Genomic DNA, 57,671 nt, shown 5'->3' with positions numbered 1-57,671 from the left:
CGGTCGATCATGGCACGGTAGCCAGCCCGGAAATCCGGATAGCGGAACCGGAACCCGGTGCTCAGCAGTCTCTTGTTGCTGCAGCGTTTACTGCCGGCTCGTCCGCCTTTTCGGGCATCGGGCTGCGGCTTGGCACAGGGCGTTTCCTGCCGCACCCATTCCACCACCTCATCAAGCCTGACCGGCTCGCAATCGCTGGCAATGTAACAGGTTTCCAGTGTCGCTCCCGAAAGTGCCAGCTCCACCAGATGGGTCGCCGCGTCTGCTGCATCCTCCTCATGAATCCGGTTGCTGAACGGTGCTGGCTTCGTCGGATTCATGCGTCCCTCCTGGACCTCCTCAAGAAAACGCCGCCGTGAAGGCCCGTAAATGCCGCTGTATCGGATGATAGTCGCCGGGTGGCCACTTTCCAGTGCGGTCTGCTCGCCGGCCAGAACCTGTTCGCCGCTGAACCGGGCCGGCCTGGTGGGGCTGGACTCATCCACCCAGCTGTCGTCATCCTGTGAATAGACACTGCTGCTGCTCACAAAGAACAGGTGTTTCAGTGATTGATCACCGAGGGCGGCCAACAAATTGGCCAGGCCCGTCACGTAAGCATCCCGATAACCCTGCTGATCGTAGCTGGAGGGCGTGAGGCAGTAGATCATGATGTCGAGACCCTCTGGCAGTTTACCGGTAAGGGTTTCTGGCCGGGTCAGGTCTGCGCCGATGCCGTGAACGCCGCCGGGAACACGGTCCGGGTTCCGGCGCAGGCCGAACACGGTGGCTGAGGCTGTCAGCCGACTGGCAATAGCGCCACCGAGTTTGCCGCAACCGGCCACCAGAATTCGAGGCGCGATACTACGTTCAGTGATTGCCATAGACAATTTCAATCCTTATGCTTTACCTCATAAATTAGTGAAACTTCGACCCGCATCTTTCTGACCGGAGCTCACCATGACTCTCACCGAGTTACGATACGTCGTTACGCTGGCCCGCGAAAGGCATTTTGGCCGGGCTGCAGAGCGTTGCCATGTCAGCCAGCCAACGCTCAGTGTTGCGGTTAAAAAGCTGGAAGACGAGCTCGGTATACCGCTCTTTGAGCGAAGCAAAAGCAGCATCCGTGTCACCGAAACCGGGCTGCGCATTATTGAACAGGCTCAGCGCGTCCTTGACCAGGTCGGCCTGATCAAGGACATGGCCCAGGATGGCAAGAACCAGCTCAATTCACCCCTGAAGGTAGGTGCCATCTACACTATTGGCCCCTATCTGTTTCCGCATCTGTTGCCAGAACTCAGGCGTGCCGCCCCGGAGATGCCCCTATACATTGAAGAGAACTACACCGCGAACCTGAGGCAGAAACTCCGGCAGTCCGAGCTGGACGCCATTATCATTGCCCTGCCGTTTGAGGAGCCGGAGGTCGTCACCCTGCCGCTGTACGATGAACCGTTTGTTGTTCTGCTGCCGGCCGGGCATCCGTTGGCCAGTAAGGAGCAGTTGACCGCTGACGAACTGGCCAAGGAGCAATTACTGTTGCTGGGGCCGGGCCACTGTTTCAGGGACCAGGTTCTGGAGTCCTGTCCACCACTGGTGGAGGCGGTGACACACAGGTCGAATAACGGGTCTCCAGCCCTGGTAACCGAAGGCAGTTCCCTGGAAACCATTCGCCATATGGTGGCTTCCGGCCTGGGTATTACGGTGTTGCCGCTCTCGGCTGCCACTGCCATGCAGTATCATGAAGACATCCTGGCAGTGCGTCCGTTTGCGCCCCCGGTGCCGTTCCGAACGGTGGCTTTGGCCTGGCGGGTTACCTTCCCGCGGCCCAAGGCTATTGATGTGCTTTCTCTGGCTGCAAGTCAGTGCCGGGTCATTGAGAAGGCGAAAACGGATACGCCGGTTGTGGCCGAAAGCGCCTGAGTCTGCCTATGACGTCACTGGATGACATTCCGGTCACCCAGCTCAAGGGCGTAGGAAGCGCCCTGGCGGAAAAACTCGCCAAGCTGGGTATCATCTCCCTGCAGGACCTGCTGTTTCACCTGCCGCACCGATACGAAGACAGAACCCGGATAATCCCCATGGGAAGTCTTCGCATCGGTGATGTGGCAGTGGTGGAAGGGGAGGTTATGAAAGCGGACCTGATCATGGGTCGCAGACGCAGCTTGCAGGTGACCCTCCGGGATAGCAGCGGCTTTCTGGTGATGCGCTTTTTTCATTTCAATGCGGCCCAGAAAAACCAGTTGAGCGAGGGCGCCAAGGTTCGCTGCTTCGGCGAGGTGCGCCCCGGGCGCGCGGGTTACGAGTTCTACCACCCCGAGTACCAGGTCAATCCGCCGCCCATGCCGGCGGAGGGCGAGGCAACCCTGACGCCGGTTTACCCTCTGACCGAGGGGATTCAGCAGCCCCGTGTTCGCTCGCTGTGCCAGCAGGCCCTGGGCTATCTCCAGCGCTTTCCGATTCGTGACTGGTTGCCTGGGGATCTGTTGACCGAATACCAGCTGCCCGGAATCACCGAAGCTGTTCAACTGGTGCATTCTCCTCCTGCCAACGCGCCTGTAAACCTGCTGATGGAAGGGCGCCACCCGGCGCAACAGCGACTGGTGATGGAAGAGCTGCTGGCGCACCAGCTGAGTTTGCTGCAGGTGCGCCAGCAGATTCAGGCCCGTGAAGCGCTCCCGCTCCTTCCCACGGGGGATTTGCCCGAGCGTTTCCTGGATTCCCTGCCGTTTGCGCTCACCGGCGCCCAGCGTCATGTCCTGGCCGACATTCGTCAGGATCTGAGCCAGCCGCTGCCGATGCTCAGGCTTGTCCAGGGCGATGTCGGCTCAGGCAAAACGGTTGTGGCGGCGCTGGCGGCTTTGCAGGTCATTGGCGCCGGCGCTCAGGTAGCCCTGATGGCGCCCACTGAAATCCTCGCAGAACAGCATTTCCAGAATTTTCGGACCTGGCTGGAGCCCCTGGGTATTCGCCTCGCGTGGCTATCCGGAAAGGTAAAAGGCAAGGCCCGAGCTGAAGCGCTGGAAGCAGTCCATTCCGGTGATGCAGGAGTCGTTATTGGCACCCACGCTCTGTTTCAGGACGATGTCGAGTTTCACCGCCTTGCCCTGGTGATCGTGGATGAGCAGCACCGTTTTGGTGTTCACCAGCGGCTCGCCCTGCGGGAAAAGGGCGTGGGCGGCTCGCTGGCACCGCACCAGCTGATCATGACGGCAACGCCGATTCCCCGTACCCTGGCCATGAGTGCCTATGCAGACCTGGATACCTCGGTTATTGACGAACTTCCTCCGGGACGAAAGCCGATTGAAACCATTGTGATTCCCGACAGCCGCAGAGAAGATGTCATCGAACGGGTTCGCAGCGCTTGCCAGGAAGGTCGACAGGCCTATTGGGTCTGCACCCTGATTGAGGAATCCGAAGCCCTGCAGTGCCAGGCCGCAGAGGTCACTGCTCAGGAGCTGGCCGAGCGCTTGCCGGACCTGAAAGTGGGGCTGGTGCACGGGCGGCTAAGGGCTCAGGAAAAAGTGGCGGTGATGGAGCAGTTCAAAGTCGGCGAACTGGATCTGCTGGTGGCTACCACGGTCATTGAGGTCGGGGTTGACGTTCCGAACGCGTCTTTGATTATCATCGAGAATCCGGAACGCCTGGGGTTGGCCCAGTTGCATCAGCTTCGCGGTCGTGTTGGTCGCGGTGAACAGGCCAGCTTCTGCGTATTGATGTACCACCCGCCGCTGTCGTCCAATGGCAAGGCCCGGCTGCAGGCGCTCAGGGACAGCCAGGATGGCTTCGTTATCGCCGAGAAAGACCTGGAGATACGGGGGCCTGGCGAAGTATTGGGCACCCGACAAACCGGTATGATGCAGTTTCGGCTGGCGGACTTTGAACGCGACAAGGGCTGGATTGAGCCAGTTCGGGAAATGGCTCCCGGCCTGATGAATCATCCGGAAATTGTCCAGGCACTGGTTCGACGGTGGCTTGGTGAAAGAACGCGCTACGGCGATGTTTGACTACGTCCATTCTCTCGCCTAATGCGTATGAAAGCTGCCTGGAAATAGAGTTTGATCAACTGCAGGGGCGTTTCTTTGCCCTATACTGGAGTAACGGTCGTTTTCGAACTCGGATCAACCGACGGAAATTAGCAACATTCGGGAGAAATTTATGGAATTACCTGTCGCAGTTCAGCAGGCTCTGGGTGAGACCGCAGCCGGCGTATCCCTTAGGGATGCGGCCCAGGCGAGCCAGAAAGAACTGTTACGAATGGTTCTGCTCAGTGATGAGCAAGGCAACCTTCAGGTAATCTGCCGCCGCGACGATCTGATTGACCTGGAACAGCTGAACAAGCAGCTGGGTCGTGACCTGCGCCTGATGAAGCGCCGCGAACAGTTGCGCGTTCGGGAAAGGGCTGGCCTCAAGGCGCTCCCGGCCTTGCCATCACTGACAGGCTGGCCAACCGTGGTGGATGATCGCGTGGATGACCTGCCAGCGGTCGCCCTGGAGCTGGGCGAGCAGAATCTGGCGATGGTCATGCCCGCTGAGGATTTCCTGGCCCTCACGGCCAAGGCCGACAGGCGCTCTTTCGCCGTTGCGCCGGAATCCATCAACGTGAATCTTGATGATCACGGTAAGGACCGGGATCAGTTTCATTCCGCTATCAAGAAGTTTACCGGCCTGAGAATACAGCAACGCCTGGAAGATACCCTGGAGCTGCCGCCTTTGCCGGAAACCGCCCAGAGGATTATTCATCTTCGGGTCAACCCTAACGCTGTCATGGGCGATTTGGTGGATATTGTCGAGAGCGATCCGAGTCTGGCGGCGCAGGTTGTGAGCTGGGCGTCATCCTCGTTCTACGCTGCTGCCGGCCAGGTAAAGTCGGTGCACGACGCGGTGTCCCGGGTGCTCGGATTTGATCTGGTCATGAACCTGGCAATGGGGCTTTCCCTTGGGCGGGCACTCAAGCAGCCCCAGGATCATCCGGACGGCTACGTGGATTACTGGCAACAGGCAATCTGGCAGGCCCAGTCTGCCGGCATTCTGGCCAGCATGATGCCCCGGGGCGAGCGGCCGGTGTTCGGTCTTGCGTACCTTGGCGGCCTGCTCCACAACTTTGGTCATCTGGTTTTGGCACAGGTGTTTCCGCCCCATTTCAAGCTGGTTTGCCGTTCCCTGGAAGTAAATCCTGATATCGATTCCTCAGTCACCGAGCATTATTTTCTTGGCATCACCCGGGAACAGATTGCTGCCCAGTTGATGGAGAACTGGGGTATGCCCGACGAGGTCACCCTGGCGATCCGTTACCAAAAGAATCCGCACTATGACGGCCCCCACAGCGTCTATGCCCGGTTGTTATGGCTGGGCCGCCAGCTGTTAACCGCCCGGGGCGTAGCTCTGGGTGCGGGAGAGGACGTCAGTCAGGCATTTTACGACGAGCTGGGGCTCAATCGGGAGCAGGTTGAAGAGCAGTTTGATGAGCTGGTAAACAGCAAGGACAGCGTCATGGCTATGGCCGGTATGATGAGCCAGTAGCAGGCGAGGCGGCCTTTCTCGGAAATCTACGTCAAAAAAAGCCGGCCCCAAGGCCGGCAAGCTCACCCGCTTTATTGCAGAGTCGTCCAAACTTATCGGGAGAAAACAACGTCAGGTGGCACCTTCCGCAGATGATAGGTGCCTCCCTGTTTTTAATTTAGACTCTTCGGGAGAAAAGAAAAGTCAACAGTTGTAGATGGGAAGGAATGAGCGGTGTGTCAGATTTTCAAGTTGCCCGAACCATTTGATTTTATGAGTTAAAATGCTCTTCCTGTCGCTTTTCCTGTTACAAACGGTTACAAAAATAAGGTCTGACCAGCTGCACTTTGCACCGGATCGCCAGTGCTAACGGGGAAAAGAGTGGTGTCGGATAGCTGTTGCTGCGCGGCGAATCGCATCAGCGTGCTTCTGCTCAACCTCAAACCGTTCCTTGTCCATTTTATCCACGAACTTCGTTTCTGTTGCCTGCCGTGCCCGGTGCGTGGGCATGTGCTGCAGCTGATCATGCACCTCCTGGAAAACCCTGAAAGGCGATTGCTCCAGTAACTCTGGAGCAATGTGGTCCAGCAGGCCCTTGAGCCTCAGGCAGGCTTCCGAGTACTCGATCTGGTCTTCTTCGACGGCCATCGCAATGACATGAACACTGCGGATCATGTCTTTTCTGCGGTTTGTCTGGAACTCTTCGGCCTTGGCTTGCCGCTTGCGATTTTCCGAAAGCAATCCCATCTGACGCCGGATGAATACCACCAGCAGAACGATGGCGATCAGACCGGCAATAATCAGACTCCACTGCAGCCATTGGGGCATTTTCGGCTCCTTTTATGAATCAGGCCCGTTTGCGTTGGCGCTCCGGGCGCCAGACTTTGACAGCAACGTGCTGTCCATTCAATACGGAAGTGCCGGAGAGCGGATCAATTCGACCGTCGCTGAGCACGTCGTTGATGCTGGCACCGGCATGGCCAGCCGCCACCGACTGGCCAGTGCCGTCGCGGTCATGGCCCCAGCCATGGGGAATGGATACCACGCCGGGCATCACATCTTCGGTAATCTCCACCGGCAAGACAATTTGTCTGGATTCCGAAGATATTTCTGCCGAGTCTGAGCCCTGCAAACCGAGACGGCTGGCATCTTTGGGGTGAATCATCAGGGTGCACCGGTCCTTGCCTTTCACCAGCCGCTGGCTGTTGTGCATCCAGGAGTTATTGCTCCTGACATGGCGCCGGCCAATGAGTTGCAGGGAGTCGCCGACCGGCGCAGCCAGGGCCTCATGCAGCCTGCCAAGATCGTCCAGATAGCGCCTTGGCGCAAGGTTGATCTTGCCATCGAGAGTAAACAGGCGTTCAGGCAGGGACGGCTGGAGCGGGCCCAGATCGACGCCGTTCGGGTTGTCCTTCAGGGCACTCAGGGAGAGTCCTTTTGGTAGCTTATGCCAGTGGCGGTTCAGGGGGCTGAGCTTGGCCAGGCCACGCAGCGGGTGTCGCTTCGGCAGAATGTCCATGACCAGATCAACGGCAGGTTGTAGCAATCCGCGTGCGCGCCCGGCGTCGGCGCCATAGGGGCCGGAGCGCAACAGCAGATCGAGGATCGGGTCCGGACCAATCTGCTTGAAGGCACGCCAGCCTAACTCCAGGCGCAGTGGCAGCCGCCCGCCTTTTCGGATCTTTTCCAGCCGGTGGGCCAGCTCCAGTAGAATCTGCCAGTCGTGACGGGTCTCAGGGCCGGCATCGAACAGTGCTTCGCTGTACTTGGCGACATTGCGCACCGCAAACATGCTGAAAATCAGATCGTAGTGGCTCCGTTCCAGAGCCGCTGTAGGCGGCAGAATGATATCGGCATGACGGGTGGTCTCGTTCAGGTAGTAGTCCACCGAGACCATGAAATCGAGCCCGCCCAGAGCCTCCTCCAGACGCCGCCCGTTGGGGCTGGAGAGCACCGGGTTGCCGGCAACAGTGACAAAGGCCCGGATCTGCCCTTCGCCAGGTGTCAGCATCTCATCAGCCATGGTACTGGCCGGGTATTCTCCGCCGAATTCGGGTAATCCCTTCACACGGCTGTGGCGCTTGCCGAAGTGGCCTTTTTGCCCGGCCATGGCGCCAAGCTCCACCAGATCAATGGCCGGCTGCGAAAACAGCATGCCACCCGGCAGGTCCAGTTTTCCCGTCAGGATGTTGAGGCAATAGGCCAGCCAGGTTGCCACACCGCCAAAGGTCTGGGTGCTTGTTCCCATGCGCGTGTAAAGAGCCGCCTTTTGCGTGGTGGCGAGCTGTCGGGTGAGGGCACGAATGTCCTCTGCGGAAATGCCAGTGTGTGCGCTGACCACTTCCGGGGTGAAGCTGAGGGCGGCCAGACGCAGAAGGTCGACGTCTTTCACCAGCCGTTCGGCCGGGCCGGGATCTACCAAACCTTCTTCAAACAACGTATGCACCATGGCCATTAGCAGTAGGGCATCGCTCCCGGGCCGGATGAAGTGGAACTCGTCGGCCAGCTTTGCCGTCTCGGTGCGGCGCGGGTCCACCACAACCATTTTGCCACCGCGCTGTTTCAGGGCTTTGAGTCGCCCGCGGAAGTCAGGAACGGTCATCAGGCTGCCATTGGATGCCATGGGATTGGCACCAATACAGATAAACAGATCCGTGTGATCAATATCCGGAATCGGGAACAGAACCTGGTGCCCGAACATCTCAAGGCTGGCCAGCATATGCGGCAACTGATCGTTAGACGTTGCTGAGAACCGGTTCTGAGTCCCGATGGCCCGGAGCAGTGGCATGGTGGCAACCAGAGAACCATGGTTGTGGACGTTGGGATTGCCGAGGTATACGCCGACACTGTTGCGGCCGTGGTCCTGGCGGGTCTGGTGGAGCTTTTCGGCGACCAGGTCAAACGCCTCGGCCCACTCCATTTCCTGCCAGCCGGTCCCGGTTTTCCGTATGGGCTTTTTAAGGCGGTCCGGATCTTCGTGCAGATCCTGCAGCGCAACCGCTTTCGGACAGATATGCCCCCGGCTCAGCGGATCATTCTCATCGCCTTTGATGGAGGCGATCTGGCCGTCCTTCATTTCGATCGCGACACCGCACATGGCCTCGCAAAGGTGACAGGTACGATAGTGGGTGCCGTTTTCCATGAAGGGGCTCTCCTGAAGGATTGTTGTTTTGCTATAGCGGTTTCAATGTGCAACCAGATTAGCAGTAAATGACTTGGAGGGGGAAATAACCAGCCGTTGCCCACGTTGCAAAAAGGGCCAACCCGAAGGCTGGCCCTTTGCAGAGGTTTTAGAGCTTTTTACTGCTCGGCCGGGATCTCTTTGACCGGATTCGAGATGAAGTTGAGATAAACGCCCTGTTCGGGGATCTGCAGAGGTATCTGGATATCGCCCGAATCCGTGCCAGAGCCGCTCAGGCAATCGGATAGCGAGTTGCCTGCCCCAATACACTGGAAGAAATCAATGGCCCCTCCGAGGAGGGGGATCTCCACTTCCACGTTGACATCAATAGGCGGCACATTGGCGTTGCGCTGTTCTACCTGCATGCGCCCATCGTCGAAGAAGACGATGGGGCCGTCCAGTTCCAGTGTGAACGGCTTACTGTACAGGTCGTGCGAGAGCGCCTGGGCGAGAGGCAGAGACAGGTTTGGCGCATCCAGTGTCAGATCTGCTGTGGTCTGGAATTGCGGGCGCCCCTGCTCGTCCTCAATGATCAGCCCTTCAACAAGTCCCTGGGGGTTGCCTTCAGTGGGCGTGCCATAGGTCATCCGGAGGATCTGGGGGCCGGTGGCCTGTTCGCCGAAGCCATCCAGAAAGACACTGGCTGATGTGGTGGCAAGCATGGTCGGGTAGAGCAGAACTCGTACGCCTGTTTGTCCCGTTTCCTCGTTCACGATGACCGGACCCAGGATCTCAGTGTTGAGCCCATAGGTCTGATAGATGAACTTGTTCTCCGGGCATTCCTCACTCGCCGAGCATCCAACACTGGCACCGACAGGCACCCCGAGTGCGTTGGCCTGCTTGCCTTCAACTCTGAGACGCGCTGCATTGGCGGAGGGCAGGAAACCGCCGGCTCCGTCCGCTTCGTGGGCGAAGGGTTCCAGGCAATCGGTGGCCCCCGGACTTGTGCAGTCGATGACGTAGTTCGAGTTGGTATCGCGTATCGGCAGGTTGCGAAGAGGCGTAAAGACTGTGTTTACAGACTCGCTGCCACGGAAGTAGATGGCCATATCCGGACCGCCGATGTCTTCCGGGTCTACCAGCAGGTCTGTTTGCAGAGGGTATCCCTGCTCGGAGCAGATAGCTGCGGAACAATCATTGGCGGCCGAGGATGAGGTCATGGTGTAGCGATAGTGAGCTCCGACCTCCCAGGCTGTCTCCGGATAGAAACGCACCCGCTGGTTGTTCTTCTCAAGTCGCCCGGCGACCGGTTCTCCGGCACCGACCGGAGTGCTCGCGTCTGTTACCTTCTCTACGATAAAGGTATTCTCGTTAATCGTTTCCAAATCCATGGACTGGGAGAACACCACCACGATCGGACGATCTTCTGGCATGTTGGTGACGGGAAGTACCTGGCCGAGCGGTCCTCCTGCTGCGCCATCCAGACACTGGCCATGGCTGCTGCTGGAAAGATCCACGCCCGTGGTGGCGCAGGGGTAGCCAGGGTAGGTGGTCAGGGCAATAGGTGAGGCGGGATCTGCCTCGCTGCCATCAGATGTTTCAGGTAACGCGAAGGACAGGTTGCGGCTAGCAGCCGGATTGCCTGCCAGGTCAGTGAGTTCATTGGTAATGCTCAATGTGTAGTCAATGCCATGTTGCAGGCCCCCGACTGGGTTCATCACCACCGCCGTTCCGTCGACATAAGCTTCCAGTGTTCCGTCCGTCAGTGTCAGTGGATTGCCGTTTGCATCAAGAACAAGCCCGTCAGCCAGAGATTCGGAATCAATGGGTTCATCAAAGAACAGAATGACCGGGTCCCCGGGCCGCTGCATGGACTGGCGCGTATCCGGAATGGCGTTGTCCGGGCCGGGCATCCAGCTGACCAGGCTCGGTGAAGTGCTGTCCAGTTCACGGAGCATCTCGGCATCCAGCACCGAGTCGGCATCGGTGGCTGCCTGCAAGTGGAATGCAATGGTTGAGTCGGTGTACTCCTGCCCCAGAAGGTTCGGTTCCACCATCCCGATGGCGTCGATGGTCAGCACGCCATCCTGAACCAGGGCGATACCTCGCAGCTCCACCCCCATCAGATCCTGTGACAGAGCCGCGTTGGGCTGGGCATTTACGGTATTCATGGAAACATCCATAAACAGCGTGATGTGCCGTGGTGCGTTCAGGTCGTCGGTATAGGGGTTGGGGCTCAGATAGCCGGAGGCGTCTGACAACATGGTGACTTTGATGTCACCGGTGGTCTGGAGTTGGCCGGTGGCGGCATCCAGAACGGGAACTGTGCCGCCTACGAGAACATCCAGGCTGGTGCTGTTCAGCACGCTGCCCCGGGCGATGCGCAACGGCAGTGCTTCGTCCGCTTCGAAAGCAGGTGCAAAAGCCAACTCTGCAAACAAATCGCCGCTTTGCTGAGAGGGGCCCGCTTCACCCTGTAGCACCGAGTTGAGGGTGACGCCGTTTATGATCTGGCCATTCAAAACCGAACGGGTCGCGTCCTCTTCCGTGGATCCTGCCGCCAGCCCCGAATCAACGGCAGATTGCTGCAGTACTACGGTGGGTCCGGTTTCTCGCGGTGTGAACTCAATCTCTTCGCTGAACCTGCCTGCCTGCGGGGAGGTCAGGCTGGCCAGGTTTTCAAGTTTCAGGGTATAGGTCTGGTTGGTATCCAGAACGTCGTCCTTGCTCCCGCATTCCCTGGGATCCTCGACCATACAGGGATCGACGGTTATCCGGTTGCCTTTTACCAGAACCGTCGCGGGGACTGATTCGCCGTTGCCGTCCAGGAGCTGTATCGACCCACCGAGAGCCTCCCAATCGGGATGGACTGGATGGGTCATGGCCAGCCGGAAGGTGGAAAAGTTCATTGCCTCGAATGGACTGTTGTTTGCCGGTACCTGCCAGGCAATACCAAACTCCTCGGTTGAGTTCGTAGTGGCGGAGGGCCCTGAGTAATTCCCTCGGGTCTCAAACTGGATGCCAGCATCGCCTGCGGCATTGGGCGTGTCGATCTGCCTGCCGCCTTCGGCAGCCAGTGGTTCACTGAAGGTCACCGTGTAGGTCCCGAGTTTTGCAAGCTTCGAGGAGGGCGACAGTATCAGACTCCTGCCACCGTCAATCCGGGCTATTGAAAACGGCACGGACTGGCCCTGCGACTCCACCAGGATCTTGTTTTGCAGATCCGCATCCTCGTCGGTTACGGCATGGCTGAAGCGCAGAACGATGTCGGCCTTGGGGCTGACATCCGGCTGCCCGTCGGCGGGATAGGAATAAACCACCGACCCGGGAGAGACTTTCTCATTCATGGACTGTTCGCTGCCGCCACAGGCGGCCAGCAACAGGGCGGGAACCAATGCCAGTGTTTTGTTGTACTTCATGGCGTGCCCTCCTTAAAACTTCAGGGTGATGGAGCCGCTGACAACGTGAACGTCGCCGTCTGCAGTAACAGGCGTTTCGTTGCCGTCAAAATCCACCAGCGTGAAATCCCGCTCTTGCAGTTGCTGGTACTGGTATCCAATGTCCAGGCGGACGGGGTAGGCGAGCAGGCGCGTGCGGTCGTAGGTGGCACTCAGGCCGAGGCCGACCACAATCTTGTCGGTATCGAGATAATTGATCTCCGGATTGCGGGTGGACTTGAGCGGCGACTCCTCATAGGCAACGCCGCCCCGCACGGAAAAGTTCTTGTTGAGGGCGTACTCGGCGCCGATCCTTGGAATCAGCACGTCGTCGAACTGAATCCGGCTGCCCGCTGACACCGACTGCTGATCCTTGATGGTGTCAGAGGAGAACTCGTTCTCCAGCTCTGACCAGTTCTGCTGCTCCACGCTGCCACCAATCCGCCAGTTTTCGCCCTTGTATTGAGCGCCAAACCCGAAGGTTTCTGGCTGGAAGGAATCAATGGTAGAGACTGCCAAACTCAGGCCGGGATCCGGAATGGTCTGGGTGACAATGATGTTGGAGTCCACCGATGTGGAGGCTGCTGATTTCGTTCGATAGGTGAATGCGGTTTCCCAACCGTTCAGGAAGCAGTTGCTGTCCGGGCAGAACGTGCTGCCCAGATCAATACTGGTGCCCAGAATGGTTTTCAGGGAGGGTTCGGCATTGACTGCAAGACGTTCCCGGCTGGTCTCGCCACCCAGAGTAGAGACTGCATCAAGGTTTGCCTGGGCATCCAGGGTGACGCGCACCGATGCACCGGCGGAGATACCGCGCCAGATCGGAGTAGCGCCACCGATGTTCAGGAACAGGGGCTCCTTCCCGTACTGCAGGAACTGGCCGTTCTCCGTGGTCTGTGAATCAAACGCCAGCATTTCCTTACCGTATTTCTCGACGCCGGCAATGAAGCCCAGATAGATCGGATGCTTGAAGCGAGTCAGCGAACCCAGATTGGTTTTCATGCCAATCAGCACGTGCTGGCTCGGCGAGTTGGCCAGGATGTCGCCACTGGCATTCGGATTGGCAGAACGCAGTTCTTGTTCGGCGTGCAGAATGCCAGCCGTCAGCTCCCCGCGCTCATCTTTGGTGAGGTAAGCAGGGTTGTAATAGGTGGCTGACACCTGATCATTGAACATCGATAAGGATTGGGCTGTAGCGACATCCACCGGCATGACGCCATAGGTGGTGCCCAGGTTGCCCATGCTGGCGTTAACTGGAACAGAGAAACCGACAGAGGCGGCGGCGATCGCAAGAGACAGTGCCCTTGACCGAGAGCGGGAGGAAAAAGCCATTGATACACTCCATTACTTCGTTGTTTTTATACTCGAGCCGTGAATCAGGAAAGAGTACGGCGGGTATTGTTGCTCAGGAGGTAGTGTATTCGGCTTGTCTTTTCGGGACGTTGGCTTTTTTGACAAGAATGGGTGTCTCTAAGACCACAGAGCACAGAGTACTGGAGAGAGTGACTGATCTAATTGCGGTAAGAGCAAGCCAGAGGTCTTGGTTGAAATGGAGGTTGTTCATGGAAAAAAACTCCCCAATCGGGGAGTTTTTTGGTGTTAAGTAATTCGACGCTTGGATATCAGAGGACTTTTCGTCTGAGCCTCACTAAGCCAATAAGGCCTAGTCCTAAAAGGCCAAGAGTGCCAGGCTCTGGGACGGAGACAGCTTTGCCGAAGATCGCAACATGCGATATAGCCCCTTGATTTGGATAGAAGCCTTGTAAATCTAAGTTGTCCTGACCATTCCAGCTCCCTAAATCATATAGGTACTGTGGCTGGCTTCCGTCCTTAACCACAAGGTAACACTCAGGACAAATGATCCAATCAGGGCCATCCCATGTAATTAGCGCATTATTGGGATCACCAGTAAAGGCTGTTGAGTAGAAGGATTGGTATGAGCCATCTTCGCCGCCCTCAAAATTGGCTTTGTAGAGCAGAGAGAGAGCCGAAGTGCCGAAGAACGCTGCGACATCTTCTGCGTCAAGCGCGGGGTTTGGAGACCCTGGGTCATGTACTACATCGGCGTCACCAGGCCCGAGCAACAATGCGCTCGCTGAGAGCGACCAAAAGAGCGCGAGCACTCCGACAAACGATGTTAATGATTTGATAATGTTATTCATGGTATCAGCACCTACGAAGTTCCTTGGTTTTGGGCTTGGTAACTGCTCCTTGCCTAGTAAGCGTTAAGCAGATCCTGTGCCACCATCAATATTCGCAAGTAAAGCAATGAGCTAAGAAGATTTCTGGGCAATTGCTTGTTTTATGAATGTAAAAAATATCGACATCGTGGGTTGTTTTCAGCTGGGGAGGGTAATCACTGTTGGTGTATGGATTTGTTGATATAAGGGCTTCGAGAAAAGTTTCGGTCTCTCGCCGTGGTGGAGATCTGTAATAGATCTAGCGTGTTTCGAGTTCTTATATCAAAGAGTTGAAGAGGGCGCAGCAGACCTTCGACACCTCACAAGGATGGACGCGTTTAAGCGATCTATAACTGATTGATAATGGTGGGCCCAGCAGGACTCGAACCTGCGACCAAGGGATTATGAGTCCCCTGCTCTAACCAACTGAGCTATAGGCCCGTTCAGCGAACGCTGTTTTGAGAGGTGTTTCCTGGGGGGGAAACAAAGCGGGCGCCATTATACCGGTGAGGTGTGGCGCCCGCTACTGTTTGGGAAATTATCCCTGATTGCCCTGGTCGTCGATGAAGCCGCGCAGGTGATCGGACCGTGACGGGTGGCGAAGTTTGCGCAGAGCCTTGGCTTCGATTTGACGGATCCGCTCCCGAGTGACGTCGAACTGTTTGCCGACTTCTTCCAGGGTGTGGTCGGTGTTCATCTCGATACCAAACCGCATGCGCAGTACCTTGGACTCTCTTGCAGTGAGGCCAGCCAGTACCATCCGGGTGGACTCACGAAGGCCTTCGGCGGTGGCGGAATCCACCGGGGAGAGGGCTTGGATATCTTCGATGAAGTCGCCCAGGTGGCTGTCTTCGTCGTCGCCGATCGGCGTTTCCATGGAGATCGGCTCTTTCGCAATCTTCAGTACCTTGCGGATCTTGTCCTCAGGCATTTCCATGCGCTCGCCAAGCTCTTCCGGCGTCGGTTCGCGGCCCATCTCCTGCAGCATCTGGCGGGAGATCCGATTGAGCTTGTTGATGGTCTCGATCATGTGCACCGGAATACGGATGGTGCGGGCCTGGTCCGCGATGGAGCGGGTGATGGCCTGACGAATCCACCAGGTGGCGTAGGTTGAGAACTTGTAGCCGCGGCGGTACTCGAATTTGTCTACGGCCTTCATCAGGCCGATGTTGCCCTCCTGGATCAGGTCCAGGAACTGCAGGCCGCGGTTGGTGTACTTCTTGGCAATAGAAATCACCAGACGCAGGTTGGCCTCAACCATCTCTTTCTTGGCGCGGCGAGCCTTGGCTTCACCGATGGATACGCGACGGTTGATTTCCTTGATGTCAGCGACGTCCAGATCCACTTCGGTCTGCACGTTCTGGATGCGCTTCTGCAGCCGAACAATCTCGTCAATACGCTCGGCCATGGGCGCTGCGTAAGGCTTCTTGCTCTTGGTGATCTTCTCGGCCCAATCCAGGTTGGTCTCGTTGCCCGGGAACGACTTGATGAAGTCCTTGCGGGGCATTTTGCACTCACGAACACAGATCTGCATGATCGCGCGCTCGTTTTCACGAACCAGGTCGTTGGTGGAGCGAACCACGTTCACCAGCTCATCAAAGGCCTTGTTGGCAAGCTTGAACGGTGCGAACACTTGCCCCAGATCGTTCAGGGCTTCCTGGGTTTTCTTGTCGGAGCGGCCGTGCTTGGCCAGTGCCTTGTTGGCGGCATCCAGCTTTTCGTTGAGCAGTTCGAACCGGAGACGGGTCTCTTCCGGATCCGGGCCGTTATCGGTTTCTTCTTCCGAGGAATCGTCGTCATCGTCGGACGAGGAATCGGAGTCGTCGGAACTCTCGGTGGTGGTTTCCTCGCCCATGAACGGCTCGGCGTCGTCCGGATCGAGGAAGCCCGTTACGATGTCGCTGATGCGACCTTCGTTTTCGAGAATACGGTCGTAGGCCTGGATTACAGTGCCGGCGGTACCCGGGAAATGGGCAACGGCGGCCATCACATCGCGGATGCCTTCTTCGATGCGCTTGGCGATAACGATTTCGCCTTCGCGGGTCAGCAGCTCGACGGTACCCATTTCACGCATGTACATGCGCACAGGGTCCGTGGTGCGGCCAGCATCGGTTTCAACGGCCGCCAGAGCGGCAGCAGCTTCAGCAGCGGCAGCTTCGTCAGCGGTGGAGTCGCCCTCGGTCATCAGCAGGGTATCGGCGTCTGGTGTTTCTTCGCACACCTGAATACCCATGTCGTTGATCATGCGAATGATGTCTTCGACCTGATCCGGGTCGGCGATGTCTTCCGGGAGGTGGTCATTCACCTCGGCGTAAGTCAGGTAACCTTGTTCCTTGCCTCTTGCAATGAGGTCTTTCAAACGTGATTTTTGCGAATTGCCTGACATAGACACCCTGTGAACTCGCTTCTAGAAGGAAAAAGTTAAACAGCCATTATAGCTGTCGCTCGGTTGCTCTGCCACCAAGGAGCCTAGGCTCAAAGGTTAGATGGTGATCAGTGCATCAAGTTTCAAGTGCTGTTAGTCCCCAGTGCCACCACTCAGGGCTCTCAGCTCCTGTCGTTCCTCGCTTGTGAGGTTCGACAGGTTTCGTAATAGTGTGGCAAGTCGCTGCTGGCGGGATGCCTCTTCATTCGGGCTCAGCAACTCCCTGGCGGCGGCGAGTGTGCTTTCCCGCGCCGGAATATGCTCGATCCCGTCAAACAGGTTGTAAAACCGCCCTCGGGCGGCGGTATCCAGAGCCAGCGTGCGCACCAGTGTTTTCCGGTCCCGGATGTCGTTTGCCAGAATCCACTCGGCAAAATTCCGGGCCTGGTTAAACTGCCGGGAGCTTCGGGCCAACTCGGTCACCTCTGTGGCCAGGTCCGGTGCTTCCAGCAGGGCAAGGCACAGAATGCTGTCCTTGCTGAGCTTCACATCGATCCGATCTTCGGAAACCCGGTCCCGTCGCTCGCCGTTCCATCTTCCTTTCTGCCCCTGCTGGCGGTTCTGCCACTGGTTCCGGCCACCGCAAAGGCGGAGCATTTCGTGCCACATGGCATCCCGGAGGGTGCTTCTGGGCATCTTGTTGAGTAGAGGTTCAACCCTGGCTCGCAGTTCCCCCCGGTGCTCGGGCAGCTGCAGGTCCAATCCTTCGCTCTGCCGGTCAAACAGGTACCGAGACAGAGGTGTTGCCCCTTCAATGCGCTTCTGGAAGGCCTCTGGCCCTTCCTTGCGTACAAGGGTGTCCGGGTCCTCGCCCTGGGGCAGCATCAGAAACTGGAGGTGCAGGCCGTCGGCCATCAGTTCCAGTGCGTTCTCCATAGCCCGGTCAGCGGCCCGGAAGCCGGCCTGGTCGCCGTCAAAGCAGAACACGATGTGCCTCACTTGCTTCAACAGGGCTGTCAGGCTGTCCTGGTTCGTTGCCGTGCCCAGTGTCGCAACCGCATAGTGAATGCCGTGCTGGGCGAGGGCGATGACATCCATGTAGCCTTCAACCACCAGCAGCTTGTCGAGCTGGCGGATGGCCTGCTTGGCTTCGAAAAGCCCATAGATCTCGCGACTTTTGTGGAATACATCCGACTCCGGAGAGTTGATGTATTTCGCCTTGTCATCCCCAAGGGTGCGGCCACCGAAGGCAATGGTTCTGCCCCGGGTGTTCCGAATCGGGAACATCACCCGGTTGCGGAAAAGGTCTCTGGGCCTGCCGTACTTGTCAGACACCGTGCCGGTTTCGATCAGCGGGCCCTGCAGATCCTTGCTGGCGGCATCAAACAGGGCGGTACCTGTCGAAGGCGCGTAGCCCACCTGGTACTGCTCGATGATGGTGTTGTCCAGCCCCCGTTGCTGCAGGTAGTCACGGGCATAGGTGCCTTGCTGGCCCTTCAGCGACGACTGATAAAACCGGCCGGCAAAGTCCAGGGCATCGGTTAATGTTCGAGCCTGCTGAATTTCCTGCTTTGCGGCCCGGTCGTAGGGCACTTCGAGCCCCACCCGTTTGGCCAGTTCCTCGACCGCTTCGGTGAAACCCAGGCCTTCAAACTCCCTGACAAAGCTGATGGCATCTCCATGGGCGCCGCAACCGAAACAATGATAAAAGCCTTTGTCTGGCCGGACATTGAACGAGGGTGTTTTCTCGTCGTGAAACGGGCAGCAGGCCTTGTAGTTGGCCCCGGCTTTCTTGAGCGTAATGCGTGAACCGATCAGTTCCGCCAGGTCGATACGATCCAGCAGGTTTTCAACAAACTGTTGAGGGATCAGTCCGCTCATGGGGGCTCCACATCAGGCCGTCATCGGAGTTGGCCAATAGCCAAAAATGCCGCCGAAGCCAGGCCTCGGCGGCATTTTTGAGTCGCTCTGTGCAGCCTGCGGCTGTACAGGCAATCAGTGCTTTGCAGTCAAGCGGCGTCAGGTAAAACTTAGTACAGACGCTCGAACTTGCGCTGTTCCCGCTGAAGCTTCTTGAGATGACGCTTAACGGCAGCGGCTGCTTTGCGCTTACGAACAGCGGTCGGCTTCTCGTAGTGCTCACGACGACGTACTTCAGAAAGTACACCCGCTTTTTCGCAGGAACGCTTGAAGCGACGCAGTGCTACGTCAAACGGTTCATTCTCTTTCACTTTAACAGCTGGCATTCGAAAATCACCTACCTGATAGATTCGGTTTCAATTTTGTCCGTCTGGCGTGGCCAGACCGGTTCTCGATCCCTGGTCAGATTGGCTAAAACTCGACCAGTGCATATTTTAGGGCGGCAATGATAGCGCCTGCGTTATGGCGAGGTCAATGTTTGTTCGATGAATCTGCCAGAGGGTTTCGGGTTTCTGCTAAAATGCGCGTCGTTTTCATTTCTGCCAACCAATGTGGCCTGACATTATGCTGATTCTAGGTATTGAAACCTCCTGTGATGAGACCGGCGTAGCTCTTTATGACACTGAAACAGGGTTGCTGGGGCACGCACTGTTCAGTCAGATCGACATGCACGCGGATTACGGCGGTGTCGTGCCTGAGCTGGCGTCCCGGGATCACGTCCGGAAACTTCTGCCTTTATGCGATCAGGTGTTGGCCGATGCTGGAAGAACTCGGGCAGACATAGAAGGTATTGCCTATACCGCCGGCCCGGGATTGGTTGGCGCACTGATGGTCGGGGGCTCGGTTGCCCATGCGCTGGGTTTTGCCCTGGGTATTCCTGTGCTGGGCGTACACCATATGGAGGGGCACCTGTTGGCGCCCATGCTGGAGGATAATCCACCGGCTTTTCCGTTTGTCGCATTGCTTGTCTCGGGTGGCCACACTCAGTTGGTGCGGGTCGATGGTATTGGCGAGTACGAAATGCTCGGCGAATCGGTGGACGATGCCGCGGGAGAGGCCTTTGACAAGACCGCCAAGATGCTTGGTCTGGACTATCCGGGTGGCCCCCGGGTGGCGGCACTCGCGGAAAAAGGTACGGAAGGCCGTTACCGGTTCCCAAGACCAATGACTGATCGGCCGGGGCTGGATTTCAGTTTCAGCGGTCTGAAAACCTTCACTCTCAATACCGTCAATGCTGCTCGTGGCGAAGGCGGGCTGGATGACCAGACCCGGGCGGATATCGCTCTGGCGTTCGAAGCCGCTGTGGTGGATACGCTCACCATAAAGTGCCGTCGAGCCCTGGAGCAGACAGGCTGCAAACGCCTGGTCATTGCCGGGGGTGTCAGCGCCAATAAGCGGTTGCGAGCCGGCCTGGAGAAAATGACCGGCAAGCTCAAAGCCAGCGTGTTTTACGCCCGCCCTGAGTTCTGCACGGATAACGGCGCTATGATCGCCTACGCCGGCGCTCAGCGAATAAAGGCCGGTCAGCAGGACGGTGATCGGATTGTCGCGGTGCCCCGATGGCCAATGAACACGCTGCCACCCATCAATGAAGCCAGATCCACCGGCTTGGTGGACTGATAATCAAAGCCCTGCTTCGCGGCCCTGGGCGAGCCGGATCAGATTATTGCGGTGGCGAACGACAATCAGGATGGCAAGCAGGCCGAACAGTGGCAGGGTTTCCGGCTCGAGGAATGCACTGATCAGCGGGCCACTGATAATCGCCACCAGGGAGGCGAGGGCTGAAATGCGCCAGCGCCAAATAATCAGCATCCAGATAGCTGCCATCATCAGCGTTGTGACCGGAGCCAGGGCAAGGCCAGCCCCTAACGCCGTCGCGACGCCCTTGCCGCCTTTGAATCGGTAGAAGGCCGGGATCATATGGCCGGTTACCGCACACAGGGCAACCATGGCTTGCACCATTACCGAAAGGCCGGCGGCATGGGCCAGCCATACGGGTAACCACCCTTTGGCAGCATCCAGTGCAAGAGTCAGAAGGGCTGGCGGCCAGCCGCCGGTGCGGTAGACGTTAGTGGCGCCCGGATTGCCTGAACCCTGGGCTCGCGGGTCCGGTAGCTTCCAGAGCTGGCAAACCGGCAGAGCAAACAACACCGAGCCTGCCATGTAAGCGGCGGCGCAGAGCAAAACCGTTAACACCGGGTCACTGGGAAGCATGCTATGGGCTCGGAGACAAAGACGTATATGGCCAATATGTGCGAAAATGCCCGCCCTGAAAACGCGGGCCAGATTGCTCACAGTATCCCCTGGCTGTGCGTTATTCAATCACCAAAGAGTGGAAGAATCCGGGAGCACCCTTGGCAGACACCGTATTGATCGAAGGCCTGGTTGTGGAAACTGTGGTCGGAGTTTACGACTGGGAGCGGGAAGTCACCCAGAGCCTGGTGATTGATCTGGAAATGGCTTGGGATAATAGCGTGCCGGGCAAGACAGATAATGTGGCCGACGCCCTGGATTACGCTGCCGTCAGTACCCGGGTCGAGGCCTGCCTGCAGGCGCTCAGGCCGAAACTGCTTGAACACGGGGCGGAGGTCCTGGCGAAAACATTGCAGGATGAACTCGGCATAAAGTGGTTGCGACTGGCGATACGCAAGCCCGGCGCCGTACCGGCGGCGCAGGCAGTGGGCGTGCGGATCGAGAGGGGGATGCGGTAATGGCAGCGGCTGTCCGGGTTTACATCAGCATTGGCAGCAATGTGGACAGGGAGCGCTATGTCAAAGCCGCGCTTGATGCTCTGTCTGCGTGGTTTGGCGAGCTAACCATCTCCCCGGTCTACGACAGCGAGGCCGTCGGATTTGACGGGTCCCCCTTTCTGAACCTGGTGGTGGGCGTGGACACGTCCTTGCCGGTGGCCGAGCTGTCACAACGTTTCAAGCAGCTGGAGGCCGATAATGGCCGGCGCCGGGATGTTCCAAAATTCAGCGCGCGAACCCTGGATCTCGACATTCTCACTTATGGTGACGCGGTTGGCCGGATAGACGGTGTCGAGCTGCCCAGAGGGGAAATTCTGAAAAACGCCTTCGTGTTGCGGCCGCTGGCAGACATCGCTCCGGAGGCAGTGCATCCGGAGTGCGGCAAATCCTATGGCCAGTTGTGGCGGGAATACAGCACCGGACAGAAGCTCTGGCCGGTGAATTTCAGCTGGCAGGGGCGCCAGATATCAAGCGCCGCCGGTTGAGCGGAACAGGTCAATAAGGTGATCGGTCGAGCTGTCACTGGCCTCGTTGCCGTCTTCCCGGCCAAGCAGGCGCGGCAGAATGCCCTTGCCCAACTGTTTCCCGAGTTCCACGCCCCACTGATCAAACGAATCCACATCCCAGATCACCCCCTGCACGAAGGTGCGATGCTCGTAGAGAGCGATGAGTGCGCCAACGGTCTCCGGTGTCACCTTTTCCATGGTCAGCGTGTTGCTTGGCTTGTTGCCCGGGATGACCTTATGGGGCGCAAGCTGTTCAATCTCCGCTTCGGCCCGACCATCCGCGACCAGTTCTGCCCTGGCTTCTTCCAGTGATTTTCCGGCCATCATCGCCCGGGCCTGGCTCAGGCAGTTGGCGAACAGATCGGCGTGATGGGTCGCCACCGGATTGTGGGTTTTCAGGGGGATGATGAAATCCGCAGGAATCAGCCGCGTGCCCTGGTGGATCAGCTGGTGATAGGCGTGCTGGCCATTGGCGCCGACTCCGCCCCAGATGACCGGGCCGGATTGCCAGGCCAGGGCGTCGCCACCCTGGCTTACGCTTTTGCCGTTGCTCTCCATGTCCAGCTGTTGGAGGTGGTCCGGCAGACTGCGCAGGTAATGATCGTAAGGCAGGATCGCGTGGGTTTCGGCACCCCAGAAATTGTTGTACCAGATGCCCAGCATGGCCATAACCACGGGCAGATTCTCCGCCAGCGGCGCTTCCCGGAAGTGCTGGTCCATGGCATGGGCGCCGGCTAGCAGTGCCCGGAAATTGGCCATGCCAACGGTAAAGGCAATGGGAAGCCCGATGGCAGACCAGAGTGAGTAACGACCACCCACCCAATCCCACATTGGAAAGACATTGTCCGGATCAATGCCGAAGCCCTGCGCTGCCGGTACGTTGGCGGTTACCGCCATGAAATGCCGTGACACCGCCTGCTCATCACCGCAGCGATCCAGAAACCATTGCCGCGCCACCTTGCTGTTTTCCAGGGTTTCCTGGGTCCGGAACGACTTGGACTGAATCAGGAAGAGCGCGGTTTCCGGGTTTATCTGGCGCAGCGTCTCGCAGATTTCGGTGCCATCGATGTTGGCTACGTAATGGCATCGAATGCCAGCCTGGGCATAAGGTTGAAGGGCTTCGCCCACCAGCTTCGGGCCCAGGTAGGAGCCGCCGATACCGATGCTTACGACATCGGTGAAAGGCTTGCCGGTGTATCCGGTGCGGCGTTGGCCCAACACCTCATCCACCAGGGCTTCCATGCGTTGGAGAGTTCTCTGAACTTCGGCGACCACATCTTCGCCCCCGACAGTGACGGCTTCGGTCCCCGGGTTGCGCAATGCAGTGTGCAGGGCAGGGCGGTCTTCGGTAACGTTGACTCTCTCTCCGCTGAACAACGCCTCCCGCCTTGCTTCCAGGTTGCAGCTCCTGGCCAGCGCCAGCAATGCCTCGAGCACCTCATCGGTGATCCGGTTCTTGGAAAAATCCAGTGATAGCCCTGCACCTTCGATGAAGTAGCGCTTTGCCCGTCCGGGATCTTCATTGAATAGATCCTTCATGAGAACGCCGTCCAGGCGTTCCCGCTGCTCCATCAGTGTCTGCCATTCGGGTTTCGAGGTCAGTACTGCAGGATGTGCGGGCATCAGAGAGTCCTTTTCTGTTGGCTTATCGGGTCAGGGACAGGTTATCGATCAAGCGGGTGGTGCCCAGGAAAGCGGCGGCCAGCAGCGTAACGTCCCGGTCATCGGCTGTAGCCGGTTTGAGTGTTTGACTGTTGACGATGTTGAAGTAATCCGACCGTAGCCCGGCATCCCCGAGACGTTGTTCGGCTTCGTTTTCCAGTGTTTGGAAGTCTGTACGGCCATCGGTTATTTTTGCCGCTGTGGCCTGCAGGGTCTGATAGACCACTGGTGCAATTTGCCGTTCCTGGGGTGTCAGGTAACCATTGCGTGAGCTTTTCGCCAGGCCGTCGTCCTCTCTCACAGTGGGCGCTCCCACCACATCCACGGGGATCATCAGGTCACGAACCATTTTCCGGATCACGGCGAGTTGCTGGAAATCCTTCTCGCCGAATACGGCAAAATCAGGCTGAACCATGTTGAACAGCATCGTGACCACCGTGGCAACACCCTCGAAATGGCCTGGCCGGCTGGCGCCGCAGTGGCCATCGCTGACGTCCGGCACAACCACCTGGGTCTGCTTTGCCAGCCCTTCCGGGTAGATTTCTTCGGCGGTGGGCGCAAATACCAGGGTGTTTCCAGCCGAGGCAAGTTTGTCCTGGTCTTCAGCCAGGGTTCTCGGGTAGGTGTCGAGGTCTTCACCGGCCCCAAACTGCATCGGATTCACGAAGATGCTGGTCACCACAACATCCGCCATTTCCGCCGCTTTGCGAACCAGCGAGATATGACCCTCGTGCAGGTTGCCCATGGTGGGAACCAGACCGATGGTTTTTCCCTGCTGGCGGTAGCCGCGAAGGATGGTTCTCAGTTCTTTCAGGGAATGTATGGTTCTCATGCCTTGAACGTATGCTCCTCAGCGGGGAATGTGCGCTCGCCTACGGCTTTCACGTAGGCCTGCAGGGCCTCCTGTACCGAATCTGTCTCGGCAAGGAAGTTTTTGACGAATCGCGGTTTGCGGCCGGTGGTAATGCCGAGCATGTCGTGCAGAACAAGAATCTGGCCGTCTGTATCCGGCCCTGCACCTATCCCGATGACGGGTGCTTTAACGGCCTGGGAAATGCGCGCCGCCAGAGGTGCAGGGACGCATTCCAGAAGGATGACATCGGCGCCGGCCGCTTCCAGTTCGCAGGCATGTTCGATCATCATTTCGGCCGCCTTTTCATCACGGCCCTGAACCTTGTAGCCGCCAAATTTATTGACGAACTGCGGCGTCAGGCCAAGGTGTGCACACACGGGCACGGCCCGCTCGGTCAGAGCCGTAATGGTCTCTTTCATCCAGTCGGTACCCTCAAGCTTTACCATGTGGGCGCCCGCTCGCATCAGTTCCGCTGCGTTTTCCAGCGCAGACTTAACAGTGCCGTAACTCATAAAGGGCATGTCCGCCATGATCAGGGACCCGCGATTACCTTTGGCCACGCAGCTGACGTGGTACACCATCTGTTCCATGGTCACCGGCAGGGTGCTGTCATGTCCCTGAAGCACCATGCCAAGGGAGTCGCCAATAAGGATTACGTGAACGCCCGCTTCGCTGACCACCTGGGAAAAGGTGGCGTCATAGGAGGTAAGGGCAGAGAAGGCTTCGCCCTTCTGCTTGAACTCACGCAGGGTATTGATGGTAACAGCCATAGAATCCTTGCCTTTTGGGTGGATGGGCCTGGGCGCGCCGGGGTGCCGGCATTGAAGTGTTAAGGGTAATCCGCCGGTGGAAGCTTGCGCAAGCCGTTGTCGGGGCATTGGTTGCGCAGTTCGGCAATGGGGGTGCCGTCAGGCAGAGCCAGGTCGGCCTTCAGGTCCAGCAGGGGTTGGAGTGCAAAGTCCCGGTTCGCCAGCTCCCGATGGGGGACGGTGAGGCGCTCATCGTCCAGTACCTGGGTGCCGAAAAGCAGTACGTCCAGATCAAGGGTGCGGGGACCCCAGTGCCGAAGCCGTTCCCGACCGTGCTTTTGTTCGATGCGCTGCAGTTCGTCAAGCAACCGGTGTGGTCGAAGGGACGTCCTCAGCCACACGGCACCGTTCACAAAGTCCGGCTGGTCCTGGGGACCGACCGGGCGGCTGGCGTAAAAAGGGGATTGGGCCACCAGAACCGTCTCAGGCAGTGTGGCCAGGGCAGAGACTGCCCGGGCCAGTTGAGCAGCCGGTTCTTTCAGGTTGCTGCCAAGACCGATAAACGCATCTGTCATCATTGCTGGGCGGGGCGGTTGACCGGCTTGCGTCGACGACGACGCTTTTTGGGTGCATCGGTGCTTAGCTGCGACAGCATCCGCTCCTGGCCTCGTTCATCCTCTTGCTGGAACTCGGTCCACCATTGGCCAAGCCCGGGTTCAATCTCGCCAGACGCTTCGCGAACCAGCAGGAAATCGTAAGCGGCCCTGAATCTGGGGTGCGTCATGGTGGCAAAGGCCCGCTTGCCCTGCCGACGGGGCAGGCGCATCTGGAGTTCCCAGATCTCTTTCATGGGCCCTGAGAAGCGCTTCGGAATGGAGGTTGCCTGTACCTGGCGGCCTATCACCTTGCCGATGGCTCCGTGCAGTGCCGGCTGGACTGGATCACCGTTGTCCTGCCTGCGATGCCATTCCGACTGGAGTGCCGGCCAGAGCATGGCGGCAAACAGGAAGTAAGGCGTGACCGATTTGCCCTGGGCAATCCGGGCATCCGTATTTCTCAGGGCCTGGCGAATGAGCTCGTCCGGCTCGCCGTTCTCAATGGCCCTGACCGTCTCTGGAAACAAGGGTTCCAGCAGGTTGTAGCGGGTCAACAGGTCGTAAGTGGCTTCGCCCTGGCCTGCGGAAAACAGTTTGAGTACTTCCTCAAACAGGCGAGCCGGCGGGATGTGGGTTAACAGTGGCGCCAGTTCCCCGATGGGGGCCTCAGTCTCGGGCTCAATGTCGAAGTCGAGCTTGGCGGCAAAGCGGATGGCGCGGAGCATGCGTACCGGGTCCTCCCGGTAGCGGGTCTCCGGATCGCCGATCAGGCGCAGCTGTCGGTTGCGTAGATCCTCGATGCCGTTGGCGAAATCAATAACGGTGAAGTCGCGGATGCAGTAGTACAGGGCATTGACGGTAAAGTCCCGACGCAGGGCGTCTTCTTCCTGGTTGCCGTACACATTGTCGCGCAGAAGCAGGCCGTGTTCACTGGTCCTGCGATCGTCATCATCGGTGTCGGTATCGGCTTCCGTGGCGTTGCCCCGGAAGGTCGTCACCTCAATCACTTCGCGGCCAAACACCACGTGGACAATCCGGAACCGCCGTCCGATCAACCGGGAGTTGCGGAACAGATCGTGAACTTCCTCCGGTGTGGCATTGGTTGCAATGTCAAAGTCCTTGGGCTTCCCACCCAGCAGGATGTCTCTGACGCCGCCTCCTACAAGGTAGGCTTCATAGCCTGCTTTGTTCAGACGATGCAGAACTTTCTTGGCAGGCTCGCTGATCACCGAGCGTGAGACGTTGTGTTGGTCCCGGGGGATTTCCCGTCGCTGGTAGGTGCGGGCTTTCTTTTTTCCGTTGCCGGGCATGAAGGAACGGAGTTTATCGACGAGTCTTTTAGGCATTGAAATCCGTGGTTGCGATGAGCAAAAACCGAGAGTTTAACGGTTTGAGCAGGATTTGCACACGTTTGCCGTGGATTACCTTCCGGAGCCCAGAAAATCAAAAGGCGGATCCGTTCTCACGAATCCGCCCTCAAAGCGTTGACGATCTGCATTGTTTTTGTTTTTGCCGGGATTTTTCTTCGTTTTTGTACCCCACTGCATATCCCCATTAAGGGGCATCTCAGCAGTGCAAACGGAAAGCTTTGAATACACAGAGCAGTCAGAGACATCGGGCGGGTTTGGAGTAGCTGCAGCGTCACCTCCAAGGTGATTCTTCTCTACATCTACAACTCGCACGTGCCGGGGGACCACTAAAAAGCAAAGTACCCAAAACACTCAGTTCGCTCACGTTCTGTTGTTGTTTTTGTTACCGAACGTTCTCTGCAGCTTTTTGTTCTTGTTGTTGGCGCTGCTTTGTCACTCTTGTTTTTGTTGTTGTGCGCCAAATAGTTTGCAGTCCGTGTGCCAGTTTTTGAATTTCCTTGGTTAACAGAGTCTTACGATTTTGTAGGTCATAAGTGTTACCCCGTATTCAACCTAAGTGTTACTGAGATCACGTTACTTTCGTGAGGAGTGTTACCGACAGGAACAGAGGGTAACAACTGAGTCCGGGTTCACACTATGGCGAGTTCAGTTGCCCGAGGATTTTTTCCGGGGAATGCCGAGACGCTGGCGACGCTCCCAGAGCGATTTTCGGCTGATGCCCAGTTTCTGGGCCAGTTCCGTTTCGCTCATGCGGTCCTGGTTTTCCAGAACGAAATGCTGGAAGTAATCTTCGAGGGAGAGATCGTTGGATGAGTCCACTTCGCGGGTGCGTGCCTGCTCGTTATTGCCGTCCACGAGGGTCTCAGGGATGTGTTCGTCGCTGCCTTCGCTGTCCAGGTCCAGCAATGAAGGCGTAATCACGTCCCCGTCACAAAGGATGGTGGCGCGCTCAATGGCGTTTTCCAGCTCCCGGACGTTACCTGGCCAGCGGTGTCGTTCCAGGACGCGCATGGCCTCGGGGCTGAGATTGAGATCGGGCTTGCCCATTCTCTCGCCCTGACGTTTCAGGAAGCGGCGGGCCAGGCCCAGGATATCACTCTGGCGCTCGCGCAAAGGCGGGATGCGGATCTGCATGACGTTTAACCGGTAGTACAGGTCTTCACGGAATTCCCCGGTGCGTGTCATGGCCTTCAGGTTTCGGTGGGTGGCGGCAATCATCCGCACGTTGACGGTGCGGCTCTGGGTGGAGCCAACTTTACGGATCTCGCTCTCCTGTAGAACCCGAAGCAGGCGTGCTTGTGCTTCGGCCGGCAGTTCGCCGATTTCATCCAGGAAAAGACTACCCCCGTCTGCGGCCTCAATCAGCCCGGTTCTTGCTGAAACCGCTCCGGTAAAGGCGCCCTTTTCATGGCCAAACAATTCCGACTCAATCAGGCTTTCCGGGATGGCCGCGCAGTTTACCGAGATCAGTGGCTTGGCGGCGCGGGGGCTCAGCAGGTGCAGGGCGCGCGCGGCCAGCTCCTTACCGGTACCGGATTCGCCCTGAATCAACACGGTGGTTTCAGTCGGGGCCACTTTGCGGATCAGGGTAAATACCCGCTGCATCGGCTCGCACTGGCCGAACATGATGTTGGCCGGATCACTGCTTTCAGGTGTTTCCGTAGGTGGCGCCGAATCATCACCTGTGTTGCGGGCAGAGGGTTGTCGGGCCAGGATGTTCTCAACAGCGGCCAGCATTTCATCATGGTCAAACGGTTTGGCGATGTACTCAACGGCACCCATTTTCATGGAATCCACCGCCGATCGCAGGCTGGCATAGCTGGTCATGATCAGCACCGGTGTATTGGGTGCACGGTTGATCAGTTCGGTGCCCGCCGCTCCCGGCAGGCGAAGATCGGAAATGATCAGGTCAAACTGATCCGGTTCGTGGTTCTGCTCGGCTTCTTCAACAGAGGCCGCATCGGCGACTTCGTAGCCGGCATGCAGCAACAGTTTGCGCACTGCCGAGCGAATAATGTCTTCGTCTTCCACGATCAGAATGCGAGGCATAAGAGTCTCAAGACCTTTGGTTCTGGCTGATGGCAATGTTGCCGGTTTCCGGTTCGTAGGCTGGCAATCTCAGCCTCACGCAGGTTCCGCGGCCGGTGTCGGCGTTCGCTGGGCTGTCCACCTGAATGTTGCCATAGTGCTCTTCAATAATGCTGTACACCAGCGACAGGCCAAGACCGGTTCCCTTATTGGGGGCCTTGGTGGTGTAAAACGGCTCGAAGATATGATCGAGCTGGTCCCCGGGAATGCCGGAGCCTTCATCAACCACTTCGATAATAGCGGAGTAGCCATCGCCCTTTCCACTGACCCGGATAGTGCCGCCTTCCGGTGAGGCATCGCGGGCGTTTGCCAGCAGGTTGACGAAGACCTGGACGAGTCGCTGCTCATCGCCCAATACTTGCAATGAGGGTGGGCAGTCGTTGACGTAGTGAATGCCCAGACCTTTGTCGCTCAGGGAAAGCAGGTTGATCGATTCCTCGACGCAACGGTGTATCGTGACCGGCTCGTAACGGTTGGCCTGGGCGTGATTGCCCGTGCGGGCAAAATTCATCAGCGACTGCAGGATGGTGGAGATTCGCCGGGTCTGCTGCTGGATCTGGTCCGCCGTGTCGAGAATATCCGGGTTGTCAGTTTCCAGCTTCAGGTTCTGGGCCAGCGAGGAGATACCGGTCACCGGGTTCCCGATCTCGTGAGCGACCCCGGCGGCCAGTCTACCCACCGAGGCCAGTCGCTCGCTGTGCATGAGCTCGTCTTCCAGCAGCCGGGTTTCGGTCTGGTCTTCCACCAGGATGATGCTGCCGCCTTCGGTGTGGTCCGGTCCGCTCAGGGCGGCTTTGTGAAGGTTCAGCCAGTGGGGTTTGCCACGCAGATCCAGTCGGTGTTTGTAGCGATGCAGGTCTGGCCCCAGGTTGAAATCTTCGAGTAGCAGATGCCAGTGCTCGGGCAGGGCCATAAGCCTGGCGCCGACCACATCATCGGCAGTAATGCCGGTGAGCGCCTCCATGGCGTGGTTCCACATCAGTATCTCACCGTCTTCACCGACGGAGCAGGCGGGAATGGGCAGGTTCTGCAGGGTCTGGCGATAATGCCGACGCAGGTTGTCCAGTTCACCGGCAAGACCGGTCAGTCGGTTCTGGTAGTCGCCGAGGGCGCGCTCGACATAGCGAATATCCTGGGCTGTGCCTCCCTGGGCCATGGGCTTGAAGCCGAGATGGCGTTTGACCATGTCCCTGGCGACAGAGGGGCCGAGCAGACCGGACAGGTTTATTTCCACCTGGTCCCGTAGTCGTCTGAGCTGATACGGCCGGTACTCCACATTGGGCAGCTTAAGCTGGCCCAGTGCCCGCTCCACTTCGCGCCGGGCCACGCCATAGCCCAAAGGCTCCGCCAATTGCCGGACAAAGTCGCTGGAGGACGTAGCAAGCAGTTCACGGCGTTGCGGGCGCGAAAGGGCGCCCAGTGAACAGGCCTGGGCTGCGCTGTTCTCTTCACTGGTACTGGTGCTGAGGATGGAAATCAGCGCGAACACGGTAATGTTGGCGGTCAGGCTGACGAACGTGAAGATATGCCAGTTGCTGTAGTCCGGTATCAGGGGCGCATCGAGCCAGGCCAGCAGGTTGGCCGTGTGCGAGAACGGCAGTACCAGGGTAACCACCCAGATGGTCAGCCCGACAATCAAGCCGGCGATCAGGCCACGGCGGTTACCTTCAGGCCAGTAAATCACGCCCAGGGCACCGGGCAGCAGTTGCAGTGTGCCGGAGAGGGAAATCGCGCCCAGAATCGACAGATCGAGGTTCTTGCCAACGGCCTCGTGAAACAGCAACGCCAGGAAAATGATCACCGCGATGAGCAGACGTTTGATCCACTGCAGCCAGCGATAGATATCACCCTGGTCTTTCGGGGTTTTCAGTGGCAGTACCACATGGTTCAGTGCCATGCCCGCCAGTGCCAGGGTGCTGACGATCATCAGGCCGCTGGCGGCGGACAGGCCGGCAATGTACATAAGCAGTGTCAGTGCAGGGCTTTCCAGCGCCTGGGCGGCCCCGATGGCAAAGAACCCGGGCCCTGTGGTGACTGCCAGTTCCTGGCCGCCCCAGAGGATCAGGGGCACCGGCAGGCCAAGCAGCAGCAGGTACAATGGCAGACCCCAGCTGGCTTTGGCCAGTGCCTTGGGTGAGGGGTTTTCGCTGAAGGTCATGTGATACATGTGCGGCAGCACCAGAGCGCCGGCAAAGGACATCAGCATCAGTGCCCGCCAGCTGCCGTCGTCAATACTCAGGGTCATGGTGGTGGCTGGCGAAGTGCGGTTATCCAGCCAGCGCTCCAGGCCGTTCATGCCGTCAAAAACCCCGAACAGGATTACGCCCCCGAGCACCAGCAATGCCACCAGCTTGACCAGCGAATCAAAGGCAATGGCCAGCACCAGGCCCTGGTGGTTTTCAGAATTCTGGTCACGTCGTGCCCCGAACAGCATGGCAAACAACACCACAATCATGCTGAACATCACACTGATCAGCTTTGGGGAGGTGTCCGGCGCCAGGATGCTGGCAGAGGTGGCGACCGCCTGAATCTGCATGCTCAGCAGAGCCAGAATGGCACCGCCGGAGCAGAGAGTGACCAGGGTGCCGGCCCACTGGCTGCGGTAGCGATAGGCAAACAGGTCGGCCAGGGATGTGAGCTGGTAGGCGCGCCCGATTCTCATGACCGGGTTCAGAAGTACCGGTGCCAGCAGAAAGGCGCCGCTGATGCCCAGGTAGTAGGCGAGGAAGCCGTAGCCGGATTCGGCCGCCATGCCAACGGCGCCGTAGACTGCCCAGATGCCGGCGTACACGCCCAGACTAAGTACGTAAACCAGAGGGTGGCGAACCCAGCGTCTGGGCACCATGCCGCGCTCGGTAAACCAGGCAATGCCGAACAGCAGAATCAGATACAGCAGGCTGGCGAGCAGCAGGCCGGAGGCACTAAAACTCATTGGGGTCCCGCCGCCATTCCAGCCAGAAACCGATAGCAATCAGCCCGGCCCAAATAATGTAGGGGCTATACCAGACGTTCCCCGGCGAAGTCCACCAGTCAAGGATGTTGGGCGAAAAAATATAGATGGCCAATACCAACAGGAAGACCAGACGGTAGATATACATCAGGCATGCTATCCGCGCTGAGGTGTGAGAAGGGCTTTATACCATGTCCCTCACCGGGATGTCAGGTGGATGGCGCCCCGTTGCCAGTTCCTCCGGCCCCATTCCAGCAGGGATTCCAGGGACCCGGTTGCCAGGTAGTCAGGCGGATTCTGGCCAAGTGCGACAAGCGCCCGGAACAGGTTGTCGACAGGCTCTTCGTCGTTGAGTGCCGGGGCGTGGGTCTGCTTGCTGAGTTTCTGGCCCTGCTCGTTGAGTATGACCGGGATGTGCAGCCAACGTGGGGGGAGGGCACCCAGTGCCCGGTAAATCTGCTCCTGTTGCGCCGTCATGTCCAGAAGGTCCGAGCCGCGCACCACGTCCGTAATGCCCTGGTCAATGTCATCAACAACCACGGCGAGCTGATAGGCGTAGAATCCTTCCTTACGGAGGATCACCGGATCATCAAACTCTGCCTTTACGGTCTGGTGTTGTGGTCCCAATAGCAGATCCTGCCAATGGCAGTCCGCCTCTTCAAGGGCAAAACGGATGGCATAAGGACGGTCGCCGTCTATGGCTTTGCGGCTGCGGCAATGGTTCGGGTGGCGCCCTTCGTTGGCTTGCAGCTCCTTGCGTGAGCATTGGCAGCGATAGGCGTGTCCGCTTTCGAGCAAGCGCTCAATGGCTTTCTGATAGGCGTCATGGCGTCTGGACTGGAATCGCACTGGCTCGTCGGGAAACAGGCCATGGGCGTCCAGGCTGGCGAGAATCTGACCGGTAGCTTCCGGCGGTTCTCTCAGAGGATCCAGGTCTTCAATGCGGATAAACCACTGGCCGCCCTGGCTGCGGGCTTCCAGGAAGCTGGCAAGTGCGGTAACCAGTGAGCCGAAATGCAGCGGGCCGGTCGGCGAGGGCGCAAAGCGACCCCGATACGAAGGATTGTTCATGGCGGTCAGTCAGCCGGCGGGGCTGCAAAAAGCCCCGGCCGGCAGCTGTTGAGTGGTAGGCTCAGATGCCGGTCTGGCGTTCGCGAATCTCGGCCAGTGTCTTGCAATCAATGCACAGGGTGGCTGTCGGTCGCGCTTCCAGACGGCGGATACCGATTTCCACGCCACACTGATCGCAGAAGCCATAGTCGTCTTTGTCGATGCGGTCGATGGTCTGGTCAATCTTCTTGATCAGCTTCCGCTCGCGGTCGCGGGTACGCAGCTCCAGGCTGAACTCTTCTTCCTGGGTTGCGCGATCGCTGGGATCCGCGTAATTTGCGGCGTCTTCCTGCATGTGGTGCATGGTGCGGTCGACTTCTTCCATCAGCTCCTGCTTCCATTGCAGCAGCAGATCTTTGAAGTGCTGGAGCATTTCCGCACTCATGTACTCTTCACCCTTCTTCATTTCATAGGGGGTGAAGTTGGTAAAACGTTCGCGTGGTTGTTCTGCAGTCGTTGCCATTGAACCCGGCCTCTTGTTTGTACTTCACAAGAACGGTTTGCTTCCCTCCGCGTGAGCCCCCGTGGCTGCGCGGTTATACCCTGGATGAAGCATTCGTCCTGAAACGGGAATTTGCGGAAAATAGCAGATTAGTCACGGGGGTGCCAGCCTTGTGACATCGACTTTTGTACGGAGATCACATGAAGTTTCCAGAACCGTTGGTTGAAGGCCGGCTTATCCGCCGTTACAAACGCTTTCTGGCAGACGTGCGGCTGCCGGATGGCTCGGAGGTGACCGCCCACTGCCCGAACACCGGGTCCATGCTGGGCTGTCAGCCAGAGGATGCTCGGGTCTGGCTCAGCCGGAGTGATAATCCCAAGCGCAAACTGCAGTACACCTGGGAGTTGGTGGAAACGTCGCCCGGGCAGCTGGCCTGCGTGAACACCGCCCGGCCGAACAGCCAGGCCCGGGAGGCGGTGCAGGGCGGCACCGTTGTGGAACTGGGCGGTTATTCCGAGTGCCGCGCCGAGGTTAAGTATGGTTCAGAGAAAAGTCGGATTGACCTGCTGCTTTCCGGCCATGACACGGCGGCCGATGCCTGGGTGGAGGTCAAGAATGTCACGCTGGCGGAGAACGGGCAGGGCTTTTTCCCGGATGCGGTGACTGAGCGCGGTCAGAAACACCTTCGAGAGCTGATGGCCCAGGTCCAGCAGGGTGATCGCGCGGTCTTGTTTTTCGTGGTCAACCACACCGGCATTCAAACCGTGCGCCCGGCCGACCACATTGATCGCAAATACGGTGAGCTACTACGGCAGGCCTGCGATGCAGGTGTGGAAGTGATCGCCTATCGCGCCGACTTGAGCGAGAGCGACGGCACCCCGACGGGCGTGTTGACGCTGACCGAATCGGTGCCGGTTATTCTGGAAGTCTGATTTCGATCTGGCCGTCCCGCTCCCGCAAGTCCAGATGGGTGAGTGCATCACCCTGGCAGGGGCCGGCAATGCATTCGCCGTCGGCGGGCTTGAACAGGGCGCCGTGGGTCGAGCACTGGATGAACAGATTGTCGGAATCCATGAACCGGCCCGGCATCCAGTTCAGCTCGACGCCCAGATGCGGGCAAATATTCAGATAGGCGCGGGGCGTACTGCCGTCGAGGAACAGGAAGCCGGTTAACGGCATACCTTCCGGCTCCCGGGCCTTCTCCCGGAGCCGGAATTCGACAAAACGGCCCGGTGCCAGCTCGGATGCGGGACAAACGGGCTGCCAGGCGTTCTGGTTACTGCTCATTTCGGCAAGATGGCGTAGCGCATGCGGGTCCCGTGGTTCAGGGACATGACGATCTCATCGGCGTCCAGGCGATGCGGGAAATAGCAACCGGAAATCTTGGCGCTGGCGATGCTTGAGCCTTCCATTCTGGATTTCGAAAAGTCCACACCCCGCAGGTCTGCACCGCGAAAGTAGGCGTGGCGGAAATCCAGTCCCTTGGCATCCATTCCTCTCAGATCCAGCCCCCGGAAATCGCCATGAGCGAAACTGGGGAGCTCTGCGAGCTTTGCCTTTTCAGCATTGAATGCCTGCATGTCCTCGCTACGAAGAATATCGTAGAGCGGGTGGCTGATCTGATGTACTTCGTGTTCGCTTTTATCGTCCATATCGAACCTCGCGCTCGCCCATAGGCGCCTGATGTTGTTCTTAACCGGCTTTGCCGCCGGGGATGCCCAGGTGTTGCCGGATCCGGCCGGCCACGGCTTCCGCCACATGTTCCTGATCGGTGTGCAGATGGACGGTGTGGCTTTTCTCTTCCGCGGTCAAAGGTTCAAACCAGGTTTGCTGGGCGTCCAGCAGTTCCTCGGTGGCCTCGGAGGCGTCCCCCTTGCGGTTGCGGATCCACTCCCGGCGCAGGTCTTCCGGTGCCTCGCAATGGATCAGAGTAAAGGGCACGCCCTGGGCCTCGGCTACGGATGCCAGCAAAGACCGTTCCTTCTGTTTCAGGCTGGCGGCGTCCACAATCACCGGGAACCCGGCCGCCAGAACGTGGCCGGCGAGCTCTGCCAGTCGCTGATAGGTTTTCTCTGTTGCTTCCTCGGTGTACAGGTTGCCACCGGTCGGTGAGCGGGAACTCTCCAGTGGCGCCAGCCCGTGCAGACGCTTGCGCTCGACATCGGAACGCAGGCGGATCAGCCCCAGCTCATTTGCCATGGCGGCGCTGACGCAGGTCTTGCCGCTGGCGGACAGGCCGGTGGTTGCCAGCAGGTAGTGGTTGGGAATAGTGCCGTAATCCTCCGCCAACTGGACGTAGTCGCGATAGCGCTGCATCAGGTCGGCTTTGTCGGCGTCAGTGATTCCGGGGTTGCCCATAGTGAACAGGGCGATCTTGGCGCGGACCATGGCGCGGTAAGCCTTGTAGAGCGGCAGTAACGGCAGCGCCTCGAAGTCATCCCGGTATTCCAGGTAAGAATTGAGCACCTGATTGGCCAGGGCATTTTCCCCGCGGGATTCGAGATCCATCAGAAGGAACGCGAGATCGTTGATGACATCGATCCAGCGGAACGGTTCGTTGAATTCGATGCAATCAAATACGGTCACCTCGCCCTCGAAGCGGGTGATGTTGGCCAGATGGAGGTCGCCATGGCACTCCCGGACCATGCCGCTGGCGCGGCGGTGCGCAATCAGCTCCCGGTGCCTCTGGAAGGTGGATTCGGTCCAGGCCTGGAGGTTATCCAGCTGCATGAGCAGATCCGGGTCGTCAATCATCGGACGGATCTGGTCAAAATTCTCCTGCATGGCGGAAAACACCGCCTCGGGCGTTCCAAGCGGTTTTTCATCGGGCACGGGCGGCAACTGGTCGTGGAAGGCAGCGACCTGACGGGCCAGGTCTGTCAGCGGTTCGGGGGCCAACCCTCCCTGCTCCTGCAAACGATCGAAGAGGTGTTCCTGACCGAACTGGCGCATCTTGATGGCGTATTCGAAGGCTTCGCCCTCGCCACCGAGGATCGGGTTTTCCGGCGTGCCAGTGATGGGCACCACTTCCAGATACAGTTTTTCGGCGAGCCGTCGATTGAGTCTCAGCTCCTCCTCGCAGAAATGTTTCCGGCGATCGAGGGTGGAGAAGTTCAGGAAGCCGAAATCCATGGGCTTCTTGATCTTGTAGGCGTAGTCACCGGTCAGGATCACCTGAGAGATGTGAGTTTCGATAACCTGAAAGCCATCGACAGGATGGTCGTACAGATTTGGATTCTGCATGGACAGAATCAGATTGCCTGGGGATGTCTCACTCACCGTGCTCTCCTCGCGTTCCCTGAACCCATTGATTTTTCTTGCCCTATCATAACGGGCAGATTACAGAAATAACACACGGTTGGCCTGCCTTACTCACCGCTCCCTTCGTTATAATCGCGCCATGAAAAAATCCAAAGCATCTTCCAGCCCCAGACGAAAGCCCTCCAGACGTTCTTCGAACAACGGTCGTCGGCCGTGGTTCTGGCGTTTCATGTTCCGGTTATGTGCCATCGGTCTCGTTTTGCTGGCAGGCTGGATGGTTTACCTCGATGCCGTGGTGACCTCCCGTTTCGAGGGCCGGCGTTTTGAAGTCCCGTCCCGGGTGTACGCCCGTCCGCTGGAGCTTTTCGATGGTGCCAGCGTCAGTGCCAGTGCCCTCGAACGGGAGTTGAGCCTCTCCGGTTTCCGCAAAGGCGACGGCAAAAAATCAGGCAGTTACCAGCGCAGTGGGAATCGCTTCGTCATCAGTACCCGGGGCTTTTCGTTCCCGGACGGCGATGAGCCCCGGCGCCGGATCTCTCTGTCGATCTCGGGCGATCGGGTTCAGGGCTTTTCGGTGATTGAAGGCGACAATGCCCCGATTGTCCGGCTTGAGCCCGCCCAGATTGGCGGTATTTATCCGGCACACAAAGAAGATCGGGTACTGGTTCAACTGGAAGAAGTGCCCGCGTTGTTACCAACCACGCTGATGGCGGTCGAGGATCGCAACTTTTACGATCACTTCGGCATCGCCCCTTTGTCTATCGGCCGGGCGATGCTGGCCAACATCCAGGCCGGACGAATCGTTCAGGGTGGCAGCACACTGACCCAGCAACTGGTGAAGAACTTCTTCCTGACTCGCGAACAGACGCTGGTGAGAAAGGCCAACGAAGCCCTGATGTCGGTGCTGCTGGAGCTGCACTATGAGAAAGACGACATCCTGGAAACCTACCTGAACGAGGTCTACCTCGGGCAAGCCGGCACACGCAGCATTCATGGTTTTGGCCTGGCCAGCCAGTTCTATTTTGGTGAATCCCTGAAGGATCTGGATGTGCACCAGATCGCTTTGCTGGTGGGGATGGTAAAAGGCCCCAGCTACTACAACCCGCGCCGTCATCCGGAGCGTGCAACAGAGCGGCGGAATCTGGTCATTTCTGAAATGGAGCAGGCGGGCCTGGTTGAGCCAGGCCGCGCGGCCAGAGTCCGTGGTCTGCCCCTCGGGGTCAGTGAGCGACCATCGTATTCCGAGAATCGCTACCCGGCCTATATCGATCTGGTCAGACGACACCTTTCCCGTGATTACAAGGAAGAGGATCTCCGCAGTGAAGGTCTGCGGATCTTCACCACCCTGAACCCCGCAATCCAGTACGCGGCAGAGTATGCGGTAACCGATACCCTCCCGAGGCTGGGCGGTGGGCAGGGTGCCGAGGCGCTGGAGGCGACTCTTGTGGTAACCGCGAAGGATTCCGGGGAGGTGCTGGCGCTTGTCGGTGGCCGGGATCCGCAATTTGCCGGATTCAACCGGGCACTCGATGCCAATCGACCTATCGGGTCGCTGATCAAACCGTTTATCTATCTGTCGGCCTTGCAGGAGCCGGAGAGATATACCTTGACCACGCCGGTGCTGGACAAGAGCTTTACCCTGGAGTTCGACGATGGCAGGCGCTGGCAGCCCAAGAATTACGATGGTGAGGAGCGTGGTGAAGTGCCCTTGCACAAGGCGCTGTCACGTTCCTATAACCTGCCGGCCGTTCGCGTTGGGCTGGACATTGGCGTGGACGAAGTTCGGGACACTCTGACGGCCTTCGGCGTAGACACGCCGATTTCCCGTTATCCGTCCATGCTTCTGGGCTCGGTTTCAATGAGCCCTGTGACGGTTGCACAGATCTATCAGGGGCTGGCGACCTCAGGCTTCAATACCCCGCTGCGCACCATCCGGGAAGTGACGGATGCCGGCGGTGAGGCGTTATCTCGTTACAGTCTTGAGGTCGAGCAGGTTGCCGATTCCGCCGCCGCCCACCTGGTACAGTACGCCATGCAGGAAACCATGCAGGAAGGGACGGGCCGCTCTGCCTATTACACAGTGCCTCAAGAGCTCACCCTTGCTGGCAAGACCGGAACCACCGACGATGGCCGGGATTCCTGGTTTGCCGGATTCAGTGGCGACCTGCTTGCCGTGGCCTGGGTCGGGCGCGATGATAACGGTCCCACATCACTGACCGGGGCCAGTGGCGCACTGCCGGTGTGGTCGAAGTTCATGGCGCAGGTTCCACAGCACGGCTTTTCGCCGGTGGTGCCCGATGGAGTAAATTATCACTGGGTGAATTCGGAGCAGCAGGCACTGACGGACGAATACTGTGATAATGCCCGACTGCTGCCTTATATTGCCGGCAGTGAACCCACGCAGACAATTTCGTGCTCCGGAAATCTGGAACGTCGTATCCGGGGCTGGTTTGAAGGACTGTTTCAATGATTGACCGTATTTCGTTCAGGGCTGCCCTCATTACTGCAATGCTGTCAGTAGCCGGTTGTGCTTCAGGACCGGGAGGGGGAATCTACGTGCCCGTCGGTGATGAGCCGGCCAAGGCGCCTGAACCACCGAAAACCAGTACTGACACTGTAGACAGCGAAGCCCCGGTTTGGCGCAAGAGTGAGCAACCGGAGGCGGCTCCGGAAGCCAAGGAGCCTTCCCGTTCGAGTTCCCCGAGTTATCGTGAAACCGGGGATGGCCTCTCGCCCGCGGCGCTCAGCCTGGTGCGTGAGGCTGACCAATTGTTGGCTCAGGGCAACGTATCCGGTGCTATCGCCCGTCTGGAGCGTGCACAGCGGATCGCACCCCGTTCTGCCGAGGTGTATTTCAAACTGTCCGAAGCCTACGTGGCGGGCAATCAGCTGGGCTCTGCGGAGCAGTTTACGTTGAAGGGGTTGTCCCTGGCGGGCAGTGATATTCGGTTGCAGAGAGCCGGCTGGCTGTTGCTGGCGGATATTCGCAGGGCACGCGGAAATGTTGCGGGAGCGGATCAGGCGGAGGCGAGGGCTGCGGCGTTGTAATGGAGGCCCCTGTTCAGACAGGGGCCTCCAAACGCAGGTGGTCCGGAATTACTGAGGCAGAGGTATTGGATCCGCCTCCGTTTCGGTATCAGCGACAACACTCACATTTTGAGTGCCTTCAAAGTCGAGTTCATCATCAGTTTCGTTGTTGTCGAGCTGACAGCTATAGCTGATGGTGTAGTCGCCTGCGACAAGAAATGCGGCCGTGTAGTTGTAGATGCCGTCGAGGTCTTCGTCTTTCACAGGAACGGCCATTATCGGCTGCACTCCCTCGCTATCCACGTTCAGGTCGGTCGGTGTTACGTCTGTACCTTGATAGACGTAAACCGCGCCTGCGTAATCTTCGGAACAGTTTGCGAGTTCGTCGTTACTAAGCCTAGTTGAGTTAATAGTGGCGTAGTCCACTTCACCAGTGATAGAGCCAACTTCCAGGTTGTTAACCAAGCGGAGCGAAGGCTTTAGCAGGTAATCTGCTAGCGACTGACCCTGAGGATTCACAATGGATTTCCTGACATCAAAATCAATGGTGAAATCTGTCTGCGTGTCTGCCGCAACTACGAAATCACCGTTCAGCTTAAGGCCACTCTGAGTGCCTGAAGGAACGGCTAGTGATTTTTTGACATCTGGTTGATCCTTCAGCACTACGTAAGAGGCCAACTCTTCAGTGTTTACCAGCAGCCGAAGTTGCGAGTAGTCGCCTGCGGGCACTTCCTCTTCCGTGATAAGCGGTTCACTCATGCCACCTTGAAGTTCTAGCAGGTTCCACGTCTTTGGTTCATCAAAGCTGAACTTGACCCATTCTCCGTCCACTGGCTTCAGGGAAATCCCGGTAAATGAGACCGTGACGTCAGAGAACTCCATTGCAGGAGCATCAGTCACGTCAAATGAAACGGTGCCTGTTGAACCGGTACTACTGCCATCGCCACCACCGCCACAGGCAGCAATGCCGGCAGCCAGAGCGGATACGGTGAAAAGACGGATCGAACGTTTCATATAAACCTCCAAGGCTTATTTGGTATTTTCGTAGCGACTTGAAACGCTACCCAACATCACTATCACGAGCAGGTAGGCAGCATCGTTCCAGGCTTTTTGTTAACGTGTCTTAATGACGCAGAGCCATCTGGCGAAGCACTTTAAGAAACTGGCAAATGCACCGGCCCGGCAACTTGATATAGACTGCCCCGCTGGCATGAACCCACGTAGGTAAACAACGGCTTTGGCAATCTTTCCTTTTAAGCCCCCCAAGTCCCGGCGGTTTGAAACCCTGGTGCAACCCCATCTGGACGCGATGTACCGGTTTGCTTACCGCCTGGCCGGCCAGCAACAGGACGCCGAAGACCTGGTTCAGGATGTGGTGGTAAAGCTCTACCCACGGCTTGATGAGCTGGAAAGCGTTGAGCAGCTGCGGCCCTGGCTAAACCGTGTGCTCTACCGGCAGTTTATCGACCAGGTTCGTCGTAAAAACCGCCAGGGGGATCGTCCGTTGACGGAGTTGGTCGGCACTGAGAGCCAGGCCGACTGGCTGGACAGCCTCGAATCGGACAGCGTTGGCCCGGATCTGCAGCTGGAGCACGCTCGCCTGGGCCCGGTATTGGACCGGGTGATGGTGACCCTGACGCCTGACCAGCGAACCCTGTTGTTGCTTCATGATGTGGACGGCTGGCGCCAGGAAGACATTGCCGCGGTGCTGGATATCCCGTTGGGGACCGTGAAGTCGCGGCTGCACAGGTGCCGGGCAGCCCTGCGAACGAAATTGCAGCGGGAGCTGGAACCAATTGAGCCAGCTGGACGTGTGGGGGAGTGAGGTGATGACAATGTCCTGCAACGAAATCCGGGCGGATCTGCCCGCCTTCATCAGTAACGAGCTCTCCGCCACCGCCCGTGCCCGGGTAGAGGAGCATACTGCTGCCTGCCAGATATGCAGCGAGCAACTGGCCTCGGAGCGTGCCCTGGCGCGGGCGCTCCAGGAAAAGTTCGGCGTTCCGGCGCCTTCGCCTGATTTCCATCATCGTGTGCTCTCTTCGGCCCGTGGGGCTGCCCAATGGGATTCAGGTTGGAGTCACAGGGTCCTGGGAGGTGCTATTGCGGCCGCTCTGGCAATGGGTATCGGACTGGGTTTCCTGATGCAGCCAACGGGCTTCAATGATGTGCAAGCGCCCGTTGTCACCGATACAGGCGTGGTTGATGAAGAGCAGGACATCTCTTTAGTGGCGCCTGTTGAAAAAATGGTGCGCCTCGCTTTCCATTCCGGTGAAGCACTGGAGGATGTCACCCTGACACTTGAACTCCCGCCCAACGTGGAGCTGACCTCATGGCCCGGACATCACAAGCTTAGCTGGCAGGTGAGCCTTGATGCAGGCGAGAACGTTCTGTCTTTGCCGCTGAAGTTGCTGTTTCCAGGTGCCGGGGAGCTGGTGGCAAGACTGGACACCGGAGATCGCCAGAAAACCTTCCGTGCTCCGATTCCCGAATACCCACAACGACCGGTCGAGGATCCAGAATCATGATCAGTGAGAGGCTTGCACTGAGGGTTAAGCTGGCAGGATTACTCATGCTAGGGTTCTGGGGCCCGACAACAACGCTGGCCAACGAGGATTTGGATGTTACCATGCGTATGGTAACTGACGACGCAGAGCTCACCGATTCAGTCGTGCGGGAAATCGAGTTGCCCCGCGCTACCGAAAGGCCTGAAAATCCGGGTAAGTCCGGCTCCCGAGGGGTGGATGCGGCGAGTGAAGCCCGAGAGAGGGGGCGTGAGTTCGGTGAATCCATGTCTGACAAAGCCAGGCAATCCCGGGAACTGATCAAGGGTAAGCCTGAGTTGCCGGAGCGGCCGGAACGCCCAGAGCTGCCGGATGCACCAGGGCTGGATCGCTGAAACCGGAGTTGTAGCCGGTCCTCCCTCGCCTGTATTAATCCGGAGAGACCTGTTTGCTGGTAATTTGGCGCGCCCTGTCGCTGATCCTTTTGTTAATGCCCACGGTGATTCTTCAGGCGGCTGAAACTGATGCCGGCAAGGAAGATTTTCGTGCCGGCGTTGAAGCCTTTGAAGCGGGCGATCTGAACGCTGCGAAAGAGCGTTTCCAGAGTGCTGTTTCTGCTGGCATGGCATCTCCCTCCCTCTTCTACAACCTTGGTGTTGTCTGTTACCAGCTTGGCGATTACGCCACCGCAGAATCTGCCTTTCGCGCTTTGCTGGAGGGCTCCAATGGCGCCCTGGCTCGGTATAACCTTGGTCTGGTTGCGCTTGCCAAAGAGGAGTCAGATAAAGCACGACAATGGTTTGAACAGGCCTCCGCGGAGGGTGCTCCGGATAAAGTCCGGGCCCTGGCCCTGGCCCAGCTCAAAAAACTGGACGGAGGCGTCGCGCAGGCGGCTCGCCCGCCTTCAATTCGTGGCTATCTGGGCATATCCGGCGGCTACGATTCCAACATCGCCGGCTTGCCCGAGGATACGGTTTCCAGCGAAGGAGGGGGCTTTCTTGAAGCACTGGTTTCGGGAGGATACGAACGGCCAGTAGGCACTCGCTCTCGGATTGCCGTCGACGCGGTCGCCTATTCTCGCGAATACCCCTCCGATGACGAATACGATACCCAGGTGTTGCAGGGACAAATAGCCTGGTCTGAGACCCTGGTGGCGGGTGAGCGGGGGGCGTTGCTGTCGTTGGCAAAATCCTGGTTCGATAGCCAATCCCTTGAAACCCGATACGGCATTGAGGGGTTTTATCGTTGGCGTGAGTGTTCGTTGGTGGTAGCGCCTGACCAATGCGATATATCCCTGGCAGCGGCCACCGTGAACGGTGGCTCCGGTTACGAGGCTTATGATGGTCAGTGGTATCGGGCACGCCTTCATGTACTGAAGTACGTGGGGGCCTGGCGATTCGACGGCGAATACTCACTGGAAATCAATGATCGGCGGGATTTTCGAGCAGCCGATGAGTTTGTCAGTGTCTCGCCCACCCGCCACACTCTGGAGTTTGCCGGTCGCTATCGCTGGTATCCCGACCTTGATCTTGGGGCAACAGGCGCGGGTCGCCATAGCCGATACCAGGATCCCCACCAGTTGGTGACCTCGGCTGGCGAGAGCGGCCGCAGGGAGGATAACCGTCTGGAGATCGGGTTGCTGGCGGAGAAGTCCCTGGACAGCCTTTGGCTGGTCCGGGGGGAGTGGCTGGTTCAAGACAACCGAAGCAGCCTGTCGCAGTATGATTATCAGCGCCAGACGTTGATGTTGACCCTGGAAGGGGCCTTCTAGCTCTGCACCGCAAAGCCAGAAGGCCGGCTACCCATTACAGTCCGGCGTTCCTCAAGCGGTTGGCGTGTTGCTTGAAAACCGCTTTCGGGTCTGTCTCGAACAGGCTGTGCAGTCCCAGGGCCTGATTCACTTCGTCCAGATGGTTCATGAAATAATTGTCCCGGATAACCTTGCCAAACCGGTTGCTACAGCGGCCTACCAGGCCGTCGTTCTGGCTGAAGCCGAAGGCGAGGCTGGTGGTGCCCAGAAGCGCATCGGACGGATCCAGTGCGTTGGTCAGAACACCGGTGCCACCCCAGGAATAAAAGCGGACGCCGTTTGCCGAGTAAGCACCCTCACCGCACGCGGTGGTTGGAACGCCGGCAGGTGCAAAGTTGTTGAACTCGGCGCTGCCCTGGGTGGTGAGGGATTCCAGGCTGGAACGCAGGTCCTGGCTGTAGCCGCCCCCGGACAGCAGGTCGATAAGACCGCCCAGGGCATTGCCCAGATTCGCTGCCAGGCTTTCGGCGGGGGAGCCGTAGATAAGGTCTGCGACCGGTGAACCTTTATGCGGCGAGCCAACGGAGGTCACTGAGGCGACCAGATCCGGACGTACCCTGGCGATGTAGCGGGCAGTGGGGCCGCCATGGCTGTGGCCAATCAGATTGACCTTGCCGTGCACTGCGGCGATGGCCTGTACCTGCGGCAACAGGGCTTCACCGCGAGCGATAGTGCTGTCCAGGGCGGGCACCTGAGTAGTGTAGACATCGGCGCCGTATTTACGGAGATCCTCCGCAACCCCGTACCAGTAGTCCACGCCGGCAACGGAGTCAAAGCCGAACATGCCGTGCACCAGCACAACCGGGTATCGGGTATCTGTGTAGTTTGAAGGGGTAGAGTCCCACCACCAGGCGGCAGAGGGGGCGGACCAGGCCACAGTGAGGGCCAGGGCCAGTGCTTGGATCCAGAGTTTCATTGTCGTTCCTACAGTTTGATGTTGTGTTTGTTATTCAAACTGCGGCTCAACCTAACGGGTTGCTCCAGAGACTTCCTTCTCGTACTGCATCTGCTTGTTGGCAGATCGAGTGCTTCCGTGCGCTGACTTGATTCTTGTGCTTGTTAGATTGGTGCCGTCAGAGCATCTCGGTAGAGATCAGATCAACATTTGATCAGTCGGGGTGATAAGTCAACGGCGTAAGAGGCCAGGTGGGTGTGTTCGCCGTGGAAGTGTGATGCCCGTCACGTGAATGGCCCCGCAGGACATGCTGTGACCTGCGGGGCGTCAATGGTAAAGCGTCGAAAGATCAGAGCTTGGCCATGACCTTTTTCGCCGCCGCTATGGTATCGGCGATGTCCTGGTCTGACAGTGCCGCCGTGGTGAAACCGGCCTCAAAGGCTGATGGGGCCAGATAGACGCCTTCCTTCAACATGCCTTGGAAGAACTTCTTGAAGCGTTCGACATCACAGGCCATGACCTGGTCAAAGCGGGTGACAGCGTTTTCCTCGGTGAAGAAGAACCCGAACATGGCGCCCGCACTCTGCACCGTCAACGGGATGCCGGTGGCATCCGCTGCTTCTTTCAGGCCATCGCGAACGGCATTGGTTTTCTCGGTCAGCCGGTCGTGGAAGCCGGGTTCGGAGATCGCATTCAACGTTGTCAGACCGGCACACATGGCCAGGGGGTTGCCGCTCAGGGTGCCTGCCTGATAGACCGGGCCAAGTGGCGAAATGTGCTCCATGATTTCCCGTTTGCCGCCAAAGGCGCCGACCGGAAGGCCGCCACCAATTACTTTGCCCAGCGCTGTGAGATCCGGTGTGACGCCGTACAGCCCCTGAGCGCCACCCAGGGACACGCGGAACCCGGTCATCACTTCATCGAAGATCAGCACGGTGCCGTGCTCGTCGCACACTTCCCGCAGTCCTTCCAGGAAGCCCGGAACTGGCGGAATGCAGTTCATATTGCCAGCCACCGGCTCAACGATAATGGCGGCGATCTGGTCACCCATCTCCCGGAAGCATTCCCGAACGCTGTCCATATCGTTGTAGGTCAGCGTGATGGTGTGCTCGGCCAGGCTGGCGGGAATGCCCGGGGAGTTCGGTACACCCAGGGTGAGCGCGCCGGAGCCGGCCTTAACCAGCAGTGAATCCACATGGCCGTGGTAACAGCCCTCAAATTTCACGATCTTGTCGCGACCGGTGTAGCCCCGGGCGAGTCGAACAGTACTCATGGTGGCCTCGGTGCCGGAATTCACCATGCGAACCAGTTCGATGGAGGGCACGAGTTCGCACACCTTCTTGGCCATCTCGGTTTCGAGGGCCGTGGGTGCGCCATAGCCAACGCCCAGATCGACCTGGGCATGCAGCGCATCCTTGATTCGCTGGTCACCGTGGCCAAGAATCATGGGGCCCCAGGAACCGATGTAATCGATGTAGCGCTGATCGTCTTCGTCGTACAGATAGGCGCCCTGGGCGTGTTTGAAGAAAATGGGCGTACCACCGACACCGCGAAATGCCCGGACCGGAGAATTCACGCCACCGGGGATGTATTTCTGGGCCTGCTCGAACAGGGTTTCGGAGTGCGTCATGGATCTGGGCTCCTGTTATTCGGGAAGTGAAAAAAGTGGGTGATGGCTTGCGAACAAGCGTTCAAAGGCTTTGGCTCGCAACTCAATCTCGTGGTTGGTGCCACCATACAGGCCGCCAACCACGGCAAGCATGTCGGCCCCGGCGCGGATAAGCGGTTCGGCGTTCTCTACCGTTACACCGCCAATGGCAGTCAGTGGGCGCCCGAAACTCTTTGCTTCGTTCAACACCCTTGGGGATGCAGCCGGTGCTCCGGGTTTGGTCGACGACGTATAGAAGCGCCCGAAGGCCAGGTAGTCGGCACCGGCCTCCAGTCCGGCCCGCGCCAATGCCAGATCGGCGTGGCAGGTGATACCGATAATGGCCTGGTCACCGAGCAGTTGACGGGCGGCCGTCAGCGAGCCATCCGTCTGCCCCATATGGACCCCGGCAGCGCCCACGCGTTTCGCGAGATGCGGGTCGTCGTTGATCAGCAACGGGACGCCAGCGTTCCGGCAAGCAGCCTGCAGTTTTTTTGCCTGGGTAAGTCTCTCGGCCATCGGCGCGTGTTTCTCGCGATATTGTACCATGACCGCTCCGCCCCGAAGCGCTGCCTCAACCGATTCGATCAGTGTTTCGGGTGGCGTGAGCACGCTGTCCGTGATGGCGTAGAGGCCCGGACGAAGCCCTTTGCTCATCGTTCCCACAGAATGCCTCGATCCGGTACCGGTTGGCCCTTGCCCACTTCCAAAGCATGCAGGATGGCGCGATGAACGTAGTTCTGGGCCTGGGAAATGGCAGCACGTTGAGACAGGCCGGAGGCTCTCCCGGCGGCAATGGCCGCAGCCAGCGTACAGCCTGTGCCGTGATACTCGCCGCCGACACGTTCAACTTCCCAGTGCATGGGCTCTGGCGAGTGGTTGTAGAGAGTGTTGATAATGTGAACGCCGGTGCCATGCCCTCCGGTTGCCAATACCGATTCGCATCCGCCGTCCAAAAGGTTCTCGGCGGCCTGGTCGGGATCATCGCTGCCCCCGAGCATCGCCAGCTCGATACCGTTTGGCGTAATCATCTCTGCCAGGGGAAAGAGCTTCTCTTTCATGGCGGTAACGAGCTCGTCGTCGGCCAGGTCACCACCACCTGCGGCTTTGATCACCGGGTCGGTGATCACTGGTACGCCCGGGTGTTCACGGATGAAATCCACCAGCACATCAACAACCGCTGCATTGCCCAGGGCGCCGGTTTTGATGGCGTGAATGGGGGTGTCTTCAGCAAGGCATCGAAGTTGCTGACGAATCAGGTCTGCCGATACAGCTTCGGCGCCATACACGTTGCGGGTGTCCTGCACGGTGAGGCAGGAGAGGACCGGCAAAGGGTGGCAGCCCAGTGAGGTGACCGCTTGAATGTCGGCCTGAATGCCGGCACCGCCGGACGGGTCGAGGCCGGAAAGAATAAGAACCTGGGGTCGGGTATAGCGCTTAATGACTCAGCTCCTCAAAATGGTTTGACAACAGCCAGGATAACAACGGCCAGCAGAATCAGGACCGGCAGCTCATTGAACCAACGGTAAAACACGTGGCTTCTGGTGTTCTGGTCGTCCCGGAAGACCTTTACAAGGTGTCCGCAGTAAAAATGGTAAGTGATCAGAATGGCCACCAGTAACAGCTTGGCATGCATCCAGCCCTGACTGAAATAACCAGACGCATTGTAACTGATCAGCCAGACACCGAAGACAACGGTCGCGATCATCGAAGGTGTGGTAATACCGCGGTACAGTTTGCGTTCCATGATCTTGAAGCGATCGCGACCAGGCTCATCCTCGCAGGCGGCGTGGTAGACGAACAGCCTGGGCAGATAGAAAATGCCGGCGAACCAGCATACCAGTGAAATAATATGGAAGGCTTTCACCCACAGCATTCGTCAGCTCCGTCGGTATTGGTAGTAACTCTCGATGTCGGCTTTCAGCACGACGCCATAAACCCGCTGGATCATTGGCGCAACGTGACGTTGTACGTAGAGGGCCTCGGCATTGGTTGCATCGAACTCATTTAATGCTTCCTCCAGAGTGGCCTGATACTGCACCGGGGCAACGTCACGCCGATTGGCGGGGATATCCATCAGATCAATCGACTCCGGCGGTTCAATCTCTTCTTCGGCCGCCAGCTTTTCTGTGTCCTCCAGGTACCTCGCCAGATCGACTGCCGGTAACAGGGCGGTCGGCCCGTTACTGCCCTCAACCACCAGCCATTTGGGTTCGGACTTCAGAACCTTGCGGGCCTCCTCTACTGTCAGATGGCGTTCAGTGCGCAGTATGCTGCGGTCCATGATGGCACCAACCGACACCCGTCGCAGGGCCTGAATCACCGGAGAATTCTGGTAGCTCAGCCCCTGGTTTTTGAGAATGGTCAGGAACAGTGACTTCTTGCCGAAGGCCTCGCTGGTGACCAGGCTCGAGGTGGTAATAATCAGCATGCCTGGAAGAATGATGTTGGGGTTTCGCGTGAGCTCCATCAACGCCATTAGAGCAGCGAGCGGCGCCTGAAGCACGGCTCCCATCATGGCACCCATTCCCAGCATGGCGTAAAAGCCAACCGATGACGCGTGTTCCGGCATGATCTGGGCACCAATCAATCCCATCGCACCGCCCAGGGTTGCCCCCATAAACAGGGTGGGGCCGATCACGCCGCTTGGCATGCCCAGCCCGATAGAGAGTGATGTAATCACCAGTTTGGCGGCGCCGGCACCGAGCAGGAGCCAGAACCCGAGTTCGCCATTAATGGTTTCGTTGACGGTGTCGTAACCAATACCCATGGTTTCGGGAATGAAAATGGCGAATGGCACCATCAGAAGGCCCGCAATGGTGATGCGCAACAGAACCGGACGGTGGTGGTGCTTGCCCATGGTGTCGACCAGCTGGATAAACAGCGCGGCCGAAATCCCGATAATAACGGCAATGGCAAGTATCCAGGGGATTTCCGTTAACGAGTTCATGGTCAGCGCCGGCACGCTGAAGGCCGGTTCCGTGCCATAGACCGCCTGGGAAACAATGGCAGCGCTGACAGCGGCCAGGATTATCGGTGTAAAACCGGCGATGGTGTATTCCATCATCACCACTTCCATGGCGAAAATGACGCCGGAGATCGGCGTGTTGAAAGAGGCTGATATTGCCGCCGCGCAACCGCAGGCTACGAGTGTCCGGATGCTGTTGTTCGGCAGGCGCATCCATTGCCCCATGAGGCTCGAAAAGGCTGCACCCAGATGCACGGCCGGCCCCTCTCGACCTGCCGACTGGCCACTGACCACGGTGGCCACCCCCGAGATAAACTGCACAATCGCACTGCGTATCGAGATGTAGCCCTGATGGTAGTTCAGTCGTTCCATGACATGAACGATCCCAACTTTGCGGTCGTGGGTGGCCAGTCGGTGCATCAGCAAGCCCAGGCTGAGGGCTCCGGCAAGCGGGAGAAGCCCCCGGGTTAGCAGGTCCAGTTGCTCGAAGGATTCGGAGCCATCTCCGGGGAGAAAATGCTCGAGCGGCCACTCGATGGCCAGGCGGAACACGAGGATAACGCCGCCGGTAATCAAGCCGGACAGGAGGCCGAGCACGGCCAGTTGCGGTAATGCATCAACGCCGGACAGTCGGCGCCGGAAAACAGGGATCAGATGCTCGGTAATCTGGTGCCAGATTTTCTGCATGAGGCCAGAGTTCCGGTGGATTTGGGTGGACTGTCAGAAGGATTCTGACAACATTGTAACGGTCGCCCTGAGGGCTGCAATAAGTCATTGGTTTATCATGGTAGACTACGGCGTTAAAGCTCTTAATTCTGATACGACGTCGCTGGAGAAAATGGTGATTAAAGTAGGCATCGTTGGTGGCACCGGCTACACCGGTGTGGAACTGCTGAGAATCCTCGCGGTTCACCCTGAAGTTTCGGTCAGTTGCATTACCTCCCGGTCTGAGGCGGGCATGCCGGTCGCGGATATGTACCCGAATTTGCGTGGCCACTATGACCTGGCGTTTTCGGAGCCGGACGTAGCCGTGCTCGGATCGTGCGACCTGGTTTTCTTCGCCACGCCTCACGGTGTGGCCATGAGAATGGTTCCGGAACTGATGTCGGCCGGCGTGCGTGTGGTGGATCTGTCCGCCGATTTTCGTCTGAAAGATCTGGATGTCTGGGCCAACTGGTATGGCATGGCTCATGAAAGCCCGGAATGGGCGGAGAAGGCGGTTTATGGGCTGCCGGAAGTGGTGCGCGAAGAGATTCGTGCAGCTCAGTTGGTTGCCAATCCGGGTTGCTACCCGACTGCGGTCCAACTGGGCTTTCTGCCACTGCTCGAACAGGGGCTGGTGGATCCTGCCCGTTTGATTGCGGACGCCAAATCCGGCGCCAGCGGTGCTGGCCGGCAGGGCAAGATTGGCATGCTGCATGGTGAGGTTGGCGAAAGCTTCAAGGCCTATGGCGCCTCAGGCCATCGCCACCTGCCAGAGATTCGCCAGGGTCTGTCGGGCGCGGCTGGTGGCGATGTGGGCGTGACCTTCGTTCCCCATCTGATTCCGATGATTCGTGGCATTGAGGCGACACTCTACGCAGAGCTGAAAAATCCGGCCGATTTTGATCGGTTGCAGTCGCTGTTTGAAGAGCGTTTTGCCGATGAGCCCTTTGTCGATGTGATGCCATTTGGCAGCCATCCGGAAACCCGGAGTGTGCGCGGGGCGAACCAGTGCCGTATGGCCCTTCACAGGCAGGAGCAGAGCAACATCGTGATTGTCTCTTCCGTCATCGATAACCTGGTGAAAGGCGCGGCGGGGCAGGCGGTTCAGAATATGAACATCATGTTCGGCCTGAAAGAAACCATGGGGCTTGAGGCCCCGGCACTGCTGCCTTGATGCCCAAGGGAAAATTGTGAGCGAACAGCGAAAGCCGGCCGAAGAATATGTGGTCATCCGGCATCGTCCGGGGTACCGCCTGCGAAGAACGGCCATCCTGCTGGTGTTCACCATTGTGGCGGCGATTGCCGGGTATGCTACAGGGCTGGCCCAGAGTGGTTTCCGTTTCTCCAGTGCCGAGGAGTCAAACCAGGTGCTGGAGAACGAAGTCGAGAAACTGCGGGACGATTATCGCAATGCCCGGCAACAGCTTATTAACCTGGAGCGTGGGCGAGCTATTGATGAGCAGGCCCTGAACCAGGCGCGGAAAACCATCGTGGACCTGGAAACCCGGATTGGGTCACTGCAATCAGATCTGACATTCTATAAAAACATTATGGCGCCGTCGGAAACCAGTAAAGGGCTCCAGGTTGACAGTTTCACTCTGGTTCGAGTTCGTAATCAGGAAAGCTATGACTTCAAGCTGGTGCTGACTCAGGTCGGCAACAACAAGAGTTACATTTCCGGCGTGGTGGCGGTAAACGTCATTGGCGTGCGCAACGAAGAAAAAGAGGTCATCGCTTTGCGTGATCTTTCGGAGGACATAGCCGATCTCGGTGTGAAATTCCGTTTCCGGTATTTTCAGGATGTCGAAGGTTCCCTGACATTGCCGGAAGAATTTGAGCCGCTTGAGATTCAGGTGGTGGCCCAGGCGGAGGGAAAAAAATCCTCGCAAGCCGAGCGCACCTTTAACTGGGACGATCTAACGGAGAACTGACATGCTTGGAAAGAAAAAGCAGAAACCGCGCCGGCCCACCGGCCATTTTGACACCCTGATTTCCTCACGAACGACCGTCGAAGGAGATATGCATTTCAGCGGTGGGCTGCACGTGGATGGGCGGATTCGCGGCAAGGTGGTCGCCGATGAGGGCGCCGACGCGGTACTGAGGGTCTCGGAAGTTGGTGAAGTGACAGGCGATATCAATGCGCCTCACGTCATCATTAACGGTACTGTGAATGGTGATGTCTACGCGTCGGCACATCTTGAGCTGGCGGAAAAAGCTTCTATTAATGGCAGCGTTTACTACAACCTGATCGAAATGGCGATGGGTGCGTCGGTGAACGGCAATCTGGTGCATCAGCGGGAGCCTGTCGGGCTGCTCTCCCAGGATTCCAAACCTGCCGGATCCGGGCAAAAACAGGTTTCCGCCGGTGATCAGGTTCCGGAGTCCGAGGCGTCGGACGATGGTGGAAAGTCCGAATAGTTGATTGTTTTAGTCAGGAATACCATAATCGCTTGAGTTGTTCATGATAATCCGGAGGCGAACTTGAGCGCAGTTCAGCAACAAATGGCCACACCGCTGTTCTTCAGTGACAGTGCCGTTGCCAAAGTACGTGAGTTGATCGAGGAAGAAGAGAACCCCGAACTCAAACTCCGCGTCTTTGTCACGGGCGGGGGCTGTTCCGGATTTCAGTACGGCTTCTCGTTTGATGAGAATCAGGAGGAAGAAGACACCGTGATTGAGCGTGATGGTGTTTCTCTTCTGGTTGACCCGATGAGCTATCAATATCTGGTGGGCGCCACCATTGATTACCAGGAAGGCCTTCAGGGATCCCAGTTCGTGGTCCAGAACCCCAATGCCAGCTCCACCTGCGGGTGTGGCAGTTCCTTCTCTATCTGATCCGAAGAGACTTCAGGCCGGGTAGATGGCGCCCAGAATCCGAGGGCCCTCTGCTCCGGTCACCTCCGGCAGATTTCCAGGCTTGCCTTCTAGGGCCTGTTTTGCCAGCCAAGCAAATGCTACAGGCTCCACCATTTGAGGGTCCACTCCCAGTTCCGACGTAAGTGAAAGTCGGGCTTCCGGCAGTGCCTTGCCGAGCTCTTCCATCAAGAGCGGATTCCGCGCCCCGCCGCCGCAGACGTAAACCCGAAGATCCTCGGTCACAGGCAGCTGGTTAACGACGCTGTCGACGGTCAGTTGCAACAAGGTTCTCTGAATATCTTCGGCTGGAATGTCCGGGTGGCGGTTGACCAGCGTTTTTACCCATTCCAGATTGAACCGTTCTTTCCCCGTGCTTTTCGGTGGCGCTTTCGAGAAGTAGGCATCGGAAACCATGTCATCAAGAAGCTCCTGGTTGACCGAGCCTTCGCGGGCCCAATGGCCATCGCTGTCAAAGGGAAGCCCGGTCTGGGCCAGACACCAGGCATCCATCAATGCGTTGGCCGGGCCGGTGTCGAAGCCAGTTGCTGACATGTCCGCCTTGGCCGGAAGCCAGGTGATGTTGGCAATGCCGCCAAGATTTAGAATACAGCGGTTCTCTGTCTTGGAGCCGAAAAAGGCCTTGTGGAAGGCTGGAACCAGCGGCGCGCCCTGGCCTCCGGCGGCCATGTCACGCCTTCGGAAATCTGCGACCGTCGTGATGCTCGTGGCTTCGGAAACCACGGAAGGGTTGCCGATTTGGATGGAAAAAGGTGCTTTGCCAGAAGGTTGGTGTCGAATCGTTTGTCCGTGGCTGCCAATGCCGCGAATTATCGCTCTGTCAAAGCTGGACCTTTGAACAACCTCGGCGGCTGCCTGCGCGAACAGTGTGCCGACCAGGGTGTCCAGTTCACCGATTTCGTCGGGTGCAGCCTGATTCTGGCTGGCGGCGAGCAGGCGGTGGCGAATTGCATCGGGGTAGGGGATCGTGTGCGACGCGTGGATCTGTACGGTGTTGTTCTGGAACGACACCAGCACGGCATCAATGCCATCCATGCTGGTGCCCGACATCAACCCTATCCAGGCTTCCATTCGTCGCTCAGTCGTCTGAGGCCAGCGCGAGTTGCTGGTAGCTCTCGCGGAAAACGTCAAACTGGGCGATTCGTTGCTCGGTGAACTGCTTGAATCGGGCCATCTCGGAAGACGGAATGGGCTTGGCATCTGGCAGCTTGACGGTGCGCGAGTTGCGTGGCGCCCCGTTCAGCCTGAACTCGTAGTGCAGATGGGGGCCGGTAACCATTCCGGACGAGCCAACATGGCCGATAGTCTGGCCCTGCTTTACCCGGGTGCCGTTCTTGATGCCTTTGCCCAGGCGGCTCATGTGAGCGTAAAGGGTAGTGATGTTGTCGCCATGTTGGAGAATAACAGTCCTACCGTAGCCACCTTTCCAACCGGCAAATCTCACGCGACCCGAACCTGCGGCTTTGATGGGGGTTCCCGGAGGCGCTGCATAATCAGTGCCCTCGTGCGGGCGGACAACGTCCAGAACCGGATGCCTGCGTTGCAGGTTGAAGGGGGAGGAAATGCGGGCGTTGATCGGCGTTCGCAGGAATGCTTTGCGCATGCTCTTGCCGTCGGGGGCGTAGTAATCACTGTCACCATTGCTGTCGGTGTACAGCAGGGCGAGGTTTTCTTCACCACGGTTAACAAACCTGGCAGACAGGATTCGACCGGTATCGAACTTTTCGCCGTCCAAGTAGAGTTCCTCGTAAACCACTTCGAACTGGTCGCCTTTCCGAACATCGTAAACAAAGTCGATGTCCCAGCCGAAGATGCCAGCCAGTTCCATGGTAAGGCGGTCGTTAAGGCCGGCATCACGTGCAGCAAGATACAGGGATCCGTCGATGGTGCCGGACGCAAAGGCCGGCCGTGCTTCCGGTTTGCGAACTTCGGTCTCGCCGATAAATCTTTCGCCGTCTCTCGCGATCTTCAGGGACTCAAGAAGATTTCGTTGCAGCTCAATGGCTGCAAGTGAGCCGTCTTCGGTTGTTGCAAAGCGGATCGTCTCGCCAGCATAAAGTCGCTGAACCTTTTCCGCCTCGCCGTCGCCGTGAATCACGGAGAGCATGATGCCGTCATTGAAACCGGCTTTCCTGAACAGCGAAGACAGGGTGTCACCGGATTTGATTGCAAAGGTTTGCCAGTCGAGTTCCGGCTTTTTCGGAGCATCGGGTTGTTCCGGGGCGGCAAGGCTTGCCTGGTGGCTTGCTTCTGCCGGTGTATCTGATTCGGATGCTTCTGGCTGGATTTCTGCTACGGCGGCTGCCGCCGGTGTTGCCTGCTCTGGCGCGGCGCCTGTCTCGGCAACGGAGCCCTGCTCCAGGTCCAGAGAGTAAGACATTCTTTTGGCTTCAACATTGCTGCTGGGGCTCATCAGGATGGCTGCGGTAACAACAACGGTGGCCGCGGCAGCAATGGTAATGTGAGTTTTGGGAAACATTTTTAGCACGTATCGCACCCGTTTTAATCGGCATTCCGGCAGCTTGTACTACCTAATTAAAGCTGTTGTTCAAGTATAGTCCAACAGATTACCGTATAAAATGCATGCGGGACAGCGTGGAACATTACGGTTGCTGTTCCATCCTCCGGATTTCTTTTGACAGCGTTGTTATAATACGCGGCCCTGCAAAGTCGGTATTGATCAAATTCTGGTCAGCCTACTGTAGCAGGGGAATAGGTAACTCACAGATTTCTTTTGTTGAACTCTGTAACTGACAGAATCTTTCCAAGATCAAAGCGGGGACGTGTTGTTCATGGCATCCATTGATGAAGCGTTGGCGATAATCAAGCGAGGCGTAGACGAGCTCATTCCGGAAGATGAGCTCATCGAAAAACTAAAGGAAGGTCGTCCGCTCCGGATCAAGGCGGGTTTCGATCCCACTGCGCCGGATCTTCATCTTGGGCACACGGTTCTCATTAATAAGCTTCGGCAATTCCAGGATCTTGGTCATGAAGTGATGTTCCTGATCGGTGATTTCACCGGAATGATTGGTGACCCCACTGGCAAGAGTGCCACGCGTCCTCCTCTAACGGAGCAGCAGGTTGCTGAGAACGCGGTTAGTTATAAAGAGCAGGTGTTCAAGATCTTGGACCCTGAAAAAACGCGCGTTATGTTCAACTCCGATTGGATGAACAAGATGGGCGCCGCGGATATGATTAAACTGGCGGGTCAATACACCGTTGCGCGCATGCTGGAGCGGGATGACTTCACCAAGCGCTACCGTGCCGAGCAGGCGATTGCCATTCACGAGTTTCTCTACCCTCTGGTCCAGGGGTATGACTCCGTGGCCATGGAGGCGGATGTTGAGCTGGGCGGTACCGACCAGAAGTTCAATCTCCTGATGGGGCGTATTCTGCAGAAGCATTACGGCCAGTCGCCGCAGGTGATCCTCACCATGCCAATTCTGGAAGGGCTCGATGGTGTCCAGAAGATGTCCAAGTCTCTGGGGAACTATGTGGGCGTCAACGACTCGCCTGGCGAAATGTACACCAAGCTGCTCTCCATGCCGGATGATCTCCTGTGGCGCTACTTTGAACTGTTGAGCTTCCGGCCGCTTACCGAGGTGGACGAGTTCCGTAAGGCCGTTGCTGGTGGCGCCAATCCCCAGGATTATAAAAAGCTGCTCGCGGAAGAGATCATTACCCGTTTCCATGATGAAGAGGCGGCCCGGACCGCTCACAAGTCCGCCGGTAACCGAGTGGCGCTCGGCGAGATCCCGGACAATGTGCCAACTGTTGAGGTGCCTTTGGAGGGGCAGTCCGAGATTCCGATGGCGGCGGTGCTTCGCCTGGCTGGCTTGGTAAAGAACGGCGCGGCAGCCCGGGATGTCCTGGGGCGTGGTGCGGTATTTGTCGATGGTCAGAAATTCGAGGGCGACCGGATGTTTGTGGAAGGCGATGATTGCGTCATCCAGGCTGGCAAGAAGAAGATCGCTCGGGTTCTGATTACTGTCTGATCGATTTTGGGCGATTTTGAGTTTTTTTCAGAATCGCCGTTGACACCCTCGGGCAGGTCTGTAGAATGCGCATCTCTTTCGAGGGGGGCACCGCTGAGGCGGCTCAAAAATCGGAAGATAACTGTTTGAAAGCGCTGAAGAAAATGAGTTTCAAAATTCTTCAGAAGGCAGTTGACAGGCAAGCGATTCACTGTAGAATGCACGCCTCGAGACAAGCAGTAAGCCGGGTCATTTTTCGGCGGTTTCCGGAGACGGAAAACAACGAAAAATAAACGGTTGACAAGGCGGCGGAACGATGTAGAATACGCCACCTTGATTGAGCAACAGCTCAAACGCTCTTTAAAAAGTTGACCAAGTAATTCGTGTGGGCGCTGGCCGAGGTATTTCGGATACGAAATATCAGGACAGTG

At 58.1% G+C, this 57,671-nt stretch carries 50 protein-coding genes and 1 tRNA gene (1 of these 51 running past the window's edge); 18 read left to right on the top strand and 33 right to left on the bottom strand.

Annotated elements, in window-relative coordinates:
- Window positions 1-860, bottom strand: the 5' portion of a protein-coding gene (locus FMN52_RS04520; RefSeq protein ID WP_148607515.1) for an NAD-dependent epimerase/dehydratase family protein. Its footprint begins 7 nt before the window's first position; only the first 860 of its 867 coding nucleotides appear in the window; it begins with the start codon at window positions 858-860; its stop codon lies beyond the left edge, outside the window.
- Window positions 861-936: 76 nt separating this feature from the next.
- Between FMN52_RS04520 and FMN52_RS04515 the strand changes: the two genes are divergently transcribed.
- The 3 genes from FMN52_RS04515 to FMN52_RS04505 all read left to right on the top strand — a co-directional run bounded on the left by FMN52_RS04515 (window position 937) and on the right by FMN52_RS04505 (window position 5,496).
- Window positions 937-1,896, top strand: a complete 960-nt coding sequence (locus FMN52_RS04515; protein ID WP_148607514.1) for a hydrogen peroxide-inducible genes activator — start codon at window positions 937-939, stop codon at window positions 1,894-1,896.
- Window positions 1,897-1,904: 8 nt separating this feature from the next.
- Window positions 1,905-3,980 carry an ATP-dependent DNA helicase RecG gene (gene recG / locus FMN52_RS04510; protein ID WP_148607513.1) on the top strand — a complete coding sequence of 692 codons (2,076 nt, stop codon included), beginning with the start codon at window positions 1,905-1,907 and terminating at the stop codon, window positions 3,978-3,980.
- 151 nt (window positions 3,981-4,131) lie between these two features.
- On the top strand, window positions 4,132-5,496 hold the full coding sequence (locus FMN52_RS04505) for an HDOD domain-containing protein (RefSeq protein ID WP_148607512.1): 1,365 nt from the start codon (window positions 4,132-4,134) through the stop codon (window positions 5,494-5,496).
- Window positions 5,497-5,841: 345 nt separating this feature from the next.
- Here FMN52_RS04505 and FMN52_RS04500 read toward each other — a convergent pair whose 3' ends face one another.
- The 9 genes from FMN52_RS04500 to rpsU form a co-directional block, all read right to left on the bottom strand.
- Entirely contained in the window at window positions 5,842-6,303 is a 462-nt protein-coding gene (locus tag FMN52_RS04500; protein WP_148607511.1) for a DUF2489 domain-containing protein, read from the bottom strand.
- A 19-nt stretch (window positions 6,304-6,322) separates the two neighbouring features.
- Window positions 6,323-8,617, bottom strand: a complete 2,295-nt coding sequence (locus FMN52_RS04495; RefSeq protein WP_148607510.1) for a molybdopterin-dependent oxidoreductase — start codon at window positions 8,615-8,617, stop codon at window positions 6,323-6,325.
- A gap of 158 nt (window positions 8,618-8,775) precedes the next feature.
- On the bottom strand, window positions 8,776-12,015 hold the full coding sequence (locus FMN52_RS04490; RefSeq protein WP_148607509.1) for an Ig-like domain-containing protein: 3,240 nt from the start codon (window positions 12,013-12,015) through the stop codon (window positions 8,776-8,778).
- Between the two features lie 12 nt (window positions 12,016-12,027).
- Entirely contained in the window at window positions 12,028-13,365 is a 1,338-nt protein-coding gene (aupA, locus tag FMN52_RS04485; RefSeq protein ID WP_148607508.1) for an alkane uptake protein AupA, read from the bottom strand.
- Between the two features lie 290 nt (window positions 13,366-13,655).
- On the bottom strand, window positions 13,656-14,195 hold the full coding sequence (locus tag FMN52_RS04480; protein ID WP_148607507.1) for a PEP-CTERM sorting domain-containing protein: 540 nt from the start codon (window positions 14,193-14,195) through the stop codon (window positions 13,656-13,658).
- Window positions 14,196-14,577: 382 nt separating this feature from the next.
- Window positions 14,578-14,654 (bottom strand) — tRNA-Ile (locus tag FMN52_RS04475).
- Between the two features lie 97 nt (window positions 14,655-14,751).
- Window positions 14,752-16,599, bottom strand: a complete 1,848-nt coding sequence (rpoD, locus tag FMN52_RS04470; RefSeq protein WP_148607506.1) for an RNA polymerase sigma factor RpoD — start codon at window positions 16,597-16,599, stop codon at window positions 14,752-14,754.
- Window positions 16,600-16,731: 132 nt separating this feature from the next.
- Window positions 16,732-18,459: a DNA primase gene (gene dnaG, locus FMN52_RS04465; protein ID WP_148607505.1), complete on the bottom strand. Its 1,728-nt coding sequence runs from the start codon at window positions 18,457-18,459 to the stop codon at window positions 16,732-16,734.
- Between the two features lie 149 nt (window positions 18,460-18,608).
- Complete coding sequence (rpsU, locus tag FMN52_RS04460) at window positions 18,609-18,824, bottom strand: 30S ribosomal protein S21 (protein ID WP_007153483.1); 216 nt, start codon at window positions 18,822-18,824, stop codon at window positions 18,609-18,611.
- A gap of 238 nt (window positions 18,825-19,062) precedes the next feature.
- Here rpsU and tsaD point away from each other — a divergent pair, with 238 nt between their 5' ends.
- On the top strand, window positions 19,063-20,118 hold the full coding sequence (gene tsaD, locus FMN52_RS04455) for a tRNA (adenosine(37)-N6)-threonylcarbamoyltransferase complex transferase subunit TsaD (protein WP_148607504.1): 1,056 nt from the start codon (window positions 19,063-19,065) through the stop codon (window positions 20,116-20,118).
- 3 nt (window positions 20,119-20,121) lie between these two features.
- Here tsaD and plsY read toward each other — a convergent pair whose 3' ends face one another.
- Window positions 20,122-20,712, bottom strand: coding sequence for a glycerol-3-phosphate 1-O-acyltransferase PlsY (gene plsY, locus FMN52_RS04450; RefSeq protein WP_148607503.1), 591 nt, complete (start codon window positions 20,710-20,712; stop codon window positions 20,122-20,124).
- A gap of 140 nt (window positions 20,713-20,852) precedes the next feature.
- Here plsY and folB point away from each other — a divergent pair, with 140 nt between their 5' ends.
- Window positions 20,853-21,209: a dihydroneopterin aldolase gene (folB, locus tag FMN52_RS04445; RefSeq protein ID WP_148607502.1), complete on the top strand. Its 357-nt coding sequence runs from the start codon at window positions 20,853-20,855 to the stop codon at window positions 21,207-21,209.
- The gene (folK, locus tag FMN52_RS04440) at window positions 21,209-21,733 is read left to right on the top strand and encodes a 2-amino-4-hydroxy-6-hydroxymethyldihydropteridine diphosphokinase (RefSeq protein ID WP_148607501.1); all 525 of its coding nucleotides are present in this window, start codon (window positions 21,209-21,211) and stop codon (window positions 21,731-21,733) included. The genes folB and folK (FMN52_RS04440) overlap by 1 nt, the downstream gene beginning before the upstream one ends.
- Here folK (FMN52_RS04440) and pgi read toward each other — a convergent pair.
- From pgi to dksA, 10 genes are all read right to left on the bottom strand, one after another.
- On the bottom strand, window positions 21,716-23,377 hold the full coding sequence (pgi, locus tag FMN52_RS04435) for a glucose-6-phosphate isomerase (RefSeq protein WP_148607500.1): 1,662 nt from the start codon (window positions 23,375-23,377) through the stop codon (window positions 21,716-21,718). The genes folK (FMN52_RS04440) and pgi overlap by 18 nt on opposite strands.
- Before the next feature lie 22 nt (window positions 23,378-23,399).
- The gene (gene panC / locus FMN52_RS04430; protein ID WP_148607499.1) at window positions 23,400-24,248 is read right to left on the bottom strand and encodes a pantoate--beta-alanine ligase; all 849 of its coding nucleotides are present in this window, start codon (window positions 24,246-24,248) and stop codon (window positions 23,400-23,402) included.
- Complete coding sequence (panB, locus tag FMN52_RS04425) at window positions 24,245-25,039, bottom strand: 3-methyl-2-oxobutanoate hydroxymethyltransferase (RefSeq protein ID WP_148607498.1); 795 nt, start codon at window positions 25,037-25,039, stop codon at window positions 24,245-24,247. The genes panC and panB overlap by 4 nt, the downstream gene beginning before the upstream one ends.
- A 59-nt stretch (window positions 25,040-25,098) precedes the next feature.
- Complete coding sequence (gene folK, locus FMN52_RS04420; RefSeq protein ID WP_148607497.1) at window positions 25,099-25,596, bottom strand: 2-amino-4-hydroxy-6-hydroxymethyldihydropteridine diphosphokinase; 498 nt, start codon at window positions 25,594-25,596, stop codon at window positions 25,099-25,101.
- Window positions 25,593-26,960, bottom strand: coding sequence for a polynucleotide adenylyltransferase PcnB (gene pcnB, locus FMN52_RS04415; RefSeq protein ID WP_148607496.1), 1,368 nt, complete (start codon window positions 26,958-26,960; stop codon window positions 25,593-25,595). Before pcnB ends, folK (FMN52_RS04420) begins: the two co-directional genes overlap by 4 nt.
- Window positions 26,961-27,629: 669 nt before the next feature.
- Window positions 27,630-29,033, bottom strand: coding sequence for a sigma-54 dependent transcriptional regulator (locus FMN52_RS04405; protein WP_148607495.1), 1,404 nt, complete (start codon window positions 29,031-29,033; stop codon window positions 27,630-27,632).
- A 7-nt stretch (window positions 29,034-29,040) separates the two neighbouring features.
- Window positions 29,041-32,004: an ATP-binding protein gene (locus tag FMN52_RS04400; protein ID WP_148607494.1), complete on the bottom strand. Its 2,964-nt coding sequence runs from the start codon at window positions 32,002-32,004 to the stop codon at window positions 29,041-29,043.
- On the bottom strand, window positions 31,994-32,170 hold the full coding sequence (locus FMN52_RS19850) for a hypothetical protein (protein WP_048497702.1): 177 nt from the start codon (window positions 32,168-32,170) through the stop codon (window positions 31,994-31,996). The genes FMN52_RS04400 and FMN52_RS19850 overlap by 11 nt, the downstream gene beginning before the upstream one ends.
- Window positions 32,171-32,220: 50 nt before the next feature.
- Window positions 32,221-33,093, bottom strand: coding sequence for a tRNA glutamyl-Q(34) synthetase GluQRS (gene gluQRS, locus FMN52_RS04395; protein WP_148607493.1), 873 nt, complete (start codon window positions 33,091-33,093; stop codon window positions 32,221-32,223).
- Between the two features lie 61 nt (window positions 33,094-33,154).
- Window positions 33,155-33,595, bottom strand: coding sequence for an RNA polymerase-binding protein DksA (dksA, locus tag FMN52_RS04390; RefSeq protein WP_008173182.1), 441 nt, complete (start codon window positions 33,593-33,595; stop codon window positions 33,155-33,157).
- Window positions 33,596-33,774: 179 nt separating this feature from the next.
- Here dksA and sfsA point away from each other — a divergent pair, with 179 nt between their 5' ends.
- Entirely contained in the window at window positions 33,775-34,506 is a 732-nt protein-coding gene (sfsA, locus tag FMN52_RS04385; protein ID WP_148607492.1) for a DNA/RNA nuclease SfsA, read from the top strand.
- Here sfsA and FMN52_RS04380 read toward each other — a convergent pair.
- Genes FMN52_RS04380 through FMN52_RS04370 form a run of 3 tightly spaced genes read right to left on the bottom strand, consistent with a single transcriptional unit; the run spans window position 34,490 to window position 36,853 of the window.
- On the bottom strand, window positions 34,490-34,861 hold the full coding sequence (locus FMN52_RS04380; protein WP_148607491.1) for a Rieske (2Fe-2S) protein: 372 nt from the start codon (window positions 34,859-34,861) through the stop codon (window positions 34,490-34,492). The two genes, sfsA and FMN52_RS04380, sit on opposite strands and share 17 nt — an antisense overlap.
- Window positions 34,858-35,226: a pentapeptide repeat-containing protein gene (locus tag FMN52_RS04375; RefSeq protein ID WP_148607490.1), complete on the bottom strand. Its 369-nt coding sequence runs from the start codon at window positions 35,224-35,226 to the stop codon at window positions 34,858-34,860. The genes FMN52_RS04380 and FMN52_RS04375 overlap by 4 nt, the downstream gene beginning before the upstream one ends.
- A gap of 40 nt (window positions 35,227-35,266) precedes the next feature.
- Entirely contained in the window at window positions 35,267-36,853 is a 1,587-nt protein-coding gene (locus FMN52_RS04370) for a bifunctional aminoglycoside phosphotransferase/ATP-binding protein (protein WP_148607489.1), read from the bottom strand.
- 121 nt (window positions 36,854-36,974) lie between these two features.
- Between FMN52_RS04370 and mrcB the strand changes: the two genes are divergently transcribed.
- Together mrcB and FMN52_RS04360 are read left to right on the top strand one after the other, a co-directional pair.
- Complete coding sequence (mrcB, locus tag FMN52_RS04365) at window positions 36,975-39,305, top strand: penicillin-binding protein 1B (protein ID WP_148607488.1); 2,331 nt, start codon at window positions 36,975-36,977, stop codon at window positions 39,303-39,305.
- Entirely contained in the window at window positions 39,302-39,883 is a 582-nt protein-coding gene (locus FMN52_RS04360; protein WP_148607487.1) for a tetratricopeptide repeat protein, read from the top strand. The genes mrcB and FMN52_RS04360 overlap by 4 nt, the downstream gene beginning before the upstream one ends.
- A 48-nt stretch (window positions 39,884-39,931) precedes the next feature.
- On the opposite strand, the gene FMN52_RS04355 is transcribed toward FMN52_RS04360, so the two are convergent.
- On the bottom strand, window positions 39,932-40,876 hold the full coding sequence (locus FMN52_RS04355; protein ID WP_148607486.1) for a DUF4382 domain-containing protein: 945 nt from the start codon (window positions 40,874-40,876) through the stop codon (window positions 39,932-39,934).
- 223 nt (window positions 40,877-41,099) lie between these two features.
- Between FMN52_RS04355 and FMN52_RS04350 the strand changes: the two genes are divergently transcribed.
- Genes FMN52_RS04350 through FMN52_RS04335 form a run of 4 tightly spaced genes read left to right on the top strand, consistent with a single transcriptional unit; the run spans window position 41,100 to window position 44,137 of the window.
- Window positions 41,100-41,687: an RNA polymerase sigma factor gene (locus tag FMN52_RS04350; RefSeq protein ID WP_162851855.1), complete on the top strand. Its 588-nt coding sequence runs from the start codon at window positions 41,100-41,102 to the stop codon at window positions 41,685-41,687.
- Between the two features lie 4 nt (window positions 41,688-41,691).
- Window positions 41,692-42,390 (top strand): zf-HC2 domain-containing protein, encoded by a 699-nt coding sequence (locus tag FMN52_RS04345; RefSeq protein ID WP_240339393.1) that lies wholly within the window; start codon window positions 41,692-41,694, stop codon window positions 42,388-42,390.
- On the top strand, window positions 42,387-42,761 hold the full coding sequence (locus FMN52_RS04340; protein WP_240339392.1) for a hypothetical protein: 375 nt from the start codon (window positions 42,387-42,389) through the stop codon (window positions 42,759-42,761). The genes FMN52_RS04345 and FMN52_RS04340 overlap by 4 nt, the downstream gene beginning before the upstream one ends.
- A 53-nt stretch (window positions 42,762-42,814) precedes the next feature.
- Window positions 42,815-44,137, top strand: coding sequence for a tetratricopeptide repeat protein (locus FMN52_RS04335; protein ID WP_148607485.1), 1,323 nt, complete (start codon window positions 42,815-42,817; stop codon window positions 44,135-44,137).
- 34 nt (window positions 44,138-44,171) lie between these two features.
- On the opposite strand, the gene FMN52_RS04330 is transcribed toward FMN52_RS04335, so the two are convergent.
- From FMN52_RS04330 to FMN52_RS04305, 6 genes are all read right to left on the bottom strand, one after another.
- The gene (locus FMN52_RS04330) at window positions 44,172-45,092 is read right to left on the bottom strand and encodes a triacylglycerol lipase (protein ID WP_148607484.1); all 921 of its coding nucleotides are present in this window, start codon (window positions 45,090-45,092) and stop codon (window positions 44,172-44,174) included.
- Window positions 45,093-45,420: 328 nt separating this feature from the next.
- Window positions 45,421-46,701, bottom strand: coding sequence for a glutamate-1-semialdehyde 2,1-aminomutase (gene hemL / locus FMN52_RS04325; RefSeq protein ID WP_148607483.1), 1,281 nt, complete (start codon window positions 46,699-46,701; stop codon window positions 45,421-45,423).
- Between the two features lie 15 nt (window positions 46,702-46,716).
- The gene (thiE, locus tag FMN52_RS04320; protein ID WP_205424898.1) at window positions 46,717-47,385 is read right to left on the bottom strand and encodes a thiamine phosphate synthase; all 669 of its coding nucleotides are present in this window, start codon (window positions 47,383-47,385) and stop codon (window positions 46,717-46,719) included.
- Window positions 47,373-48,131 carry a hydroxymethylpyrimidine/phosphomethylpyrimidine kinase gene (locus FMN52_RS04315; RefSeq protein ID WP_148607482.1) on the bottom strand — a complete coding sequence of 253 codons (759 nt, stop codon included), beginning with the start codon at window positions 48,129-48,131 and terminating at the stop codon, window positions 47,373-47,375. The genes thiE and FMN52_RS04315 overlap by 13 nt, the downstream gene beginning before the upstream one ends.
- Window positions 48,132-48,172: 41 nt before the next feature.
- A complete protein-coding gene (gene hemJ, locus FMN52_RS04310; protein ID WP_148607481.1) occupies window positions 48,173-48,595 on the bottom strand; it encodes a protoporphyrinogen oxidase HemJ in 423 nt (140 codons plus the stop codon).
- Window positions 48,596-48,598: 3 nt separating this feature from the next.
- Window positions 48,599-50,374 (bottom strand): chloride channel protein, encoded by a 1,776-nt coding sequence (locus tag FMN52_RS04305; RefSeq protein WP_148607480.1) that lies wholly within the window; start codon window positions 50,372-50,374, stop codon window positions 48,599-48,601.
- Between the two features lie 154 nt (window positions 50,375-50,528).
- Between FMN52_RS04305 and argC the strand changes: the two genes are divergently transcribed.
- The 4 genes from argC to erpA all read left to right on the top strand — a co-directional run bounded on the left by argC (window position 50,529) and on the right by erpA (window position 53,227).
- Window positions 50,529-51,566, top strand: a complete 1,038-nt coding sequence (gene argC, locus FMN52_RS04300; RefSeq protein ID WP_148607545.1) for an N-acetyl-gamma-glutamyl-phosphate reductase — start codon at window positions 50,529-50,531, stop codon at window positions 51,564-51,566.
- Window positions 51,567-51,582: 16 nt separating this feature from the next.
- The gene (locus FMN52_RS04295) at window positions 51,583-52,323 is read left to right on the top strand and encodes a DUF6776 family protein (protein WP_148607479.1); all 741 of its coding nucleotides are present in this window, start codon (window positions 51,583-51,585) and stop codon (window positions 52,321-52,323) included.
- Between the two features lies 1 nt (window position 52,324).
- The gene (locus FMN52_RS04290) at window positions 52,325-52,810 is read left to right on the top strand and encodes a polymer-forming cytoskeletal protein (RefSeq protein WP_148607478.1); all 486 of its coding nucleotides are present in this window, start codon (window positions 52,325-52,327) and stop codon (window positions 52,808-52,810) included.
- Between the two features lie 84 nt (window positions 52,811-52,894).
- On the top strand, window positions 52,895-53,227 hold the full coding sequence (erpA, locus tag FMN52_RS04285; RefSeq protein ID WP_205424901.1) for an iron-sulfur cluster insertion protein ErpA: 333 nt from the start codon (window positions 52,895-52,897) through the stop codon (window positions 53,225-53,227).
- Between the two features lie 12 nt (window positions 53,228-53,239).
- On the opposite strand, the gene FMN52_RS04280 is transcribed toward erpA, so the two are convergent.
- Both FMN52_RS04280 and FMN52_RS04275 read right to left on the bottom strand, forming a co-directional pair.
- Window positions 53,240-54,337: an anhydro-N-acetylmuramic acid kinase gene (locus FMN52_RS04280; protein ID WP_148607476.1), complete on the bottom strand. Its 1,098-nt coding sequence runs from the start codon at window positions 54,335-54,337 to the stop codon at window positions 53,240-53,242.
- A 7-nt stretch (window positions 54,338-54,344) separates the two neighbouring features.
- A complete protein-coding gene (locus tag FMN52_RS04275; RefSeq protein ID WP_148607475.1) occupies window positions 54,345-55,754 on the bottom strand; it encodes a peptidoglycan DD-metalloendopeptidase family protein in 1,410 nt (469 codons plus the stop codon).
- Between the two features lie 304 nt (window positions 55,755-56,058).
- Here FMN52_RS04275 and tyrS point away from each other — a divergent pair, with 304 nt between their 5' ends.
- A complete protein-coding gene (tyrS, locus tag FMN52_RS04270; protein ID WP_148607474.1) occupies window positions 56,059-57,261 on the top strand; it encodes a tyrosine--tRNA ligase in 1,203 nt (400 codons plus the stop codon).
- The last annotated feature ends 410 nt before the right edge of the window (window positions 57,262-57,671 follow it).

The sequence above is a fragment of the Marinobacter sp. BW6 genome (genome assembly GCF_008107725.1).
Lineage (GTDB): Bacteria > Pseudomonadota > Gammaproteobacteria > Pseudomonadales > Oleiphilaceae > Marinobacter.
The sequence above is the reverse complement of the archived record's forward strand: the minus strand, read 5'-3'. Positions and strand labels throughout refer to the sequence as shown.

Bases quoted from the DNA above. Each gene is read 5' to 3' on its own strand.
- FMN52_RS04515 (WP_148607514.1), top strand. From the start codon at position 937: ATGACTCTCACCGAGTTACGATACGTCGTTACGCTGGCCCGCGAAAGG.
- recG (WP_148607513.1), top strand. From the start codon at position 1,905: ATGACGTCACTGGATGACATTCCGGTCACCCAGCTCAAGGGCGTAGGA.
- FMN52_RS04505 (WP_148607512.1), top strand. From the start codon at position 4,132: ATGGAATTACCTGTCGCAGTTCAGCAGGCTCTGGGTGAGACCGCAGCC.
- FMN52_RS04500 (WP_148607511.1), bottom strand. From the start codon at position 6,303: ATGCCCCAATGGCTGCAGTGGAGTCTGATTATTGCCGGTCTGATCGCC.
- FMN52_RS04495 (WP_148607510.1), bottom strand. From the start codon at position 8,617: ATGGAAAACGGCACCCACTATCGTACCTGTCACCTTTGCGAGGCCATG.
- FMN52_RS04490 (WP_148607509.1), bottom strand. From the start codon at position 12,015: ATGAAGTACAACAAAACACTGGCATTGGTTCCCGCCCTGTTGCTGGCC.
- aupA (WP_148607508.1), bottom strand. From the start codon at position 13,365: ATGGCTTTTTCCTCCCGCTCTCGGTCAAGGGCACTGTCTCTTGCGATC.
- FMN52_RS04480 (WP_148607507.1), bottom strand. From the start codon at position 14,195: ATGAATAACATTATCAAATCATTAACATCGTTTGTCGGAGTGCTCGCG.
- rpoD (WP_148607506.1), bottom strand. From the start codon at position 16,599: ATGTCAGGCAATTCGCAAAAATCACGTTTGAAAGACCTCATTGCAAGA.
- dnaG (WP_148607505.1), bottom strand. From the start codon at position 18,459: ATGAGCGGACTGATCCCTCAACAGTTTGTTGAAAACCTGCTGGATCGT.
- rpsU (WP_007153483.1), bottom strand. From the start codon at position 18,824: ATGCCAGCTGTTAAAGTGAAAGAGAATGAACCGTTTGACGTAGCACTG.
- tsaD (WP_148607504.1), top strand. From the start codon at position 19,063: ATGCTGATTCTAGGTATTGAAACCTCCTGTGATGAGACCGGCGTAGCT.
- plsY (WP_148607503.1), bottom strand. From the start codon at position 20,712: ATGCTTCCCAGTGACCCGGTGTTAACGGTTTTGCTCTGCGCCGCCGCT.
- folK (WP_148607501.1), top strand. From the start codon at position 21,209: ATGGCAGCGGCTGTCCGGGTTTACATCAGCATTGGCAGCAATGTGGAC.
- pgi (WP_148607500.1), bottom strand. From the start codon at position 23,377: ATGCCCGCACATCCTGCAGTACTGACCTCGAAACCCGAATGGCAGACA.
- panC (WP_148607499.1), bottom strand. From the start codon at position 24,248: ATGAGAACCATACATTCCCTGAAAGAACTGAGAACCATCCTTCGCGGC.
- panB (WP_148607498.1), bottom strand. From the start codon at position 25,039: ATGGCTGTTACCATCAATACCCTGCGTGAGTTCAAGCAGAAGGGCGAA.
- folK (WP_148607497.1), bottom strand. From the start codon at position 25,596: ATGATGACAGATGCGTTTATCGGTCTTGGCAGCAACCTGAAAGAACCG.
- pcnB (WP_148607496.1), bottom strand. From the start codon at position 26,960: ATGCCTAAAAGACTCGTCGATAAACTCCGTTCCTTCATGCCCGGCAAC.
- FMN52_RS04405 (WP_148607495.1), bottom strand. From the start codon at position 29,033: ATGCCTCGCATTCTGATCGTGGAAGACGAAGACATTATTCGCTCGGCA.
- FMN52_RS04400 (WP_148607494.1), bottom strand. From the start codon at position 32,004: ATGAGTTTTAGTGCCTCCGGCCTGCTGCTCGCCAGCCTGCTGTATCTG.
- FMN52_RS19850 (WP_048497702.1), bottom strand. From the start codon at position 32,170: ATGTATATCTACCGTCTGGTCTTCCTGTTGGTATTGGCCATCTATATT.
- gluQRS (WP_148607493.1), bottom strand. From the start codon at position 33,093: ATGAACAATCCTTCGTATCGGGGTCGCTTTGCGCCCTCGCCGACCGGC.
- dksA (WP_008173182.1), bottom strand. From the start codon at position 33,595: ATGGCAACGACTGCAGAACAACCACGCGAACGTTTTACCAACTTCACC.
- sfsA (WP_148607492.1), top strand. From the start codon at position 33,775: ATGAAGTTTCCAGAACCGTTGGTTGAAGGCCGGCTTATCCGCCGTTAC.
- FMN52_RS04380 (WP_148607491.1), bottom strand. From the start codon at position 34,861: ATGAGCAGTAACCAGAACGCCTGGCAGCCCGTTTGTCCCGCATCCGAG.
- FMN52_RS04375 (WP_148607490.1), bottom strand. From the start codon at position 35,226: ATGGACGATAAAAGCGAACACGAAGTACATCAGATCAGCCACCCGCTC.
- mrcB (WP_148607488.1), top strand. From the start codon at position 36,975: ATGAAAAAATCCAAAGCATCTTCCAGCCCCAGACGAAAGCCCTCCAGA.
- FMN52_RS04360 (WP_148607487.1), top strand. From the start codon at position 39,302: ATGATTGACCGTATTTCGTTCAGGGCTGCCCTCATTACTGCAATGCTG.
- FMN52_RS04355 (WP_148607486.1), bottom strand. From the start codon at position 40,876: ATGAAACGTTCGATCCGTCTTTTCACCGTATCCGCTCTGGCTGCCGGC.
- FMN52_RS04345 (WP_240339393.1), top strand. From the start codon at position 41,692: ATGACAATGTCCTGCAACGAAATCCGGGCGGATCTGCCCGCCTTCATC.
- FMN52_RS04340 (WP_240339392.1), top strand. From the start codon at position 42,387: ATGATCAGTGAGAGGCTTGCACTGAGGGTTAAGCTGGCAGGATTACTC.
- FMN52_RS04330 (WP_148607484.1), bottom strand. From the start codon at position 45,092: ATGAAACTCTGGATCCAAGCACTGGCCCTGGCCCTCACTGTGGCCTGG.
- hemL (WP_148607483.1), bottom strand. From the start codon at position 46,701: ATGACGCACTCCGAAACCCTGTTCGAGCAGGCCCAGAAATACATCCCC.
- hemJ (WP_148607481.1), bottom strand. From the start codon at position 48,595: ATGCTGTGGGTGAAAGCCTTCCATATTATTTCACTGGTATGCTGGTTC.
- FMN52_RS04305 (WP_148607480.1), bottom strand. From the start codon at position 50,374: ATGCAGAAAATCTGGCACCAGATTACCGAGCATCTGATCCCTGTTTTC.
- FMN52_RS04290 (WP_148607478.1), top strand. From the start codon at position 52,325: ATGCTTGGAAAGAAAAAGCAGAAACCGCGCCGGCCCACCGGCCATTTT.
- erpA (WP_205424901.1), top strand. From the start codon at position 52,895: ATGGCCACACCGCTGTTCTTCAGTGACAGTGCCGTTGCCAAAGTACGT.
- FMN52_RS04280 (WP_148607476.1), bottom strand. From the start codon at position 54,337: ATGGAAGCCTGGATAGGGTTGATGTCGGGCACCAGCATGGATGGCATT.
- tyrS (WP_148607474.1), top strand. From the start codon at position 56,059: ATGGCATCCATTGATGAAGCGTTGGCGATAATCAAGCGAGGCGTAGAC.